This is a genomic window from Arsenicibacter sp. R0_47, assembly GCF_057652235.1.
In genome coordinates this window covers 42247-98388 of record NZ_JBYFCJ010000006.1, presented here as the reverse complement: position 1 = coordinate 98388, position 56142 = coordinate 42247, and the positions used below count along the sequence as shown (strand labels likewise).

General features: G+C 53.9%; 41 protein-coding genes. 11 read left to right on the top strand and 30 right to left on the bottom strand.

Annotation, left to right across the window (positions count from 1 at the left end; genetic code table 11):
• The 4 genes from AC23NW_RS13440 to AC23NW_RS13425 form a co-directional block, all read right to left on the bottom strand.
• Positions 1-193: hypothetical protein (locus tag AC23NW_RS13440; RefSeq protein ID WP_487450127.1), on the bottom strand; the 193-nt coding region annotated here is incomplete at its 3' end.
• 88 nt (positions 194-281) lie between these two features.
• On the bottom strand, positions 282-1451 hold the full coding sequence (locus AC23NW_RS13435) for a XylR family transcriptional regulator (RefSeq protein WP_487450125.1): 1170 nt from the start codon (positions 1449-1451) through the stop codon (positions 282-284).
• A 112-nt stretch (positions 1452-1563) separates the two neighbouring features.
• Positions 1564-2835 carry an MFS transporter gene (locus AC23NW_RS13430; protein ID WP_487450123.1) on the bottom strand — a complete coding sequence of 424 codons (1272 nt, stop codon included), beginning with the start codon at positions 2833-2835 and terminating at the stop codon, positions 1564-1566.
• A gap of 95 nt (positions 2836-2930) precedes the next feature.
• Complete coding sequence (locus AC23NW_RS13425) at positions 2931-5510, bottom strand: family 20 glycosylhydrolase (RefSeq protein ID WP_487450122.1); 2580 nt, start codon at positions 5508-5510, stop codon at positions 2931-2933.
• Positions 5511-5592: 82 nt separating this feature from the next.
• Between AC23NW_RS13425 and AC23NW_RS13420 the strand changes: the two genes are divergently transcribed.
• Complete coding sequence (locus AC23NW_RS13420; RefSeq protein ID WP_487450121.1) at positions 5593-6732, top strand: acyltransferase family protein; 1140 nt, start codon at positions 5593-5595, stop codon at positions 6730-6732.
• A gap of 271 nt (positions 6733-7003) precedes the next feature.
• Here the strand turns inward: AC23NW_RS13420 and AC23NW_RS13415 are convergent, their stop codons facing one another.
• From AC23NW_RS13415 to AC23NW_RS13385, 7 genes are all read right to left on the bottom strand, one after another.
• Positions 7004-8494 carry a RagB/SusD family nutrient uptake outer membrane protein gene (locus tag AC23NW_RS13415; RefSeq protein ID WP_487450120.1) on the bottom strand — a complete coding sequence of 497 codons (1491 nt, stop codon included), beginning with the start codon at positions 8492-8494 and terminating at the stop codon, positions 7004-7006.
• Positions 8495-8522: 28 nt separating this feature from the next.
• Entirely contained in the window at positions 8523-11699 is a 3177-nt protein-coding gene (locus AC23NW_RS13410) for a SusC/RagA family TonB-linked outer membrane protein (RefSeq protein ID WP_487450118.1), read from the bottom strand.
• 500 nt (positions 11700-12199) lie between these two features.
• Positions 12200-13087 carry a sugar phosphate isomerase/epimerase family protein gene (locus AC23NW_RS13405; RefSeq protein WP_487450117.1) on the bottom strand — a complete coding sequence of 296 codons (888 nt, stop codon included), beginning with the start codon at positions 13085-13087 and terminating at the stop codon, positions 12200-12202.
• Positions 13088-13328: 241 nt separating this feature from the next.
• The gene (locus tag AC23NW_RS13400) at positions 13329-14132 is read right to left on the bottom strand and encodes an SDR family oxidoreductase (protein WP_487450115.1); all 804 of its coding nucleotides are present in this window, start codon (positions 14130-14132) and stop codon (positions 13329-13331) included.
• A gap of 126 nt (positions 14133-14258) precedes the next feature.
• Entirely contained in the window at positions 14259-15284 is a 1026-nt protein-coding gene (locus AC23NW_RS13395) for a zinc-binding dehydrogenase (protein ID WP_487450114.1), read from the bottom strand.
• A gap of 129 nt (positions 15285-15413) precedes the next feature.
• Positions 15414-16103 carry an orotidine 5'-phosphate decarboxylase / HUMPS family protein gene (locus AC23NW_RS13390; RefSeq protein ID WP_293834994.1) on the bottom strand — a complete coding sequence of 230 codons (690 nt, stop codon included), beginning with the start codon at positions 16101-16103 and terminating at the stop codon, positions 15414-15416.
• A gap of 142 nt (positions 16104-16245) precedes the next feature.
• Entirely contained in the window at positions 16246-17823 is a 1578-nt protein-coding gene (locus AC23NW_RS13385; protein WP_487450113.1) for a sodium:solute symporter family protein, read from the bottom strand.
• A gap of 453 nt (positions 17824-18276) precedes the next feature.
• Here AC23NW_RS13385 and AC23NW_RS13380 point away from each other — a divergent pair, with 453 nt between their 5' ends.
• From AC23NW_RS13380 to AC23NW_RS13360, 5 genes are all read left to right on the top strand, one after another.
• On the top strand, positions 18277-19101 hold the full coding sequence (locus tag AC23NW_RS13380) for an HpcH/HpaI aldolase family protein (RefSeq protein ID WP_487450111.1): 825 nt from the start codon (positions 18277-18279) through the stop codon (positions 19099-19101).
• Between the two features lie 50 nt (positions 19102-19151).
• Positions 19152-21299, top strand: a complete 2148-nt coding sequence (locus AC23NW_RS13375; protein ID WP_487450110.1) for a hypothetical protein — start codon at positions 19152-19154, stop codon at positions 21297-21299.
• Positions 21300-21389: 90 nt separating this feature from the next.
• Entirely contained in the window at positions 21390-22709 is a 1320-nt protein-coding gene (locus AC23NW_RS13370; protein WP_293835013.1) for a purple acid phosphatase family protein, read from the top strand.
• Positions 22710-22829: 120 nt separating this feature from the next.
• The gene (pafA, locus tag AC23NW_RS13365; protein WP_487450108.1) at positions 22830-24491 is read left to right on the top strand and encodes an alkaline phosphatase PafA; all 1662 of its coding nucleotides are present in this window, start codon (positions 22830-22832) and stop codon (positions 24489-24491) included.
• 13 nt (positions 24492-24504) lie between these two features.
• A complete protein-coding gene (locus AC23NW_RS13360; RefSeq protein WP_487450106.1) occupies positions 24505-25662 on the top strand; it encodes an acyltransferase family protein in 1158 nt (385 codons plus the stop codon).
• 65 nt (positions 25663-25727) lie between these two features.
• Here AC23NW_RS13360 and AC23NW_RS13355 read toward each other — a convergent pair whose 3' ends face one another.
• From AC23NW_RS13355 to AC23NW_RS13325, 7 genes are all read right to left on the bottom strand, one after another.
• Positions 25728-26678 carry a metallophosphoesterase family protein gene (locus AC23NW_RS13355; protein ID WP_487450104.1) on the bottom strand — a complete coding sequence of 317 codons (951 nt, stop codon included), beginning with the start codon at positions 26676-26678 and terminating at the stop codon, positions 25728-25730.
• A 107-nt stretch (positions 26679-26785) separates the two neighbouring features.
• Positions 26786-29221: an alpha-glucuronidase family glycosyl hydrolase gene (locus AC23NW_RS13350; protein WP_487450102.1), complete on the bottom strand. Its 2436-nt coding sequence runs from the start codon at positions 29219-29221 to the stop codon at positions 26786-26788.
• A gap of 6 nt (positions 29222-29227) precedes the next feature.
• A complete protein-coding gene (locus AC23NW_RS13345) occupies positions 29228-31444 on the bottom strand; it encodes a hypothetical protein (protein WP_487450101.1) in 2217 nt (738 codons plus the stop codon).
• A gap of 622 nt (positions 31445-32066) precedes the next feature.
• Positions 32067-34316 (bottom strand): hypothetical protein, encoded by a 2250-nt coding sequence (locus AC23NW_RS13340; RefSeq protein WP_487450100.1) that lies wholly within the window; start codon positions 34314-34316, stop codon positions 32067-32069.
• A 16-nt stretch (positions 34317-34332) separates the two neighbouring features.
• Positions 34333-35499, bottom strand: a complete 1167-nt coding sequence (locus tag AC23NW_RS13335; RefSeq protein ID WP_487450098.1) for a sialidase family protein — start codon at positions 35497-35499, stop codon at positions 34333-34335.
• Positions 35500-35595: 96 nt separating this feature from the next.
• Complete coding sequence (locus AC23NW_RS13330; protein WP_293834972.1) at positions 35596-36654, bottom strand: polysaccharide deacetylase family protein; 1059 nt, start codon at positions 36652-36654, stop codon at positions 35596-35598.
• A gap of 36 nt (positions 36655-36690) precedes the next feature.
• The gene (locus AC23NW_RS13325) at positions 36691-38955 is read right to left on the bottom strand and encodes a ligand-binding sensor domain-containing protein (RefSeq protein WP_487450096.1); all 2265 of its coding nucleotides are present in this window, start codon (positions 38953-38955) and stop codon (positions 36691-36693) included.
• 485 nt (positions 38956-39440) lie between these two features.
• On the opposite strand from AC23NW_RS13325, the gene AC23NW_RS13320 reads away from it, so the two are divergent.
• The 4 genes from AC23NW_RS13320 to AC23NW_RS13305 all read left to right on the top strand — a co-directional run bounded on the left by AC23NW_RS13320 (position 39441) and on the right by AC23NW_RS13305 (position 45482).
• Positions 39441-40010 (top strand): RNA polymerase sigma factor, encoded by a 570-nt coding sequence (locus tag AC23NW_RS13320; RefSeq protein WP_487450094.1) that lies wholly within the window; start codon positions 39441-39443, stop codon positions 40008-40010.
• A gap of 94 nt (positions 40011-40104) precedes the next feature.
• A complete protein-coding gene (locus tag AC23NW_RS13315; RefSeq protein ID WP_487450092.1) occupies positions 40105-42216 on the top strand; it encodes a putative porin in 2112 nt (703 codons plus the stop codon).
• Positions 42217-42263: 47 nt separating this feature from the next.
• Positions 42264-42416 carry a hypothetical protein gene (locus AC23NW_RS13310; RefSeq protein WP_487450091.1) on the top strand — a complete coding sequence of 51 codons (153 nt, stop codon included), beginning with the start codon at positions 42264-42266 and terminating at the stop codon, positions 42414-42416.
• A gap of 9 nt (positions 42417-42425) precedes the next feature.
• Positions 42426-45482 (top strand): PD-(D/E)XK nuclease family protein, encoded by a 3057-nt coding sequence (locus AC23NW_RS13305; protein ID WP_487450090.1) that lies wholly within the window; start codon positions 42426-42428, stop codon positions 45480-45482.
• Positions 45483-45545: 63 nt separating this feature from the next.
• Here AC23NW_RS13305 and AC23NW_RS13300 read toward each other — a convergent pair whose 3' ends face one another.
• The 4 genes from AC23NW_RS13300 to AC23NW_RS13285 all read right to left on the bottom strand — a co-directional run bounded on the left by AC23NW_RS13300 (position 45546) and on the right by AC23NW_RS13285 (position 48079).
• Entirely contained in the window at positions 45546-46508 is a 963-nt protein-coding gene (locus AC23NW_RS13300) for an alpha/beta hydrolase family protein (RefSeq protein ID WP_487450089.1), read from the bottom strand.
• A gap of 1 nt (position 46509) precedes the next feature.
• Entirely contained in the window at positions 46510-47169 is a 660-nt protein-coding gene (locus AC23NW_RS13295; RefSeq protein ID WP_293834956.1) for an SdpI family protein, read from the bottom strand.
• Between the two features lie 11 nt (positions 47170-47180).
• Positions 47181-47447, bottom strand: a complete 267-nt coding sequence (locus AC23NW_RS13290; RefSeq protein ID WP_071501136.1) for an autorepressor SdpR family transcription factor — start codon at positions 47445-47447, stop codon at positions 47181-47183.
• 161 nt (positions 47448-47608) lie between these two features.
• A complete protein-coding gene (locus tag AC23NW_RS13285; protein ID WP_487450087.1) occupies positions 47609-48079 on the bottom strand; it encodes a DUF1003 domain-containing protein in 471 nt (156 codons plus the stop codon).
• A 306-nt stretch (positions 48080-48385) separates the two neighbouring features.
• On the opposite strand from AC23NW_RS13285, the gene AC23NW_RS13280 reads away from it, so the two are divergent.
• Positions 48386-49189 (top strand): nicotinate-nucleotide--dimethylbenzimidazole phosphoribosyltransferase, encoded by an 804-nt coding sequence (locus tag AC23NW_RS13280; RefSeq protein ID WP_487450085.1) that lies wholly within the window; start codon positions 48386-48388, stop codon positions 49187-49189.
• A gap of 1 nt (position 49190) precedes the next feature.
• Here AC23NW_RS13280 and AC23NW_RS13275 read toward each other — a convergent pair whose 3' ends face one another.
• The 8 genes from AC23NW_RS13275 to AC23NW_RS13240 form a co-directional block, all read right to left on the bottom strand.
• Positions 49191-50138, bottom strand: coding sequence for a threonine ammonia-lyase (locus AC23NW_RS13275; RefSeq protein ID WP_487450083.1), 948 nt, complete (start codon positions 50136-50138; stop codon positions 49191-49193).
• Between the two features lie 3 nt (positions 50139-50141).
• The gene (locus AC23NW_RS13270; RefSeq protein WP_487450082.1) at positions 50142-50675 is read right to left on the bottom strand and encodes a hypothetical protein; all 534 of its coding nucleotides are present in this window, start codon (positions 50673-50675) and stop codon (positions 50142-50144) included.
• 28 nt (positions 50676-50703) lie between these two features.
• Positions 50704-51801 carry a histidinol-phosphate transaminase gene (gene hisC / locus AC23NW_RS13265; RefSeq protein WP_487450081.1) on the bottom strand — a complete coding sequence of 366 codons (1098 nt, stop codon included), beginning with the start codon at positions 51799-51801 and terminating at the stop codon, positions 50704-50706.
• A 20-nt stretch (positions 51802-51821) separates the two neighbouring features.
• The gene (locus AC23NW_RS13260) at positions 51822-52379 is read right to left on the bottom strand and encodes an N-acetyltransferase family protein (RefSeq protein WP_487450080.1); all 558 of its coding nucleotides are present in this window, start codon (positions 52377-52379) and stop codon (positions 51822-51824) included.
• A complete protein-coding gene (locus AC23NW_RS13255; protein ID WP_487450078.1) occupies positions 52354-53097 on the bottom strand; it encodes a hypothetical protein in 744 nt (247 codons plus the stop codon). Before AC23NW_RS13255 ends, AC23NW_RS13260 begins: the two co-directional genes overlap by 26 nt.
• A 63-nt stretch (positions 53098-53160) precedes the next feature.
• Positions 53161-54441, bottom strand: coding sequence for a histidinol dehydrogenase (gene hisD / locus AC23NW_RS13250; RefSeq protein WP_487450076.1), 1281 nt, complete (start codon positions 54439-54441; stop codon positions 53161-53163).
• Positions 54442-54452: 11 nt separating this feature from the next.
• On the bottom strand, positions 54453-55313 hold the full coding sequence (gene hisG, locus AC23NW_RS13245) for an ATP phosphoribosyltransferase (protein WP_487450075.1): 861 nt from the start codon (positions 55311-55313) through the stop codon (positions 54453-54455).
• A gap of 628 nt (positions 55314-55941) precedes the next feature.
• On the bottom strand, positions 55942-56142 hold a 201-nt coding region (locus AC23NW_RS13240), incomplete at its 5' end, for a hypothetical protein (RefSeq protein ID WP_487450073.1).

Sequence of the window (56142 nt, the reverse complement as noted above, 5' to 3'; positions counted from 1 at the left end):
GATGGTTCTGAATGGTTCTGAATGGTTGCTGATGGTTCTGAATGGTTGCTGATAGTTCTGAATGGTTGCTGATGGTTCTGGATTGTTGCTGATGGTTCTGAATGGTTGCTGATGGTTCTGAATGGTTGCTGATGGTTCTGAATGGTTGCTGATGGTTCTGCTTAGTCTCGCTGACACTCAGAACTATCAGCAACCATCAGCAACCCAGAACCATTAGCAACAACCAGCAACTCAGAACAACCAGCAACTATCAGCAACCAATAACCACCAGAACCCGGAAGTCATTTCCCCGCCAGATGTTTCTGCCGGTATTCGAGCGGTGTGCAGCCCTTGACCTGGCGGAACTGGCGGGCAATGTTTTTGGTGTCGTTCAGGCCCATGTCGAGGGCAATTTCGAAGACAGTCATATCGGTTTCCAGCAGCTTTTTCGAAAACTTTTCGATGCGCAGGTTGGCGATATACTTATAAATCGGATAGCCGGTGATCTCCAGAAACCGTTTTTCAAGGGCGCGGCGGGACAACGGCACCTGCTTCACTACATCATCGACCTGCAGGTTTTTGTCGATATTCTGGTGAATAAACTTCAGCGATGAGGCAATGTAGTCGTCGGGGGTTGCGTAAATGTCCGTCGATTGGCGGGTTACAACCTGCATCGGCTTAATGACAATGTCGTAAAACTCCTTTGTGCCGTGCTGAATCATCTGGTCGAGGAGACGGGCGGCATCGTAACCACCTTTTTCGGCGTCGAGGGCAATACTCGACAGCGGCGGATCCGACAGGTCGCAGATCATTTCATCGTTGTCAACCCCGATCACGGCAACTTCCTCCGGAATCCGGATACCGGCATGGCGGCAGGCTTCCGTGATGTGCTGGCCCTGCCGGTCGTCGCAGGCCATGATTGCAATGGGCTTGGGCAGCGACACCAGCCATTCACTGAGCGAGTTCGGCAGGTAATACCACAGGTCGCTTGCCCGCTTCTGATTTTGCCGGAAGGTATGAACACTGAATCCGGATTCCTGAATCCGTTCTTCAAAACCTTCCAGCCGCTCCCGTGACCACACAATTTCCCTGAAGCCGTAAAAGGCAAAGTGCTTAAAGCCCTTGGCCAGAAAATAGTCGGCGGCCAGTCTTCCCGTCTCCTGGTAAGCTCCTGTTATGTTCGGAATGTCGGTAAACCGTTCGTCAAAATCCTGCGCAATAACGGGTAATCCTGATTCGACCAGCTTGCTGATGTCCTTGTCTTTTTCCTTGTACAGCTGACCGATAATGCCGTCAGCACCCCATTCACGGGCCCAGTTCAGAATCCCCTCTATACCGATGGTTTCACGGTAGTACAGCGGCATACGACAGAACACCCACGGTCCGTGCTCGCGGGAGTATTTCACAATCCCCTGCAACAACCGCTTGCTGAAGTCCTCCGAAAAGTCGATAAGCAGAATGATCTTATACATGGGTTAAAGAGCGAAAGAGCGCTGCTTCGCAGTAAAGAGTGAAAGAGATAAAGAGCGAAAGAGTGACCGCTTCGCGTCAAAGAGTGAAACAGCGAAAGCATGGTTCGCTCTTTCACCGCGCGGCGGACCGCTCTCTCGCTCTTTCACTCTTTAACTTTATCCTCGCGTTGGTGACCAGCGGGCGGGCCCAGATGCCGATGCTGAAAATATAGCCCAACGTAATAAATAAAAACAGCATGGCGGTGCGTAGGCCGGTCAGCTCGGCGAGGCCGCCGATGATGAGCGGGACAATGGCACCACCGGCAATGCCGGTACAAAGAATACCCGAAAACGTGCCGTGGTGGTGGGGAACGGAATTAAGTCCGAGCGAAACCACAATTGACCACATCACTGAGGCAAAGAACCCGACTGCCGGAAAAGCATACAAGGCTACCTCGCGCGAACCGAACAGACCGGCCGCCAGGGAGATAATGGCGCCTACGGTGAAGAGGCTCAGTACCAGCCGGCTGTCGAGGAATTTGAGCAGCAGCAGCCCTAGTAAACAACCTACGGTCAGGAGGCCCCAGAAATACGAAATCACCGTGGCGCCGGTCGTTGCCGGATCGACGTTGTGGTAGGTCTGCAAAAATTTAGAAATCCAGTTGGCAACACCCTGTTCCGTACCGACGTAGGCAAAAATGCCGAAGAAAAACAGCCAGACGGTACGGTTGCCCAGCAGGTCGCTGAATGCTTTGCCGGTATCGATGCGTTCGTCGTCTTTGAGTGCCACGTCAGGGAAACGGACCAGCCCGATAATTACTACCATCAGCAGGGCGGTGACGGCAAAGACCCAGTAGAGCGACACCCATTTCAGGTCGGCGGGCACGAGTTGGTTAAACAGCCGGATCAGGGCGGAGTCGGTGGGGCCGCTGTGTACATGCTGCACGAGGTAACTGTACAGCAACGGGCTCAGAAATGACGCCCCGCCGAAAAATAGCTGGGCCAGAACCGAGTTAAAGGCAAAATTGGCTTCACCGCCCGCCACCCGCAGGAGGGGGTTAATCACCACCTGCAACATGGCCATACCAATCCCGATCAGGAAAAGCGATAACAGCGAGACACTGAAGCCCGGTACCAGGGCAAACAGGAGCGCGCCGGCAAAAGCCAGGACAAATGCCCACACCAGTACCCGTTTTTCGCGGTATTTTTCGACCAGAATCCCCGACGGAATCGACATAACCCCGTATGCCACGAAAAACGCAAACGGCAGAAATCCCGCCAGCCCGATGCTGAGGTGAAAGCTCTGGATAATATCCGGAATAATCGGCCCCAGAATATTCGTCAGAAACGAAATGACGAAGAAAATAAGCAGGATCAGGACAACAATCAGGGTATTGGACTTCATGTACGTCAATGAGCGAATGAGTGAATGAGTGATTGAGCGGGCTGTCGCCGAATAGCGACCGAAAGGAGTAATTTAAGTAACTGCTTTCCGGTGGTTTACTTGATTTCGACGGTGCGGCTGGAACGGTTGGCGAGGTCGAAGCTTTTGAGCTTTACCGTCCCCGACACCTTTACCGGACCGGTATAGGCCGTTGATTGCGGGGTTGGCTCCGAGCCATCGGTGGTGTACCGGATCGTAAGGCCCGGATACTCGACGTTGGCTTTAAGAACCCCGTTGTCGATCACTGCGCCCGGCAGCGGCAGGCGGTAGGTGTATCCGCCGTTGATACGGGCCAGCCGTGGCAGATCCTTGCGGGCAATGGTGTTGGCAAACACGTTCCAGCCTTCCGCCATCGACCGCTCACGGGCGGTTTTGTCCTCAATTGTCTCCCACGGACGGGCAGGAGCCCAGGCGCTTTCGGAAAAACCGAGCAGTTTCGGCAGCGAATAATATTCGATCATGTCACGGCCTTTGATGGTTTCACTCCAGATCTGGGCTTCCACGCCGATGATGTTCTTGCGGGCTTCCGGCTTGAGCCGTACCTTGCCGGTAAACTCCTTATCCAGTTTTTTGCCCATGCTGTTTTTAAATGTTGTCTTAAACATGTCGTAAGGCGCAAAGGTCCAGTTGCTGCGGGTATCAACGAAACCGGCCCAATACAGCCCCGGCTCTTTGGGGTCGTTGTTGTAGGCAAGGTCGAAATAGAAATTCGAGACATTGCACAACACCACCGGATAACCGCCGTTGGCCAGCCGGTAGCCGAGGTCGTAGTCGAACAGGTTGTTCCAGATATAAGGCACCACACTGCCGCCCGCAAATTCCGGATTGGCCATGTATTCGCCGTTCGGGGCTTTCAGTAAGGCCACCTCTTCCCAGCCATGCACGGTAAGGTTACGTTTTTTCAGCCGTTTTACCAATTCGCGGAAAAAGTAAGCCTGTAAGTTTTTCGGGTCACCGATTTCCGGATGGTCACGCAGGACTTTTGCGGCTTCAGGCGATTTAGTCCAGGCGCCGCCGGCTACCTCATCACCGCCGGCATGCATAACGTCCATCGGTAAACCGGCCTCTTTGTACATCTTCGTGATTTCATCCACGACCTTTTCGTAAAAGCGGTAGGTCGATTCGCGGCCCACACTGACCACATTGTCTTTATAGCCCTGCGCCGACTGGTAAACGGATTTGTCATCAGGATCAATCAGGCGGTATTCGTTGGCAGCAGCTGCATTTCCCTCCTTCATCAGCCGCTGGTAACGGGCCTCCATCGCTTTAATCGCGGCGCGGGCATGGCCGGGGAAGTTAAGTTCCGGAATAACCTTGATGTGCCGCGCTTTGGCGTATTTCAGAATCTCGATAAAGTCGGCTTTCGTGTAGAACCCACTGCCGTATTTGCCTTTGTCATACGCTTTCGGGCCGGAGCCGTAGGCCGGATGCAGGGCGGGAGCGTTCATGCCCGACGTGTGTTCCCGCTGCGCGCCCACCTGCGTCAACTCGGGAAGTCCGTCGATTTCCAGCCGCCAGCCTTCGTCTTCAGTGGTATAAAACAGGAAGTGATTGACCTTGTAAAACGCCAGCAAGTCCAGAAAGCGGAGGATGGTTTCTTTGGTCTGAAAGTTCCGGCTGACGTCCATGTGCAGCCCCCGGAACGGAAACCGTGGTGCATCATCAATCTGCACAAAGCCGAGCGGAATTTGTGCTGTGTTTTTGAGGTAGGCCTCTGCCGGAATCATCGACAACAGACTCTGAACGCCATAGAATGTCCCGGCCGCATCGCCGCCGGTGATGGTGATGCCCCGCTGATCGACGGTTAGTGTATAGGCTTCGTGCGTTTTCCCGTCAACTGATACGTTGCCGGTTTTCAGGAAAATACCCGTTGCTGCGTTGCCGGTTGGTTGTATGGCAACGTCAGCACCCGTAATCGCCTTTAATTTGTCGCGGAGGAAGGCGGCTTCGTTGTCAAGGCCCTTGTCGGCATAGATAGTTGTCTGCGGGGTAAGCGTAAATTGCCCTGGCCGGGTGGTAAGCCGGAACGGCGAGGGAATGACGTTAAGCTGTTTATCGGCCGGAATCAGGCTGGCCGACAGGTTATCGGCGTAGCGTGTCTGCGGCGTGATGACCGTCTCCAGTTCGTCGGTGCCCCGCCGCAGCTGTTCGTTGCGGACAAAGGGTTTGACGGTATAATCGCCTACCTGCGCAATCTGTTTTTCCTTGCCGGATTCATCGTAAAAGACGACGTATAACCCCATCGGTGCGTCTGTCTCCTTGATCACCGCTTCAGTACCTGAATAGTTGATGTCAATGCGTTTACCTGCCGCCAGCGAAAAGCCTTTTTCAGGGACGAGCATATACCAGTCGCCGTTGATGTGCTGCACCGTGGCCGGCTGCGGCGTTTTATTGGTCAGGATCGGCCGGGGAGCCATGTTGAAGAACAGCTTCCAGTTGGCATCGGTGAGGGTTTCGCCGGTATTATTCGTGATGGTAAAACGGGCATTGAAGCCGGTCGGTACATCGGTGAAATTGGTAAGCAGCTCCCACGAAACGGCGATTTTTGCATCACCATCTGAAGTTTTTCTGTCTGTCTGACAGCTCGTTACGAACAGGGCAGTCAGGAGCAGCAACGAAGCGAAAAAAGTCCTCATCAATACGACGGTTAAGTAGTCCTAATAATACGGGAATGCGTACTAAAAATACCATTGTTGGCCCGGACTTTTCTCTTTTGCCATGATAACACAACCCACTGCCGGAACCGGCACATTACTCGGTCACCTGCCTGCGCCTAACCGGCTGATTTCGCTGGATGCGATGCGCGGTTTTACCATTGCGGCCATGCTGCTGGTGAACTTTCCCGGCGATGGTGAGCAGGTGTATCATACGCTGCACCACACGATCTGGAACGGTCTGTCGTTTACCGATCTGGTCGCGCCGTTTTTCCTGTTTATCATTGGGGTATCTATCGTGTTTGCCTATGCCAAACGGCTGGACGCCGGAGCGCCGAAAGGAGAGATGTATCGGAAAATAGTCGTCCGGTCGCTGAAGATTTTTGCGGTGGGCATGTTCCTGAACCTGCAACCCGACTTTGATGTCAGCAATATCCGGTGGACCGGCACCCTGCACCGCATCGCCATTGTGTTTATGCTGTGCGCGTTTATTTTTCTGACGACGAACTGGAAACAGCAAGCCTGGCTGGCGGTCATCCTGCTCCTTAGTTACTGGCTGGCGCTGACGCAGATTCCGACGCCGGGTGTGGGGCGGGTTATGCTGGAGCCCGGCGTTAACCTCGTGGCGTGGTTCGACCGCCTGTACCTGCCCGGCAAGATGTGGCAGGGGACCTGGGATCCTGAGAGTATCCTGAGTACGATTCCGTCGGTTGTTTCGGGCCTTACCGGCATGCTGGCCGGCCGGTTGCTGCTGACACCATTAAATCCGCACGTTAAAGTGAATTACCTCATGTCAGCCGGGCTGCTTTCGGCCGCTACCGGCTATTTCTGGGGGCTGATTTTTCCGGTCAACGAAAATCTCTGGACAAGCTCCTTTGTGCTGGTGACTTCAGGATTCGCGGCCCTGACACTGGGAGCCATGTATTTCAGCGTCGATCTGCTGGGGCATAAACGGGGAACGGCGCCGGGCATTATCTTCGGGGCCAATGCTATTGCTGTGTATGTGATCGGTGATCTGCTGGGCGTAATTTTTTACCGGTTACCGGTGGGTGGTCTTGCCCTGAACCAGCAGTTCCAGCTGGCGCTGACCAGTGCAGGGCTTGACCCTAAATTTGTCAGTATGCTCTACGGACTGCTGTTTGTCGGCATCAACTTTGTTCCGGCCTGGTGGCTATATAAGAAGAAGTTATTTATAAAGCTATGACGTGTAGCGGCCTGTTACCGCTTCGGATACCGGTTATTTCGCCAGAAACTCTTTCTGCACGCCCAGTTGTTCGGTGTTCAGCAAATCGACGCCGGCTGCGTGCGGTTTATCCCGGATAACTAGAGAAGGAGGCAGCGTACTAGATTATCTTACTTTTATATATGTAGGTTCATTTATAAAAGATTGAGTTTAAGCGTTTGGTTATCTAAATAGGGTAATAAAAAAGGGACCCCGGAAGAGGTCCCTTTTAACTATTTGATAATCCGGCAGCTTACTGCGGGTTCTGGGTTACCAGACCGTTTGTATTCCGGATCTCGTCGTTCGGAAGCAGGAACTGCCAACGCTTATCACCGGCAGGCACGTCCAGTACACCGTTGGTAAAGGTTGCGCTGTGGTTACCGCCGTTCCGGTTCAGGGCGCTGTTGGTCCGCTTCAGGTCATAAAAACGGAAGCCTTCACCCCAAAGCTCAAAACGGCGCTGGATCATGATCTCGTCGATCAGTGCCTGGCCTGTATTAGCTGACTTTTTGTACTGCGGATCGCGGTTAACGGCCAGCGTATACAGGGCGTCCTGCGCACCGGCATTGTTGCCCGAACGTGCCAGTGCTTCGGCTTCGATCAGATACATTTCCGCCGCACGCATGTATGGTACGTCACCGATAGACAAGTTCACATCGGCCACCCGGAATTTCTTCGGATGGTACGGATACCGCTGGAACGTAGACGCCGGCAGTGGAAAGTCAACCGTGTTTTTACCGGTCGGATCCCACAGTTTTTTCCGTACGTCCGTTGCTGTGATCTGGTTGTACAACACAGAATACATCACTTTTGGCGTCGAACGGATCGCAGTTGAGCTATAGTTGTTCGACATGTATGCAAAAAACGAATAGAAATAGTTGGTCTGGTCGGCAACAATGCGTGAGGCCCACATCCATTCTTTATTCGTATAATTGTTAAAACCGCCGAGATAATCGTCGTTGGTCATCAACATATAGTTTGTACGTGCTTCTTTCGCCAGTGTAGCCGCAGTTACATAATCCTGCTGCGTAAGGGCCACACGAGCCTTGATGCCTTTCGCCACACTGATATCAAAGTGTGATTTGTCCAGACGTGAATACCCGGTAAAGAGCGAAATCGCGTCTGTTAAATCTTTATTAATCTGTGTATACACTTCAGCAACAGTATTACGTGCTTTCGGATTCGTTGTCGGTTCCAGAATAAGCGGAACTGACAAGCCGCTATTAGCCGCACCAGCTGCAAAGCGCTCTCCGTACAACTGAACCATCTGGAAATAAGCCCAGCCACGGTACGTCAACGCTTCAGCTTTGATCGCTTTTTTATCTGCCTCTAATCCGGTTGCTTTATCGATATTGGCAATGATCATGTTTGCATTACCAATAATGACATAGTAAAACGTATAGTTGTAATAAACACTTGCGCTGTTTGGGTCGCGGTGTGCAATCCACTGGTAGTCGTTACGTAAACCTGCGTTTGACACGTTAGGGAACACAAGATCTTCACCCATAATGTCCATATACAGCATATTCCCGGATTGGCCACCTTGTACTTGTGTTCCAAAGATCTGCGAATACATAATCCGGTGAATACCGTTCAATGCTGCCCACGCACCTTTAGTTGAGCTGAACGCATCAGCGGTTGCTACCTGATCGGTCGGCTTGGTTTCCAGATAGTCTTTTTCGCAAGCGGTCAGGGACATTACGGCCAGTAAGCCAACCATCCCTTTCTTTATGATACTTTTCATTTGAATAGTCTGTATGAAATGAATCGAATTAGAAACGTAATCTGGCACCGATTGACAGTACACGGTTGAAGTTGTAGGTATTATCTACTGTACCGTTGAATGAACCGGTTACGTTCATACCGCGACGGGCAGAGAACAGCGCCAGGTTGTCACCTGTAACATATACACTTGCTTCTTTAGCGCCGATAGCACCTAAAACAGAAGCCGGCATGCGGTATGATAAGTTAACGTTTGTGAACTGGAAGTATGAAGCATCCGTCAGCCAGCGTGTGCTGCCACCTGCCAGGTTCGCCACATTACCGGCGTCAAGACGCGGAACAGAGGCGACATCACCTGGTTTCTGCCAGCGGTTCAGCGCATCTACGTGCATGGCTGTACCATAAGTACCACCGTGCATCAGCGAACCATAGGCGCTGTCATAGATCTTGCCGCCAACCTGGTAGGTAAACTGAATACCAAGCGTGAAGTTTTTGTACGACAGATTGTGGTTCATTGAGCCGTAGAATTTAGGAATCGACGACTGCCCTGTATAGCGGTAGTTTGCTTCAGCCAGAACGGTTGTCACTGTATCCGTGCCAATCACGCGGGCATTAGTTGTCATCGCGTTGGTACGGTAGAGGGATGTTCCTGTTTCGGCATCAACACCGTAGAACTCGCGCAGGTAGAAATCATAAATCGAGTGTCCAACACTATACGCTTTGGTTCCCGACTGAATCAACTGCTGGGTATCGGGCATTTTAGTGATCTGGTTCTTAAATGTTGTCCAGTTCAGGGTTGCCGAGTAGGTGAAGTCGCCACGCTTAACAATGTCACCGGTGATTTGTAGTTCGATACCACGGTTGTAGAGGTTACCAATGTTTTTGTTCACTGAGAAACCACCGCTTGTGGTACCCCCGTTAGCCAATGCCAGCGGTACACTGAAGATCAACCCTGAGGTAGCACGGTTGAAGTACTCGAGGCTACCGTTGATCCGTCCTTTGTAGAGGCTGAAATCAACCCCGATGTCAAAGTTCTTCGCCGTTTCCCATGTAAGTGCTTCGTTAGCAATCGTTGCCTGCGTAAAGCCTGGCTCTGCATTATTGTTACGTCCCAGGGTATAAAGTGCCTGATAGGGATAGTATCCTAAACCTGCATCATTACCAACGACACCGTAGGACGCACGTACTTTCAGGAGGTCAATAGCCGGTACATTGAAGAACTCTTCGCGCTCAATGTTATACGCACCACCAAGTGACCAGAAGTTTGCCCAACGCACACTTGGTGCGAAACGGGAGTTACCGTCGCGGCGGATGGATGCATTGATAATATACTTCTTGTCAAAGTCGTAGCTTGCACGGCTGAAGAAGCTTTCAATGCGGTGATTATCTTCGTAAGACGATACGTTCAGTACTGTTGCAAAATTTGGTAGTTCAGTGATTCCATCAACGATAAGTCCTGAACGGGCACCTACTTCATAGTTATACGAATAGTAGTAGTTTTCGTGGCCACCCAGTACATTAAAGTGGTGTTTATTGATGGTTTTGTCGTACTCCAGCAACTGGTTGAAGGTCGAACTGGTTGTGCGGTACAGGTAGTGATAAGCACGTCCGGCCGGTGCACCGTCACCAATTGTCGGGTTATCGTAAGTGCGGTAGTGAGTGTCCTGTAAGTCAAAGCTCAGGTTTGTAGTCGCCTTCAGGCTTGGCAGAATGTTTACCGTAGCATACGTACGGGCACCAATTGTACCACGGATTTGCTTCCGCTCGTTCAGCTCATTTTCCCACACAGCATGACGGCCGCTTGAATACGGACGTGAATCACCCTGGTCATAGATTTTATTGCCATTCGCATCCAGTACAAACGCACCGGTAGCCGGATCGTGCTTATAAACCGGATAAATCGGACCTATGTACCGCGAGTAATAAAACGGGTTAATGAATGAGGTACCCCCGTCAGAACCGGCATCAAGGTTAGAGCGGCTATAGCTACCGTTCAGGTTAAATCCTGTTTTCAGCCATTTTGTGGCTTGCTGATCAACGCTGACACGGCCGGTGAAACGCTCCAGATCTGATTTTAACAGGTAACCTTGCTCTTTCGTATAACCGAAAGACGCAAAGTGGGCCGTTTTCGCTGTACCACCATCATAGTTGATTGAATAGTTCTGACGGTTCTGGCCACCACGCTGAATGGCTTTTGCCCAGTTCAGGTCATCTGCGTACAGCAGCTGAGCATTCGGGTTCAGTACACCGTTTGCGTCAACAATCTGATTTTTAGCAACATTGAACGGATTGTAAAGTAGCAGGTCAGCAATACCGTTATAGGTTCTGCCACCGTAAGTAGTTGTCAGCCCTGAAGCGATACCACCTGCATCAGCAAGCGGAATTTTTGATGCGCCATATACCAGGTTATTCCGGTAAGCTTCCCACATCAGCGGATAATATTGCTGTGCGCTAACCGTTTCGTATTCCGGCAAACCACGTGAGATAGCACCGGCAGAAGCGTTAACGGTGAAGTTGCTGCGGCCTTCTTTCCCTTTTTTCGTCGTAATCAGGATAACACCGTTGGCACCACGTGAACCGTAGATCGCTGTTGTTGATGCATCCTTCAGTACTGAAATGTTTTCGATATCATCAGGGTTAAGGCTTACTGTAGACGCGTCGAAAGGTACGCCGTCAACTACGTACAGTGCTGAGTTAGAGGCAGACAGGGAGCCAAAGCCACGGATACGGATAGCCGGAGCTGAGCCCGGAGCACCACCGGCATTGGTTGTCTGGATACCAGGAGCAGCACCTACCAGCGCGTTAAGCGGGTTCGCCTGTGCTCTTTTTGAAATATCTAATGAAGAGATTTGTGCCGATGAACCAACGTGAGTGGCTTTATTCGTCGTACCATACCCGACAATAACGACTTCGTTCAGTAGCTGGGAATCAGATTCCAGCGTAATGTTAAGCTGCGATTTGCCGTTAACCGGAACTTCGGTTTTCACAAAACCAATTGAGCTGATCACAAGCACAGCTGAATTGCTGTTTACTGAGATGGAAAATTTACCATCCTTGTCTGTAACAGTACCTACGGTAGTCCCTTTTACCAGGAGGCTGACGCCTGGCAACGTAGTCCCATCCTCTTTTGAGGTGATAGTCCCTTTGACAACTGACTGAGCAAGCACCAGATTGCTTGTCCAGAGAAGTGCAAACAGTACGATAAAACTTCGTAAAAACTTAGACATAAGTTTGCTTTTAGTTAATCGATAAAGTTTGATTAAACAATTTTTAACATACGAAGTTCTTAAAAATTTACCATTCTACCCAATAAATACATTAGAAAAAAATTAGAGTATACTTTTTTCGGCTTATTTGGCGATTCTGGGCTATATGCCAGATTTAGGTATTGATATTGTGAGGAGGTCAAAATAATATATGGTAAGTATTAGATAGGCAAAAGCGAACAATATATTAGTATCCCGTTTAAGTATATTTAGATACCATTCAATAAATATCAAATTTACGGTGTATGCCCCTTCAATATTGTTTTAATACAAAAAGGCTGTTCGGAGAATCACCCAAAATGGGGGAGATAACCAGTAGCAGATTAATTACGCATTAAGAAGGATGGCCTGAATGGTGCAACGAAAGATGAGGAGCATACGTGTCATGCCCTGATTTATAACGAATCTGTAAAACGGGTAAGTCTTCATAAAAAGAGGCGGCTGTTAACAGCCGCCTCTTTTTATGAAGACCAGTACTGATCCATTTTTTTTCGGAGAAAAGCGACACTTCTTGCCAGCTGATCCATGCCGTCAACGCCGTCTTCGATGCTGATCCAGCTGTCGAAGCCTACGCGTTTAAGCTCGGTAAAGATTGCGTCATAGTCATTCAGGCCCTTGCCGATTTCGCCGTGGCTGAGGCGTTTGGCATACCCCGCTACCCCGCCTTCTTCCCGCCGCAGGTCTTCGATGGTGCCTTCGAGCAGATAGCGGTCACTGGCATGCATGGTCACCACACGGTCTGACACCCGTTTGAGCAGTTCGAGGGGCTCTTCGCCCGCCAGAAAGGTATTGCTCGGGTCATAGTTTACGCCGAAGTTCGGGTGGTGAATCCGGTCGACGAGCTGGCAGAACACATCCATTTTCTGCGCAAATTCCGGATACTCCCAGAAGTCGTCTTTGTAATGGTTTTCGATGATCAGCGTAATGCCGCGCTCCTGTGCGTAAGGCAGACAGGCTTCGATGCATTCGGCTGCCAGCCGGATTCCTTCTTCGATGGATAGTTCCGGCCGCCGCTGCCCCGACAAAACGCGGCAGTACGACCCGCCAAGCACCTGTGTCATGTCGATCCAGCGCTTTTGTTTAGCAATCTCATTAGCCCGGAAATCCGGGTCGGGGTGCGTGAAGTCGGGTGAGCAGCAGAGCATCGGAATCACCTTGCCGTGTGCTTCGACCTGTTGCCGGAATTTAGGCCAGTTGGCTTCGTCGGCCATTTCGAGGAAGCCGGCATACCACTCAAGTCCGTCGATATCCAGTTGTACGGCAAGTTCAATCCATTCGGAAACGGTCATGGTCCCGTCTTTGCACAAGGCGTGCATAAAGGCTTTCGGGAAGGCGGCTAGTTTAGGCATTATTTTTTTGTGTTACTGGATGCTGGGTTGTTCTGATAGTTTTGAGTTGTTCTGATGGTTGCTGGGTGGTTCTGATGGTTGCTGGGCGGTTCTGGTGGTTACTGGGTTGTTCTGGTGGTTACTGGGTTGTTCTGGTTGTTGCTGAGTTGTTCTGGTTGTTGCTGTTAGAGTCGTGCCACCACTATGTCCATTGAGATAGAACACTGAACGATCAGCAACCACCAGCAACAGTAAAAACAAGTTAGCTGAGTTCCGGCAGTGCGTCGGCGTCTTTAGGAGGGTTCCGGCCGATGAGCGGATATTGCTCCAGGTCAACTACCTGCCCACTGATGGGCCCGCTTTCGTCGGCGAGCCAGTAAATGGCGGCAGCGGCAATTTCTTCGGGCTTCAGAATCCGGCCGGCGGGTGCCAGCGTGCGGGGCAGTTCCCGGTGCCAGCCGTCGGCCAGTCCCTGATCACGTTTCTGAGCCAGTTCTTTCTCAGTTAATACCCAGCCCGGATTCACCTGATTCACGCGCACGCGATTTTCGCGGTGAAGTGTGTCGCCCAGATTGCGGGTCAGGGTCATCAGCGCACCCTTCGAGGCACTGTAGGGCACCAGGTCGGGTTCGCCGCACCAGGCATTGGCCGAGCCGATATTGAGTATGGCTCCCTGCGTGCGGGTCAGATGGGGTAGCGCGGCCTGGATTAAGGCAAACGGCGCCAGCGTATTAACCTCCAGCACAGTCCGGAAGAAGGCCAGTGAGGTTGTATGAATGTTGCTGGTGGCGATCATGGCTGCATTGTTCACGATGCCGTCGAGCTGACCGAACGCATCAAGAGCGCGTTGTACCAGCCGCAGCGGGGCACCGTCAGCCGTAATGTCTTCCAGATGCAGCACCGCATTGCCGGCCCCCAGTTCCGCAACGAGTGCTTCGCCGGCCTCCTGCTGGTCGAGTCCGTGAATGACCACGCGCGCCCCTTCGGCTACGCACCGGCGCGCAATGGCCTTGCCGATCCCCGTGCAGCTGCCGGTTATGATAATGACTTTATTGGCTAAACGCATAACGCTTAATTTATTAGCGGAGAGACTTTTATCACCGGTGATTCTATTTTGTTGCTGATGGTTGAAAGGCTTTCAGTAACCTAAAACCATCAGCAACTCAGAACCATCAGTAACACAGAACAAACGTTAAACTCCCGGCCGGAGAACGCTTTTAACGACGTCGCCGTGGTGCATTTTGTCAAAGGCTTCGTGCCAGTCGGCCGTTGACCAGACACCGCCAATAATGGGTTTGACATTGAGCTGACCGCTCGCCAGCAAAGCGATGACCCGCTCCCAGATCGGCCAGTTGTGGCTGAAACTGCCTTGCAGGGTTACGTTTTTCTGTACCAGCGGGTCGAGCGAAAAATTCAGTGGTTGCGGGCCCCAGCCGACTTTGGTAATGTTGCCGTTTGGACGGACCAGCTGCATCGCGATGCGCAGGGTAGCACTGGCACCGGCAGCGTCGATGATGCAGTCAGCCCCAAGGCCGTCGCGTTCCAGCGCCCAGGCGGTTGCGTCGCCGATGATGCCGGTACACCCATAGTGTTTTTCGGCGATGGCCAGCCGCTGCCGGTCGTTTTCGAGTCCGACGATGGCTACTTCAGCCCCGCAAAGCCGCGCCACAGCCGCACAAAGGATACCGATTGTGCCTGGACCGAGTACGATTACGCGGTCGCCCGGCCGGATGCGGCTGTTACCAACCACAGCATTATAGGCCACGCAGCACGGCTCCGTCAGGCAGGCTTCTTCAAACGGAAGCTGAGCCGGAACCGCATGCAGGCAGCGGGCCGGTACGCGGACAAATTCAGTCATCGCTCCGTTCACGCCGTAACCGAAGCCTTTGCGGGTAGGGTCAAGGTTGTACATGCCCTGGCGGGTCATGGGGTTGTTGAGGTCGACAATCGCGGCAGTCTCGCTGACGACACGGTCGCCTTCCCGCCAGCCCGTGACCCGGCTGCCGACTTCGACAATGTGGCCGCCGAACTCATGGCCCAGCACGACCGGATAGTTAACCGGCCAGCTGTGGTCGGCCGTCCATTGGTGCAGGTCACTGCCACAGACGCCTACGTTAGCAACCTGTAATAACACGTCATCGTCGCCGATGGTTGGTTTCGGAATATCCCGGAGCTCGACGCTGCCGCGCTCCGGCGCATAATTAACTACTGCAAGCATATATGTTAAAGAGTGAAAGATTGACCGCTATGCGGTAAAGAGCGAAAGAATGAAAGATTGACCGCTGTGCGGCAAAGAGCGAAAGAGTGGTAGCATGATCGCTCTTTCGCTCTTTATCACTTTCGCTCTTTAATCCCCGTATGCATGAACGGCGTCGCAGATCATCCGGAGGGAGTGTTCGAGGTCGCCGTCGGCCGTTTTGAATGCGTCGGCATCGATGGTCAGCGGGGCACCCAGTACCACGAGCGGGGCACCGTATTCAGGACAACGGATCGCCTGTTCGAGCGACAGACCACCGACGGCCTGTACCGGAATACTGACCGCTTCGACCACCTCCCGGAGCTGGTCCATCGGACTTGGCATCCGGAGGCCCTGCGCGGCAATGCCGCGGCGTTCGTCGTAGCCGATGTGGTGCACGATGTAGTCACACCCGAGGTCTTCGAGCCACTTAGCGCCGGCTACCATGTCGGGGCATACCATGTTATCGCCCATGACCTTGACGCCGAAATCGCGGCCGGCCTGAACGACACACTTAATCGTTTCGGCGTGGGCGCGGGCCATAACGACCACGTGGGTAGCGCCGGCTTTGGCCATCATTTCGGCCTCAAGGTAGCCGCCGTCCATGGTTTTCAGGTCGGCAACAATCGGAATACCCGGAAAGGCTTCCCGCAGTTTCCGGACACCATGCAGGCCTTCTGCCAGAATGAGCGGGGTACCGGCCTCAAGCCAGTCGACACCGGCCCGCAGGGCCATCGCCGCTGTTTCCAGGGCTTCATCAATGTTGGTTAAATCAAGCGATATCTGTACAATCGGACGCATGTAATTTAATGAGTGATTGAGTGATTGTGTGATTGAGTGTCCCTGATGCATTTTGAGGCATCGGGGAACCTTCAGGGTTTAGGCGAACGTCCCCGTTAGAGAAAGTTCCCTCCCCTGAATTCAGGGGAGGGTTAGGGTGGGGTCAGTGCACTTCCCCGACGGGACGGGCGGTTGATTTAGCCTTTAGTCTGGTCAGCAGAAGCCCCGTCAGGAAGATCGTCAGCGTACCCACCACCATGATCATGTTCTGGTGAAGGGGGTTCCGCAGGGCCGCATACTCGTCGGGCAACTGCGTCGAAAACGTCATCCAGACAATGACCAGAATCCCGATGAGAGTGGCGGTCAGCGCTTCGGTGTTACGGGTGTTTTTTGAGATCATCCCCAACAGGAACAGACCAAGCATGCCGCCCGCAAAAATGCCCGACAGCATCCACCAGACATCCAGCACGCTTTTTACCCCAATCATGGCGATGCCGGTAACCATACCCAGCAGCCCGAAACCGGTGGTGGCAATGTAGAGCAGCCGGAGCGATTTTTTCTCCGACATATCCGGATCAATGTACCGCTGGTAAATGTCGAGTGAGAAGACCGTCGCTGACGCATTCATGCCCGAGCTGATGGTACTCATCGCGGCCGACATGATAGCGGCAACAATCAGACCGACCATGCCCGCCGGTACTTTTGTGACCATAAAATGCGGCATAACCTTGTCGCCGAAATCAGCTGGTTTGAGGGTGGCGGCCAGTTGCCGGATGGCGTCCGGGGTGCCGTTCGGCAGTTTTTCACCGGCCACCTGCATCCGGACCGCATCCATCAACTCCGGATTGCTTTGGTAGTAGGCATATAGCGCCGAACCGATCACGAAAAACATCAGCGAGGCCGGAATATAGAGGTACACACACAGCCAGACCGAACTTGCCGCCTCCTTTATTGACGAGGTGGTATGGTAACGCTGGATGTAATTCTGGTCCATCCCGAAGTTGTTGAGGTTCATGAAGAACCCGTAGAGCAGCACGACCCAGAATGTAGCCTGCGTAAAATCCGGCGAGAAGCTGCCGAGGCTGAATTTGTCTTCTGCCTTACCGATTTCGATGATTTTACCGGCCCCGCCGTCCAGCCCGTCCACGACCAGCCACAGAATAAGCAAGGCCCCGCCGGTTTTAATAACCCCCTGAACCACTTCCGTCCAGATGACCGCTTCCATGCCGCCCATCACCGTGTAGAGGATAATGCAAAGCCCGACAACGACCATGATCGTAGCCATCGGGTAGCCTGTCAGGGCCTGTAAACTCAGCGCAATGCCGAAAAAAATCGATCCCATCCGGGCCAGCTGCGTGAGCAGGAAACAAACCACGGCATACGTCCGGGCCCACGCTCCGAAGCGGTGTTCGAGGTGGGTATAGGCTGAGACCTCGCCGGTGTTGCGGTAGAACGGAATGAAATAGCGCGTGGCTACCCAGGCCGCCAGCGGCATCGACAAACTAAACACAAATGAATTCCAGTTACCGCCGAATGCCTTGCCCGGTACGCCCAGAAAAGTGTTGCTGCTCAGAAAGGTAGCGTAAATCGATAAGCCGATGGCCCAGCCCGGAATCTTGCCCGACGCCGTCGTAAACTGATCGGCATTTTTGTTTTTACGGGAAAAATACGCACCGACGGCAACCATGGCGACCAGGTAGGCAAGAATGACCAGCAGGTCTATGATCGGAAGGGTTTTCAAGGGTATAGGGGGTTATTGTGTATGTTATGTTCCTAAAAGGCCGGCAACCGGTCTGAGTTAACTAATGGTTTACCACAAAGGCAATAAGAACCAGAGCAGCACAAAGATTTTTAGTACAGGGTCAACTAACAGTCTTCGTGCTCCTTCGGCCCTTCCCGTCTTTGTGGTTAGAAACAAAAAAACTTAGTGCTCCTTCGTCTCTTCCCGCCTTCGTGGTTTAAAACAGAAAACTTCGTGCTCCTTCGCATCTTCCCGCCTTCGTGGTTCGAACCGGAAATGTCTTCGTGGTATTACGATATACGCCGCAAATCTTTTTTCAGACTATTAAAATCCACCGATAATTCACTTTTAGAAGTAGCCTTTCGCTGACAGCATACCGTACTATTAGCGAAACCAAAACGGCAGTCCGATCGCGGCAGGCTGATACTCAACCACGTTAAATGAGGTGTACGCATGAAAAATGACCAGAACATGTCGTTACTGGAAAAGATAAAATCGGGGAAACCGGTGTATGGAACCTGCATTACGTCACCGGCACCGATGTGGCCGGCTGTAGCACGGCGTGCAGGGCTTGATTTTGTCTTCCTTGACACCGAACATATCCCGCTGGGCCGTGTGGAGTTAACCCAATTGTGTCAGGCATTCAAAGCGATGGACATTACACCCATCGTCCGGATTCCGAAGCCGGACCCGTTTCTCGCATGTCAGGCTATTGATGGGGGAGCCGTCGGAGTGGTTGCCCCATACCTCGAAACGGTTGACCAGGTAAAAGAGCTGGTGGGAGCGACCAAGTACCGGCCGCTCAAAGGCGAACTGCTCACAAAATACCTGTACGGACACGAACCAATGCCCGACGAACTGGCAACCTATATTTCGGGCTACAATGCGGATCAGCTGTGCATTGCCAATATCGAAAGTGTCCCGGCCATCGAACGGCTCGATGACCTGCTGAGTGTTGAGGGGCTTGACGGCGTGTTTATCGGGCCGCACGATTTGTCGATTAGCCTCGGGTTGCCGGAACAGTATGATCATCCGGTGTTTGAAGAGGCAGTCCGGTACATTATCCGGACCTCCCGTAAACACGGACTGGCTGTAGGTATACACTTTTCGCTCGCTCCCGAACGGCAGATCAGATGGATGCAGGAGGGAGTAAACCTTGTCGTGCACAGTTCGGATATTGCCTTATTCGGGCAGCGGTTACGCGACGATATGCACATCCTGCGGGCCTCGCAGGGGGAATCGGTCGTTGCTGATACTACGTCGTTCCCCGTGGTCTGACGGGTAAGCCGGCATGCAGTTTTCTTCCTCTTTTCTATAACGTTTAGGTAATGAATGTTTCGGAGCTTACTACCCGTGTATCGCCGGTCAGGTCACGGCATCCTGCCTGGCGATGGACGACCATAGTGCTGACAGCCCTGTCGTTGTCCGTTGGCTGGGGCATTCGCGGGGATTTCGGGCATGAATACGGGGCCATGTTTGCCGGTTGCCTGGCGGCATTGACCGTTTGCCTGGCATCCGGCCGCCCCGACTGGCGCGAACGGATGCTCTATTTCGGCTTTTTCGGGGCCATTGGCTGGGGGTTCGGCGGTTCGGTTTCGTATATGCAGGTCATCTCCTTTACCGAAAGCGGCCACCTGGCATCGCAGTGGTACGGGTACATTGCCTTGTTCTATATCGGTTTTTTGTGGGCGGCCCTGGGCGGTGCCGGAACGGCTATGCCGGCAGCCATGTCCCGCGATGACCTGACCCGTCTCTTTACGCCGGTCTTGTTTGTGTTTGCCGCCTGGTTTTTGCAGGACCGGATTGAAGATCCGGTTGCGGCGGCCATGCAGGAGCATATATCGTTCGACCATACCTGGGGGCGGCACAAAAGTCCGCTGTACTGGTTCGATGCTGATTACCTGGCGGCGTTTTTTGCCTTGCTGGGGGCCGGTATCTATGATTTGTGGGAGCGCAGGGAGCGAAATATCGGGTATCTGCCGGTGATGATGGCCGCAGGAGCCGTGGTTGGTTATGGGTGTCAGTTGCTGTTGCACCAGGCAGGTCTTACCGACGCCCTGACGTCGTCGCTGAGCTATTTGTTAGGTGATCCGGCCTATATTGATCCGGAAACCGGCGGCCTGAAGTTCACGGCCGATAATTTCCTGAATAACTGGCCGCAATGGTTTGGCGACTATCCGCAGCACGTCGGCTGGTTTGTCGGCATGGTCCTGGGCATCACAGCCTATTTCGCCTGCTTCGGCCGCTTCCGGAACGGGGCCTCCCTGATTGTATGCATGGCTTCAGGCTGGCTGCTCAGCTTTCTGCTGTTTCCGGTATTGGGGAGTATCTTTTTTACCGAGATCGGCGGGCTGCGGATGACCCCGCCGCGCGGCGACGACTGGGCCGGTATCACGGGTGTGTTCGGCGGCCTGATGTTCTGGATGTACCGGCATCAGCATACGGCAGTCATCAAGGCGGCGCTGTTGAGCGGCACCATCGGCGGACTTGGTTTTTCGGGCGTGCAGTGGATCAAACAACTGGTGATGGCTCCGGGAAACCCACGGATTCTGACCGCCAGGGGCTTGGTTCCCGGCAGTAAGGCCTATCAGGAGTCGATAGCCGTCTGGGCACATTGGCAGGATCAGAACTGGCACAGTTTTCTGGAGCAGACCTATGGGTTTGTCAACGGCCTTGGCATTGCCATTGCGCTTGGGGTACTGGCGGTTAAGCTGCCGGTCCGCCAAACGGATGAGGAAACAGGGAACATTAGCCGGAAATGGACATTGGCGGTCGCTGCTTTTTTTGTGTTGTTCACCGTGCCCTACCTGAATGTGGTCAAAAACGTAAAGGAGTGGGGCGAACAGCTGAAATCCGGTGCCTGGACCGAAACAATTACCCTGGCAGACGGAGCCACCGAAACTGTGCCGGCGCATTGGGATATGCCCTATATCGGGCGTTTGCCGGGCATTACGGGGTTATCATTCACGCCCGAAACCTGGTATAATGTAAGCTGGATTATCCTGGCAGTTGTGTTTGTACTGGTTGTCCGGCGGCACAGGCAGGAACCGGTCGCCCTGATTCCGCCGACCTGGCTGGGCAGGGGTCAGCTCGTTTTCCTGATCTTGCTCTGGGTTATGGTTATCGGCGATTTTGAACGGGCGCTCGTAGGCTGGCACCCCAGCCGCCTGCTGACCGAATGGGTCATTTTTGTGAATGCTGCCCTCGCGACGGTTCTGGTGTTGCTGGCACCGCGGCAAAACGATAACAATTTAGTAATCAGTACGGGGAGCCGTATTGAGGCTTTATATCGTATAAACTGGAAGATAATTGTGGGTATTGCGGCGGTGGCAGGCACCTTATTTCTGGTCACCAACCGGATTATTTACCGGTATCCGCCTTACGAACAATTAGATACCAAACACTATCACACCCGCTTCGGGCCGGAGGCCAGCTGGCGGGCAAAACCAAATCTGAAGAATGCTCCGCACAAATAGCGGACCGGCGCAGACCCAATGTACATAGTTATGACCGTTAAAACCGTCTTTGCTCAACTAATTGCTGCTTTTCTCATTCCGGCCGGCCTGATGGCGCAGACCCACAAACCGTATGTGCCAACGGCCTATCCCGACCGGCTGATTCTGGGCTGGCAGGACAATCCGGCCACCTCGCAGTCGGTCAACTGGCGTACCGACTCTACCGTGACCAAAGCGGTCGGGGCCATTGCCGAAGCCGATCCGTCGCCGGATTTTGTGAATAGTGCCACGCTCGTGCCCGGCACAACCGAACGGGTGAAAATCGACGGAAAAACGGTGCTTTATCATTCCGTCCATTTCCGGAATCTGAAACCGCTGACACAGTATAGTTATCGCGTCGGCGACGGCACAACCTGGAGCGAATGGTTCCCGTTTACGACGGCGGCCGACGGTCAGGCACCCTTTTCATTTTACTACTTCGGCGATGCCCAGAACGATATCCGGTCGCTGTGGTCACGGGCCATCCGCGGGGCCTACTCGACCTTGCCCAAAGCCAACCTCATGATCCATGCGGGTGACCTGATTACGACCTCCAACGCTGACTGGCAGTGGGGGGAGTGGTTTGAGGCAGGCGGCTGGATTAACGGCATGGTACCGACCCTGGCAACACCCGGCAACCACGAGTATTTCCAGGCACCCGACGGCAAACGACGGGTATCGTACCACTGGCGGCCTTCGTTTGTGTTGCCCGAGAACGGTCCCGAACGCCTGAAAGAAACGGCCTATTTCTTCGATTATCAGGGTACGCGCTTTATTTCGCTCGATTCGCAGGGGGCGTTGCTCGACTCCACCGTGCTGGATGAACAGGCAAAATGGGTAACCAACGTCCTGACCAACAACCCGAACCGCTGGACGATTGTGGTGCATCACCACCCGATTTATTCGACGAAAAGCGGACGGGACAACGATGAGTGGCGGGCACGGATGGAGCCGATCTACAAGAAATACAATGTTGATCTGGTGTTGCAGGGGCACGACCATACTTATGGACGCGGGCTGAACATGCCGCTGGGTACGAGCCGCAAACGCCCTGACGGACCGATTTATGTGGTTTCGGTCAGCGGGCCGAAAATGTACGATATTGGCTTGCAGAACTGGATGGACCGCGCGGCCTCGAACACGCAGCTGTACCAGATTATTTCGGTCGATGCCGGTAAGCTGGCGTATCGTTCGTATACGGTTACCGGTCAGCTGTACGATTCATTTGACCTGACCAAAAACGCCAAAGGGCAGAATACACTGGTCGATCAGGCACCGGCACTGGCCCCCGAACGCCTTGAGCTCCCCGCCGAATACAAAAAGCGGTTTAACGAGCAGCAGATGGAGGAATACAACCGCCGGTTTAAGGAATACAAAGCCCGGAAGAAGTAATTTTTCCGGTTGTATTTACTTTGTTTACCACATAGTCACATAAGTATACATAGTTTTGGTGCCGTGTGTACTATGAGGTTATGTGGTGAATAAATACTCTTTTTTGATCAACACATTAATATGCAGCGGTTTATATACGCAATCTGTTTTCTTGTTCAAAGTAGTACCCTGTTGCTGGCGCAGCCGTTGCCGAAACGGGCAAACGGGGTTAATGCTACGCTACAGCGGCCTAAACTGGTCGTTGGGATTGTCGTCGATCAGATGCGATACGACTATTTTTACCGGTTTTACGACAAATACAGCGTCGGCGGTTTCAAGCGGATGCTGAACGAAGGGTTCAACTGCCGCAACAACCACTATCCCTATGCGCTGACGGTGACTGCCGCCGGGCATGCGGCGGTGTACACCGGCTCCATTCCGGCCATTAACGGCATTGTCGGCAACGAGTGGTACGACCCGATTGCGCGGAAAGGCGTTTACTGCGTGGAAGACAGTACCGTTAAAACAGTGGGCAGTACCAACGGCGGCGTAGGTAAAATGTCGCCCAAAAACCTGCTGACCAGCACCATTACCGACCAGTTGCAGATTGCAAACAGCTTCCGGTCGAAGACAATCGGCGTTGCCATCAAAGATCGCGGGTCAATCCTGCCGGCCGGGCATACCGCCAACGGAGCTTACTGGTTTGATTCAAAAACCGGCAACTGGGTAACGAGTACGTTTTACATGAACGACCTGCCGCAGTGGGCCAAGGACCTGAACGCACAGAAACTGCCGTCGACCTATGCCAAACGCGGCTGGCAGACCATGCTGCCCATCGACCAGTATACCGAGAGTACACCCGACGACGAGCCGTACGAAAGCAAACTGCCCGGCGCGACCAAACCCGTGTTCCCGTACGAACTGGCCGGGATCGCGGGAGATGCATACGGTACGGTGCTGTCGACGCCCTGGGGAAACACCATGACCAAGGATATGGCCATTGCGGCCATCAAGGGTGAGAACATGGGGCGGGGCGCGTTCACCGATTTTCTGGCCGTCAGCTTTTCAACGCCTGACCGCATCGGCCACGCCTTCGGGCCGAATTCAGTGGAGCAGGAAGACATTTACCTGCGCCTCGACCTCGAATTTGCCGATATGCTGACTTTCCTCGACGGCTGGGTGGGCAAGGGGAACTACACCGTTTTCCTGACCGCCGATCACGGGGTAATGGACGTGCCGGGTTTCTGGCAGCAGCATAAACTACCCGCCGGTCTGCTCAACGAACGGCAGATTGCGGCCGCCGTGAAAAAAGCCATGACGGATGCATTCGGACCAAACGATTTTCTGCTGGCAAGTGAAAACTTTCAGATATATTTAGATCAGAAAGCCCTTCGGGCAAAGAATGTATCGGTAGATGCCGTACATGCCGTTGTTCGTGAAGCACTGCTGCCGTTGCCGGGTATTGCCGATGTAATCAACCTGCGGAGCATGGCCACGTCGACTTTGCCGGATTATTTGCAGTCACTGTACAAAAACAACCTGAACCCGAAGCGCAGCGGCGATCTTCAGCTGGTGACTCAGCCGGGCTGGTTCCCGGGCGGTGCTACCGGTACCAACCACGGATCACCGTATAACTACGATACGCAGGTGCCGTTTCTGCTGTACGGTTGGGGGGTAAATAAAGGAGAAACCCTGCGCCGGACCACCATTTCGGATATTGCGCCGACGATTGCGGCCCTGCTGCACCTCTTACCGCCAAGCGGTAATGTGGGCAATGCGGTCGAAGAAGCCTTGAAAAAGTAAACTTAACCTACATATGCACGAAACAACTACCGTACAGGCCCCGGAAGCATCGGTGGCCCAGCCGGCGCCGGTCAAACGGCTTTTATCACTGGACACCCTGCGCGGATTCGACATGTTCTGGATCATGGGCGGGGAGGAAATTTTCCATGTGCTGGCGAAAACAACCGGCGCGGCATGGGCTATTTTTCTGGCCGAACAGTTTCATCATCCCGACTGGAACGGTTTTGCGCCCTACGACCTGATCTTCCCGCTGTTCATCTTCATGGCCGGGGTATCGACGCCTTTTTCAATCGGTAGCCGCCTGGAAAAGGGCGCGTCCAGGGGGGAACTGGCGCGCAAGGTTATTACACGGGGCCTGCTGCTGGTGTTGTTAGGCATTATTTACAACAACGGCATCCTGGCCAAATCACTGGCCGACACCCGTTTCCCGAGCGTACTAGGCCGGATTGGTCTGGCGGGTATGTTTGCCCAGCTGATTTACATTTATTCAGGCCAGAAGGCGCAGTATGGCTGGTTTGGCGGCCTGTTGGTGGGCTACTGGCTGCTGATGACCTTTGTGCCGGTGCCAGGTTGCGGGGCGGGCGTATTAACGATGGAGTGTAGCTTTGCCGGTTACGTGGACCGGCTGCTGGTGCCGGGTCACCTCTACAAGGATGTGCACGACCCCGAGGGCTTAATGTCAACCATGCCGGCCATCTGCAATGCCTTGCTGGGTATTTTTGCCGGTAACCTGCTGCGCACCGACGGCCGGACGCTGAGTCAGCAGCAAAAGACCGTACAACTGATTTTTGCCGGCTTTATCTGTCTCCTCATCGGAATGATCTGGGGCGTGTTCTTCCCGATCAACAAAAACCTCTGGACCAGCTCATTTATGCTCGTTACCGGTGGCCTGAGCCTGCTGCTGCTGGCTATTTTCTACTGGATCATTGATGTAAAAGGGGTTACGGGCTGGACGTTTTTCTTTACCGTCATTGGCATGAACTCAATCATGATCTACATGTCGGAGAGCTTCATTGATTTTGGCTACACTACCCGGGCGCTTTTTGATGGCATCCTCGGCTTTATCAGCAACGAACCGGTGAAGGCGGTGGCCGGTGTACTGGCGTTTCTGGCCGTTAAATGGGCTTTTCTGTATTTTATGTTTAAGAAAAAGGTATTCCTGCGGGTGTAGGGATTTAAGAATCACGATTTTGTTGAAAGGGGCGGCACGATTCCAATTCGTGCCACCCCTTTTTGTTACTTGATCCGCTTAAACCGCAGCGTCCGTTCGGTGATTTCGGGTTTGATATACGCCTTGTCGGTTTCCGGATAACGCAGCTCCCAGGGCGAGGGGCCAACCCATTCGGTCTTTTTCCCGGCAATGTGGATCGTCCCTGCTGTTGAGATCTCGACCACGGTAAACAGCGGCTCCTTATACGGCGCGGTGTACTTAATCCATTTGTATTCCTTGTCGACTTCGGGACTATAGCGGATGTGGCCGTATTCTTCGCCCATCCATTTATACGACATCGAGTTAATGCAGACATACCAGATACCGTTGATGTTGTCGGCGCGGTCGTAGTGGATATGGCCGTAGAAATTGACCAGTATTTTCGCCCGTTTCGCCTGTTTATTGTGCGCCTCCAGCATTGCCCGGATGTCGGCGGCATTGTCGACACCATCTTTGCCCAGTCCCTGATGCGAGAAAATAACGATAGGGTCAACGGTGTTGGCCAGTTCCGCTTTCAGCCAGTCGAGTTGCGGCGTGCCGATATGTTCCTGATAGCCTTTGAGTTCGGGCGATTTTTTATCATTGCCGTCGAGCACGATAAAATGAAAGCCGTTGCGCCGGAACGAGTAGTACGACGACGGCATATTGCGGTAGGCCTGGGCCTGTTGCAGGCTATAACCGCCATCCATCTCGTGGTTGCCGATAACGTGGTACTTCGGGCCGGGATAACTATTCCAGATCGCAAAGTAGGGCGCATATTTCGGAGCCGGTGTAGCGAAATCGCCCAGGTCGAGCAGGAAATCGGGTTTGGCCACCTTCATGCTGTCGATAAATGTTGTGATACGGTACTCGGCATCGTGCATCGTTGGCAGGTGCACATCCGCGCAGATGCCGATCCTGACCGTACTGACGTTTTTCTGCGCCGTGGCTACAAACGGAGCGATGCTGAGAGTCAGAATGTAAATGAATTTTTTCATTGTTAACGAGTTAGCTATGAGTGATTTACCACATGGCGATATAGGGATTAAAGAAATACAGTTCTCTTATGATTCTTATGTGGCTATGTGGTAAAAGAAAAACTGCCTCATTGTTCACGGATAAGCCAGAGTTCAGTCACCTGTGCCCCGCGTTCGCCCTCACCACACGTCCAGGTAAACCGGATTTTGCCGTCAGCATGAATCGGTTTGGGCAACCGGAACTCGTAGATGGGCTGGTCGCCGGTCTGGATAAAATCGTGAATGAGCCGGTTGTCGGCCATGAGCTTCATTCGGGAACGGAAGGCACCGGTATAGGCCACCCGAAGGCGGTAGGTAGCGGCTGGGTCCAGATCAGTGTAGTCGATCTGTAGCGGCTGATCGTACAGCGTATTCACCTGACTCATCCAGGCCATCGGCGTGGCCTGTCCTTCAAAACCCGTAGCCCTGATTTCGTGGACCCATTCGTCGCCGTGCAACCCTACGCCAAACCCAAGGGAAGGTGTGATCAGGCCGCCCGGATCGTCGGCCCACCGTTTCGCCGATACCACCCGCTTCCGGCTTTCAACCGATCCGAAATGATCGTAAAAGCCGCTCGGTCCCGGATCGGTCCGGTGCAAAACGCCCTGAATCGCTGTCAATCGCTCGTTCTCCGTAGGTAGTTTTTCGATGCGTGCCAGCTGATCAAGCAGCCAGGGAGCATCGTTCAGTGGTATATCAATGTTGTCCAGAAAGTTGCCACGCCCGTCAGACGCATAGTGCTTTTTCATGGTCAGCTGGGCCCCGATACTGCTGAACAGCGAGTCGGCCAGCGCAACGCAGCGGGTACGCAGGTCAGGGCTGACGGGCTCCTGTCGCGGGGCCAGCAGTAGCTGCCGGACCACCCGGATCGCTTCCTGCGAATGACCTCCGGCAGCGGCTTCCAGCTGCCGGTACGCACTGGCTTCCGCCTCCGTTTCCCGGATCAGCCGCCGCCGGACATAGGCGTCATAGTAAGCGCGCAGCAGCGGCATCTGAAACCGGAAGTTCTGTGCGGCCGATGCCGGTGCCCCTTTTTCAAGGGTCTGCCACTGCATCAGCGTGCGTTCGACGTGCGGATTGACCGCCAGCGGACCCTGCCAGTTGCGTTCGAGCGCCAGCAGGCCCTGCGCAACGCCTTCGGTATAGTCGGGGCCGATGAACAGCCGGGCATAATCGCGCAGGGTTTCAATCACGGGCGTTTCCGGATTCCAGTCCTGATCACTCCAGACAAACTTGTTGACATCGTCGTTGGTCCCTTCGGAGTAGCTGATGCTGCCCGCCCCAAACTGGTCAAACGCATTGTGAATCAGCTTCTGGTCGGTGGGCCGCGGGTTGACGCATTCGCGGCCCAAAGTCATGGCATAGGCAAGGTCCCAGTCCGGTACGGGATACTGACTGCTGAGGCTGTGGGTAATGTCGGGATAATGCCGGATCGGGATGCCGGGCTTAAGTTGCTTTCGGATCGTTTCAACGGGCGTTTTCACCCAGGGACCGAACACCACGCCACCCAGCCACGGATAACCTTTGTTGATGTGACTGTAAAAGGCATCGAACCACGACTGGCGGGGTTTAAAAACCTGCGGGGAAACCCAGATTTTAGCCTTTGGATGGTGTTTATGCAATACCGCCGCTACCTGACTCAGCCAGCGGAACAAGACATCGGGTTCCAGATCGCCGGGATCGCCGCCGGGGACGAACAGGGCATCGAGCTTTGGAACGGCCGCAAACACGGCTTCACGCTCGGCCAGTTCGCGCCGGACCGAATCGGGATGGGTATAGTTCAGGCCCATATTGGGATACCACATCCAGACGTCGAGACCGTATTCCTGACAAATCCGGGATTGTTCGCCGATCATCCGGATGGCCGGCAGCTGCATGTGTACACTGCTGGCATCATCGTCGGTACGCGGCGGAACGATCTCAACGCTGTTGGCGCCGAAAAGGGCCATGTCGCGGATATATTGATCGAACCGGGCGACCGAAAAGGCGTCATAGGCATTGGTTTTGGGGCGATAGCCCAGCTGATGACCGCGAATCGGGTAACGCGGTGAGCTGGCCAGCGCAAGGGGGGCGGTCAGCTGAATCCGGCCGGGTCGCATGTCCAGTTTGCGGAGTAGCCGGCCGATGCCATACAGTAACCCGCGCGCGTCATGCCCGACAACCAGCACCAGTTTGCGGTCAGGAAGACTGATGAGCCGGAAGCCTTCGGATCGGATCGCAGGCAGTTTCCGGACTGCGGCCTGAACTGCCTGCGGGAGTTGAGCCAGCGTAGCCGTGAGGACTAAGCCGATTACGGGCTGCTGGTCAGGGGTATACCGGTTTGTAACCGGCAACCGGATGCTACTTCGTTTTTCGATTTCTTCCTGCAACACGTCCAGACTACGGCGCAATTCGGTCTTATCCGGCACCAGAGAGACAATCCTCGCCTGACTCAGGTCCAGTGTCTGGCCTCTAGCTGTTATCTGATTCAGTATCAGGAGGCACAGGATAGTGCAAAGCGTTCGTAAACGGGTTCCGGTTTGCATGAGCTGCTATTTTTTCGGTCCGCTTATGACACCCAGAAACCGCCCCATCCAGTAAGGCAGCAGAAACGAGTCGCCCGCGCTCAGCTCACTCACCCCGTTTTCGTTCCGGTCGAGTTTGAATTGGTTGCGGTTGTGTTTCAGTTCAGGCCGTTCGTCGGGGGGGAGGACTTCGGTGGTGGTCTGTCCCCGGAAATTGTCCGGCACAAACGTGAGGTCTTTGCGGTGGCTGTTTTTAACCTGCCATTCGACCATATCCAGCGGGAACTCCTTCAGATACCACACCGTCTCGGGCAGGTCGAAGGCTTTGGCACCGGTTGCGGCGTAGCACAGGTTCCAGAGGCCGTCGCGCTCGGGGCGTTCAATGTCCCAGTGATCCTTGATTGCTTCCAGAAATTTAGCTTTCAGGCGGGTATCGAAGGCATACTGGTAGAGGCTGTTATAGGCCAGAAAATACATTTCGTCGTCGGAATGGTTCCAGTCCTCAGACAGTGATTTGGCCAGCTCACCGGCATTGGCGGGGGCCTGCCCGATGGTTTTCATCGGCCGCATCAGGTTGTCGAGGTAGCCGTATCGGGTCATCATTTCCAGCGCTTTATCCTTATACACCGGCTTTTTCGTGAAATGATAAGCCGCCTGTAAAAATGCAATCAGGTTCGACGACATAATCTTCCGGTCACCGATGTTGAGGGCAAAGCTGTTGACATAAACCGGGTTCCACTTGCCCCAGAGCGTAGGTTTGCCGTCAAAATCGAGCAGGTACCAGTCATTGTTGATGATGTTGGTCATCAGCTTGTCGATCAGGGTAATGGCCCGTTGCCGCACGTCGCCGGTCAGATTTTCGGCCAGCTGCGTGAGGGCAAAAAACTGTCCGACGGTCTGGTCGCTGCTGGTTGTACCGCGCCAGTTCCATTCGGGGTCTTTGGCCATTGTCCAGCCGTTGGTGAGCCCGCCGTCCCACGCCTGCGCCTTGAATTTGTGGTAGCCTTTCCGCTCAAACCCGCGGGCAAAGTAGCCGGGCATGCCGGTGATGGTAAAGAGCCGTTCCATGGCGTCGAAGGATTCCATGCAGTTTTGCAGCGCCTCCGTGTCGCCTGTGACTTTGTAGCGGTACAACTGACTGACCAGATACATGGATGTCCAGAGGTTGTCGCTGTCGCGCTGACCCATTTCGGCCGTCGACAGGTCACCGTGTTTCAGCGTAACCACATCGCAGTTAAACCCGTAGCGGAGATGCCGCTGGCGGACCTGCTGTTCGTAGACCATCGCCTTATCCTGTAGCGTCATGGCCTTGAACTGTATTTCGCCCAGCCCTTTTGTTGTCAGAACCAGCATATTCCGGCCTTCTCCCGCAGCAAGATGTACGACCTGATTGCCCGGTAGCCAGCGTTCCCCGAAATAATAGTTGAATTTACCGTCGGACCGGCGCATAAACGCGCCCATCGGCGACCCGAACCAGAGATTGCCGTGGACAACCGCAATGGCCGTAAGTTCGGGGCAGGGGAGGCTGGCATTGAGCGTACCGGTTTGTTTTCCCTGAACGGCATCAACGGTCAGGTAACCGCTGCGGGTGCCGAGGTATAGGGTGTTATCCGCGAGATCGAAGCACGTCAGCGCAGGCATCCGGAGTACGGTTTTCAACTGATTATCGCTCAGCCCCAAGTAGCTCAGTGTCTGTGTACCGAGCAGCCAGAACCGGTTACGCACCGCATCATACCGGATGGCTTTCAGGTCATCATCCGGCAAGCTGCCTGACCAGGCTGTCTGCCCTTCGCTCAGCAGATTGATGGTTTTGCCGTCGGAGACCAGCCATGTCCCTGCCTGTCCGCCGGCGAACAGGTGTGCTTTGGGCAGGCCATGGGTCAGGTACAGTTTACCAGCCCAGGCATTGCTCAGTACCGCCTGATCATCCAGATACACAAACTGATGCTGGTGCAGGGTCATTGCCGATACATGCCGGTCGCGCATCGGGATGTAGCCCAGGTCCGGCCGGAGTGTGCCGGGGTACTGGAACTGACCGCCCTGTGGTCGCATCAGCCCCTTTTCCGACAATATCTGGATGACACCGTTCCGGTCACGCAAAACGGCCATAAGGCGGTTCGTCGTATCGGGCAGGTAGTGCTTCACGCTGATGTCCTGCCAGTACGGCACATCCTGATAGACCGGTTGCTGCGCGGCCAGGGGCAGAGCGGCAATCAGCAGGAGGAGGTAAAGAAATTGTTTCATAAAACCTGAGAAAAGGTAATCGCCATCCATTGTCCCGCAGGGACAAAACAGCGCAGCGTCGGTCGCACCCCAAATGCCCCGTATCAATTGCTCCGTAGGAGCGCAACAGCGGAGCGTCGGTAGCTGTCGGCGTCGGTCGCATCCGATCACGGCATCATCCATTGTCCCGTAGGGACACAACAGCGCAGCGTCGGTAGCTGTCGGCGTCGGTCGCATCCGATCACAGCAATCATCCATTGTCCCGTAGGGACACAACAGCGCAGCGTTGGTAGATGTCGGTAGATGTCGATAGCGATGTCACAAAACAACGGATCCATAATATTCATCGTGCCGTAGGTACGAAACAGGCGTCGGCTTGTGCTGCCCCTACAGGGCAGAATGGATGGGTGTCAATCGCTTTTTACCAACATCTACCGACATCTACCGACGCTGCGCTGTTATGTCCCTATGGGACAATGGATGCTTATGGTGATCGGATGCGACCGACGCCAACATCTACCGACGCTACGCTGTTATGTCCCTATGGGACAATGGATTGTAATTGTAAACGTATTTTCTGCCGACGCCGACATCTACCGACGCTACGCTGTTATGTCCCTGACGGGACAATGGATGATTGCCATTATTTCCGGCTGATCGGGCTGGGGGGGGCGGAAACGGGTGCGCTGATGACGCCCAGATAACGACCCATCCAGTAAGGAAGCAGCCAGATGTCGCCCGCGCTGTGCTCCGAATTGCCGTTGCGGGTGCGGTCAAGACTGAACATATTGGCGTTGTGGCGCTGAACCGGCCGCTCGTCAGGGGGCAGCACCTCTTTCGTTGTCTGGTCGCGGAAGTTCTCCGGCAACCGGTCAATGTCTTTCCGGTGGCTGTTCATAATGGCCCAGTCAATCAGGTCGAGCGGGTGCTCCTTCAGGTACCAGACCGCTTCCGGCAAGTCAAAGTCCTTTGTGCCGGTCAGGGCGGTGAACATGTTCCAGGCACCTTCCTTTTCAGGGCGTTCGGCCTGCCAGTGGTCCAGGATCGCCTGTTTGTATTTCGCTTTCAGTTCTTCCGTAAACGCATAGCGGTACAGGCCCCAGTAGCCGACAAAATACATCTCATCGTCCGAGTGATTCCAGCTTTCCGACATGTTTTTGGCATGGGCATCGGCATTGTCCGGGGCCTGACCGATCTGGCGCATAGGCCGCATCAGGTTTTCGAGGTAGCCGTATTTTGTCATCAGCTCAAGGGCCTTTTGCTTATATTTTTCCTTTTTCGTGAAATGGTAAGCCGTTTGCAGCATGGCTACAATGTTGGAGGAGTTCAGCTTCCGGTCGCCGACATTGGTCGGGAAATTGTTCACGTAAGCCGGATTCCATTTTCCCCACATCGTTGGCTTACCGTCGAAGTCGATAAGGTACATGTCGTTTTTGATGATATGACTCATCAGCGTGTCAATCAGCGCAACCGACTGTTTTTTCAGAGCTTTATCGTCGACAATCTCGGCAATGACGCCAAACGCAAAAATATGGCCGATCACTTCATCGCTGCTGGTCGTCGATTTCCAGTCCCACTCCGGATCGGGGGCGTGCTGCCAGCGCTCCGGGTCTGACAGGTGTTTGCCGAAACCGCTCCGTTCAAACGACCGCGACGGGAAGCCCGGCACCGGATTGACGGTATACAGCCGGTCCATGGCGTCCAGCGATTCGCGGACATTCTGCAATGCTTCCTTGTCTTTGGTGGCGGCATAGCGGAAGGCTTCGCCGGCCAGGTACATGGATGTCCACAGGCCGTCGTTATCCGAATCGCTCATGTAGCCGGTGCTGATGTTTCCTTTTTCCATGCCGTCGAGGGAGGCGTTGAACCCGTTCCGGATGTGGCGGCTGCGCACCTGTTCTTCGTAAAAGCCGGCTTTGTCCTGCAAGGTCATCGGCTTAAAGCAAATCTGTCCTAAGCCCGATCTGGTCAGAATCAGTACCGAGTTTTTAGGCCCCTGCGCAACCGAAACCACCTCATCGCCCGGCAGCCAGCGTTCGCCGTTATAGTAGTCGTATTTACCGTCGGGGCGGAGGGCAAATGCGCCTTTCGGGGTGCCGAACCAAAGCCGTCCGTCTACCTCCTCAACCGCCGTAATCTGCGGCACCGGCACCCGGCGCTGGATGGCACCGAGCTGCTTTTTGGAGGCCAGATCGATGGTCAGGTATCCGTCTGTGGTACCGATAACCGCCTGTGTCCCTTTTTGCGTCAGGGCAAAGGCGGTGAAGCCTGTGCCGGTAATGTCTTTTGATAGGGTATTGGCCGCCGGACTGAAGGTATACAGCCCGTTTTTGCCCAGTACCCGGAACGTATTGGCGGCGTCCTGAAACCGGATGTCTACCACGTCATCGCCGGGCAATTGCCCTTTCCAGAGCGTTTTGGAGTCCTTAACCAGATGCAGCGCCTTGCCGTCAGTGATCAGAAAGGCAAACTGTCGCCCCCCGACGGCTTTGTTGGCGGTCGGTAATTCGTGTTTGCAGTAGAGGCTGCCCGCCCAGGCATTGCTCAGTACGGCCTGATCATCGAGATAAACTATTTGCTGGTCGTACAAGGCCAGCGCACTGATCTTTTTGTTCTTCAGGGTTCTGTATGATCCGTCGGCCGACAGTTTGCCGGGGTACAGAAACTGACCGTCGTAAGGATGCAGTATGCCGTCTTTCGACATGATTTTGATGTTGCCGTTCCGGTCGGTAAAGACCTGCTCCAGCCGCTGTTTATCACTGTAATACTTAACGCTGAAGTCCTGTAAATAAGGTTTGTCCTGGTAAACCGGTTGTTGCGCAAAAGCGGTAAGGTGCGTGCTCAGGTAAAGCAGTGCGCCCGCCATAAGCGCCGGATAATGGGTTGTATGCATAGTATGAGGGGTGTTATTACTTAATCAGTTTGGCCGGATCAACGACCATGTAATTGATGGATTTCTGCTGATCGCCTTCGTGGTGCGAGTAGGTCATGTGCAGCAGCCCGTCGGCAGTCTGGATGAGGCAGGGGTAGGAATACCCGCCTTTGCCCGGCGGTGTATCTTCCAGTTTGGTTTTCCACTTCCAGGTCTTGCCTTCATCGTCCGACAGAAACAGGCTGAGCCGATACCGCCCATCGTCAAGGTCATTGCCCAGAAACGCCCATTTGCCGTCTTTCAGCGCGAGCAGCTCCACACTGGCTGTGTTGGGAATGTCTGTTTTCCGGGTCGCCGTCCAGCTTTCCCCGTTATCCGTTGATTCGCTGATGTGTACGCGCGGCGGATCGTCGCCGCTATCCCGCATCAGGGCCACCAGCGTTCCGTCTTTGCGGCGGGCCAGGGCGGGTTGAATCGGGCCGCGCCCCACAACCGGCAGGCTGGGGTGCCATGACATACCATCGTCGTCCGAAACGGCCATCAGCGAAAAGTTGTAGCCGTCTGAATACAGAGGCAACACAATGCGGTTATTGGGTAGCAGCAGGGGTTTAATACGGGTCATCCAGCCAATGCTGCGTTTAGTCTGGTCTTTACTGGCCGCCATGATCAGGTCATCGTATTTCGGGGCATAACCCGCCCAGCCGTGATGCTGATCCGGCAATTCGTGCAGCCGCTTTTCGACCTCTTCCGCAAACCGCTTGTCGGGCTTCAGCAGAATATTGTCCTGCCAGCTCCAGACCGGCGCGCCTGCGTTGGCATAGTCAGTGGACGTCCGTACCCGCAGGATGGATTGTTCCCACTGGTTGGCCTGCACCGCAATCCAGACCAGAAACAGTTTACCCTGATGATTCAGGAACAGGACCGGGTTGCAGTCGGGCAGATAGGGCGTGTCGGCCATCAGGAACGGCGTACTCCAGCCGGCCGAACCCTTGCGCAGGCGAGCCCCCATGATCCTGACATCGTCGGCGGTTCGTTCGCCGCTGCCCTGAAACCAGCAGGCCAGCATATCGCCGTTCGGCAGAGCCACCAGACTGCTGCCATGCACGTGCTGCGATTGACCGGGAAAAATCAGCTGCCCGCGAACAACCGGCTGTGCCTGCAACCGGGTAAGTACAATGAAGAAAAGGAATATAATTTTTTTCATGCCAATAAATTGGGGTAATGTTGGGTGGGGGGATCACCTGGAATCGCTCATCTCAGGGCGACCACGTGGGGTCGCCCCTACGGGAAATGGCTTCAATCATTTCACCTTTGACCGGCGTTCCATTAATTCGCGCCAGGTGGTCAGGATAATGCCTTCTTTTTTGATGTATGCCTTGAGTTCGGGGTCCATCATCGACAGCATATCTGCGTAGCGGGTGCCGCCCGACGAGCTGATGTATTTGAAGGTTTCGTTCTGGTCGTTGCAGTGAACAATAAACATCGTAACCCCCGGTTCCATGCGTTTAAAGGCGTCTTTAAACTGCTGTACTTTGTACTTGCCCCAGGCTTCGGGTGTTACCTCGCCGCCGGTTTCGGGTTTCCAGTCGCCACTGATGGTGTGCAGGTCGTCGAGAACGGGCAGGCCGGCTTTCCAGATGGTTTCGCCGACCGATTTAGCCTGTTGTACAATGGCTGGTGTGGGCAGGGTCATGCCTTCCTTCCACTTTCCTTCGGCCTTCAGTTTTTTAATGATCGGGTAGTTCTGACACTCAATCAGCAGCTTGTTGTTGCCGCCGGGAAACATGACCGGAATCCGGTATTCGGCTCCCACTTTAATGTAGCGTTCCAGAAAACCGGGGCTGGCAAAGAGTGTGCCCATGTGCGAATCCATGTGGGTTGGTTTGAGTCCCATCCGGATCGCGCGGTCGAGCTGCGCCCTGATTTCCCGCTCTACTTCATCGGGGCTGGCATGTTGTACCACATCCGCCACTTCGGGCCACATGGCTCCCTCGGGGTCAGTCAGGCCCGGCACCTGCTTACTGCCCGACAAAGGCTCCCACCGGTAGTCTTTCCACTCCGACGTAAGGGTCAGGTGAATACCAACGTCCAGGGTCGGGTGGTTAATCGCATATTTGGTAAAGCTGGCTGCCCATGCACAAGGCATCATGATGCTGCACGACGAAGCTGTTCCCTGCTCCATGGCTTTCAGCGTACCCTGATTGGCCGAGTAAAACATGCCCGCATCGTCCACATGCAGGATAATGACTTTCGAGCCTTTGGGCCAGCCGAGCTTTTCGGCATAGGTCGGCGCCGGCTGAGCTACCACCGAGGTCATCAGCCCGATCCAAAGGGCGAAAAGGAGAAGCGAGGGTTTCATATGCTTAGTGTTTTAGACGTTTTTGATACTGGATGCTCATCCATTAATGCTGCCCAGATACCGCCCCATCCAGTAGGGCAGGAGCCAGAAAACCGGTTCCCGTTCGCGGTGCGGGTCGCCGCCGGTAGCTGTCCAGGGATTCTTATCCCAGCGAATGGCGAGGCGCAGGGCAGGCGGCTGTAGCTCACTGACTTGTACATCATCGAGCACGGGCTTGCGGACAATCCGGATGTCTTCCCGTTTTGTATGGTCAATCGGCCAGTCAATCAGGTCGAGGGGCGTATTTTCAAAGAAAGCGATGGAGGTTGCCAGTTCTTCCTGTTTGTTGCGGGCGTAGTTGTACAGAAAATTAATCAGCGGATTATGATCGTTCCGGCGACGGTCGAACCAGCTGTCCATGTGGTTCTGGTAAAAGGCCAGCAGTGTCGGATCTTTCTCACAGGCCAGCAGAATGGGGTAACAGTAGGCCTGCAAGACCACATCGAAGTAGATAAACCACGCCGGATTCTGATTCGGAAGGTTAGCCATGTTGTCGAGATAGCCTTCTTTTTGGATCAGGCGGAGGTACTGCTGCTGGTATTTGGCATCTTTCGTAACATGATAGGCCAGTTTCAGGAACGTCAGCATTTCCATGGAGTTCTGGCTGCGGTCGGGCGCCCACTCCGGATCGTGGTTCAGCTGCTCCGGCGACCAGACACCCCAGCGGGTAGGCTTCCCGTCAACATCAACCAGATTGAAGTTGTGCTTGATCAGGTGGTCAACAATGTGGCGGATGTGGGTCCGGACCAGCTGTTTTTCGGCTTCGTCGGCGACCAGCTCGTAATAAAAAAAGTAGCCGAACATGTGGCCGCACATTTCATCACTGCTCGTATCGCCTTTCCAGAGCCATTTCCCGTCTTTAGAGGGCTGCCAGCGAACCTGCACCGGTTTGAAACGGGGTTCTTTGGCGAGTTCAGCAGCCAGCTCACGGCCGGTATAGGCACGGTTGACGTCGTGAAGCAGGGACTTATCCCAGTTGGCGGGTACGATGGTACGGGCAAAAAAGCCGTCGGTTCCCGTTACTTCCTGCAACAACCGCAGAAACTGGAACGCCTTAGCCGCTTTGGCTTTGGCATCGGGGCTTTTGGTGGCCGCATACCGGAACGCTTCCATCGCGAGGTAGTTGCCGGTATATTCGCCGTCGTTGTCATCGTCTTCCGGCTCCCAGGCAGAGGCGTCGCCTGCCACCGGTAACCGGCACTGACCGGCAATCCACGGTTCCCGGATATGCCGTTTCATCAACACATCGTAGAAATAATCACTTTTCTGCGCCAGCGTCATCGACCGTTTGCGGATCGCGCTAACGCCCTTCGGGGTGGCGATCCACGCCGTACCGGCTTTATCAAAGGCAATGTCAGCTATCCGGTCATCGAGCAGCCAGCGCTGGCTGAACAGGAGTGAGTGCGTACCATCGGGCCGGAAACGGACGACACCCTGTTCGGTGCCGACCCACATAGTACTGTCGGGGGCGCGTTCAACACAGGTGGCGTAGATGGTAGGCAGGCCGTCGTCGGGCGTCAACGTGCCGGTTTTGCGGTGGTTCGCCAGCTGCGAAACGCCGCCCAGACCGGCTGCCCAAAGTTGTTGCTTACCATCGTAGGCCAGCCCCTTTACGTAAGCGCTCAGTAAATGCTTCGTGGATTGATAGATATCGACGCTTTTAGGCGTGCAGTGGTAAAGGCCCACATCGCTGGCGATCCAGATGCCGCCCTGCCCATCCGGCAGGGCATTCCGTACCGAGCGCGGAATGGCATAGCCTTTCTTGATAACCTGCCCGTTCGTGACCAGCCAGATGCCCTGCGGGCCAAGGGCGTAGGTGCCTTCTGGGGCCGGACTGACGGCCGTGACAGGCCCGCGTGTTCCCTCAACGGTTTCCGGGTGGTTGTCGGCATACCGGAACAACCCCTGCCACGTACCCAGCCATACCGTACCCGCCTTGTCGATGCCCACCGAGAAGGCCGGACCTTTGTGGTCAGCAGTCAGAACAGGTTCCCAGACGGACGCATCCTGTCGTTTCCGGAAAATGCCGGTGGCCGTAGCGATCCAGACCGTCTGATCGGGCCCGACGGCAATACTGCGCACGTCGTTGTCGGCGGCGTCCGTACTGACCGGATAGGGTTTATGGTCTTCCTGCCAGAAGGCCCTGTCAACATACGGCTGCTCCTGCCGCTTCTGCGGGTGGCATCCCTGTAAAATAAGGATTGTGCAAAAGGATATAAGCCAGTTGCCGGCGTTGCGCCATATAGTATAAGGTATAACCATGCCGTTGCCAATCGTCAGAAATCACCTAGTATACGGCGTTCACTAACCGGAAGGCTATTGTGACAGGAGAGCGGGCGGTATTTTTCCGCCGGCCGGAATGCGTTTTTATGACACATTCCTGAATTTTAACCGTTGAAAATTAATGTTTTGATAAAATCAGACAGGGAAACATGACCAGATTATGAACTTTTGTGTGTTTGCGCAAAATGAGGGTATAATTACGCAATTTGCGACCTTCAGATTGCTCATTTTAGCGTAGTTTAGCTACACAAGTTCACATCAGGCGGGAAAGTTTTTGAGGAAAGGGTTGATTTGTGAGCCCCGCTGCTATTCTTCTTACATTACGTAGTCAGTAATAATTTAAAGTACCAGATAACGAACCGGATTGATCCCATACAGGAAGCAGATCTAAAGCGGGATTTATCAAATAGTACTTTGGCAATAAAATTTTATAAATAGTTGAGCGTTAAACAGCATCCTTTACCATGGCCTTATTACATGAACAAATTTTACGCGACGTTATTCAGGGAGATCAGGTAGCATTTGCGAAACTGTACAATCACTACCGTACCCCTGCATTAAAGTTCTGCACATCCATTCTGAAAGATGAAGAAGAAGCCGAAAATATGGTGCATGAAGTCTTCATTAAACTCTGGGAACGCCGGTCGCAGATCAATCCGGAGCTGAACTTTAATTCGTATCTGTTTACCTGCATGCGCAACATGGCCTTCGACTATCTGAAGAAGATGGAGAAAAACGATTGGCTGAAGCAGCAGTACATGGAGCGGATGACCAATGCCCGCGAAGAGGACGCTGAGATCCTGGAAACCCGGCTTCAGCACCTGCAGACGGCTGTCGGGTCATTGTCGGTCAAACGCCGGCAGATTCTGAAGATGACGGTCGAAGAAGGTATGTCTTACCAGGAAATCGCCGAAATGCTCAACATTTCTAAAAACACAGTAAAGAACCAGCTCGTTAAAGCCAAGCAGTTTTTGCGGGAGAAGATGGATGTGGCAACCGTTACATCAATGCTGGTGGCGTGGCTGATCAGCTGAAACCAGCGCCAGGGCACGGCAAACTTTGCCATAAAAAAAGTTAAGCCGCCAACATAAAAGCAGCATCCGGCGTTTTTGGGTTAACTTTGCGCCGATGAACATTCCGATTAGTACTAATACACTACGCTCACTCATACCCACGATCCGTACGTCAGTAAGGCCGCGTACGCTGTCGTGGGTATTCCTATATCTTCTCATTGCGTTGACGGGTCAGGTCCACGCCCAGATTACGGGTGGCCGGATCGGCAACGGAAACGGTACCGGTTTTCCGGGCTTCACCGGCACACAATCCCAGACGGGTATCTCCGGATCCAAATCCGGCGGCCGCGGCGGCATCGACGATTCGACGAAAGTGATTTACGGGCCTAAAACAACCCGCTACTTTCTGGAAACCGACATCTTTAACAACCGGAAGACCCTTTACCTGATTGATACTGCGCTGGCCGGCCATCACCAGTACAATTTTGTTAACCGTAACCAGAACCTGTATCAGGATTTAGGCAACCTCGGCACCGCCCTGCGCCCGGTCTTTTACGAAGAACAGCAGCAAATAGGGGCTCAGAATGGCTTTTACGCCTATGCGCCCTATGCGTTCCAGACAATGCAGGTAAAGTATTACGATACCAAATCGCCGTTCACGCGGATGTACTTTGTGCTGGGAGGCCGCAACCAGAACGTACTGAACTTCGATTTCAGCCAGAACATCAACGCCCGCTGGAATGCGGGTTTTCAGGTGCAGCGGGTCACGTCGCGGAAGCAGTTCGGCGTAAACCAGACCGTGGATCCGTCGAGCTTCCTGGCGCAGGGCTGGGCCTTCGTCGGACAGACAAGCTACCGGTCCAAAAACGACAAATACACCCTGCTGGCCCACTTCAACCACCTGAATCATGAAATCGAAGAGCAGGGCGGCGTGCTGCCGCTCCGCAGCAGCGGAGGCGAATTGCTGGGCTACACCTTTGACGGATCGGCAAAACTTACCAATGCAAAAGGCTTTGACCGCCGGAATATGTGGCATCTGTACCAGCAGTACATCATGGCGCCGGGCCTGCAGGTCTATCACCGGCTGGATTATCAGCGTACGATCAATACCTTTTATGACACGGCCCTGGCAAAAGACTCGGCGCTGACCAGCTACTATCCGGCCGTAGTCCCTGCCTTGTTTCCGGCGGCCCGCCGTGCTCAGCTCGACAGTGCTACCACCCATCAGGATATTTTCTACCGGCTGCTGGAAAATAATGTTGGTCTGAAAGGCATTTACCAGATCGGAAAATCGGCGTTCAATTACCGCGCTTACATGCGCCACCGGATTTATTCGCAGACGGGCGAATACAATCGTCTGGCCGTTAAGGGCGATTCGGTGTTTACCGGTACCTACCGCAATCCAACCCGCCTGATCGACCGCAATGAGCTGTTTCTGGGCCTGTGGCTGGGCTATTACTTTCCGGACAGCCTCTCGCGCCTGACCGTCGAAGGCGAGTACCTGATCGGTCGGGACATCCGGCTGGAGGGACAGCTGGAAACCAAACTCTTTACGGCCGGCTACCGCAGCATTTTCGTGTCGCCGACCTTGCTGCAGCAGCGCTTTGAAAGCAACAACCTGACCTGGTCGACTAATTTCGGGTTGCGGGGCACACAACATGCTTACGGCAAGCTCAACCTGGCTTACCGGAAAATCCGCTTTCAGCCCGGGCTTGACTACTATTTACTGAATAACTACATCTATTTCGACGAAAAGGCATTGCCGAAACAGCTGAGCAGTGCGTTCAGTATTCTGCGCGCGGGTGTGGGGGCGCAGGTCAGCATCGGCAAGTTTCAGGCATCGACGCAGGGGTATTACACCGTTGTGTCGCGAAACGATATTCTCCGTGCGCCGAAGCTGTTCGTAAATTTGCGGGCGAGCTATGACCTGCTGTTTGCCAAGGTATTATATATTCAGACGGGCGTAGAGCTGCACTACAAATCAGCCTATTATGCGGATAACTACATGCCGCTGACCCAGCAGTTTTACCTGCAGAATAACCGGCGGGTGGAAGGCTATGTACTGGCCGACGTATTTGCCAACTTCCGGATTAACCGGACCCGGTTGTTTGTGAAAATGTCGCACGTCAATCAGGATCTGCTGCAGCCGACGTACTTTGTCGGTGCCGACTATCTGGGCATGCGCCGCACCTTCGCCTTCGGCGTCGACTGGTATTTGTTTGATTAGGGACAATGGGGGATCTTTATTGTTCCTGATTTATTTTACCATGCCTGATGGTGCCGGAAGCCGGTCATTATCGTAACTTTATTGATCCGGCGGAAACCTGCATGCCCGCCGGTGTAGTACGAAAGCGCCGGAACGAAATCCCCGGACCGCAAGCCGGTATCATGGCGACGCCGGATGTTCGGGGCGACCGGATGCACTAACCTTACTGAATGAATTTTCTTGAACAAACTGCCCGCACTGTCTACGCGAACCACGGGCCGCGGCTGGATGACGTGTGGGTGATATTACCGACCCGACGGGCGGTGACTGTTTTTTTAGAGTACCTGGCCGCGCAAAGTGAACGCCCGTTTCTGGCACCCCATACGCTGGCCATCGACGATTTTATTATGCAGGCGGCCGGCGTCCAGCTCATCGACCCGGTCAGCCTGTTGTTTGATTTGTACGAGGTGTTCCGCGAAATCGACGAACACCTTGATTTTGAGCCCTTCATTGGCTGGGCGTCGGTGCTGCTCGCCGACTTCGACCGGATCGACCAGTATCTGGTAAAACCGTCTTACCTCTTCGATTACCTGACCGCTGCTAAGGCCCTGGAACGCTGGCAGGCCAGTATTCCGGAGGGGGCTTCCATTGCCGAGACGACGGGGACGGCCCGCTATTTTCAGCTGTTTGAGAACCTGCATGCGGCTTACCAGGCCCTGCATGCGCGGCTGGATGCGCAGGGACTGGTGTATCGGGGTATGGGTTACCGGCGGCTGGCCGAGCAGGTTGAAACCCTCATCCGCGATAATATGGCCTACGAAAAGCTGTATTTCGTCGGGTTCAACGCCCTGAGCCGTGCGGAGGAACATATCATAAAAGTATTGCTTGAAGCCAAAAAGGCGGAGTTGTTCTGGGACGCTGATGCGTACTACATGAACGATTGGGGGCAGGAAGCCGGTGAGTTCCTGCGGCGTTACCGCGAAAACGGCTGGCTCTTTACCCGTGACAACCGCGAACAGATCGGTAATCACCTGCTCGGTACGCCCAAAAACGTTCAGATTATCGGTGTGCCAACGGCCAGTATGCAGGCTAAGGTCGCCGGTGAATTGTGTAAGGGCGGAGGGCAGGGGGCGGAGAGCGAAGGGCTTGGGGCGGAGAGCAGAGAACATAGGGCTCCAGGCCCAACGCCCAACGCCCCCGGCTCTAAGCCCTCCGCTCCGGACTCTCCGCTCCATGCCCTTAGCCCTATGCCCTATACCCCCGGCTCTATGCCCGCCGCTCACTCCCCGAAAACGGCGGTTGTGCTGGCCGATGAGACGTTGTTGGTGCCGGTGCTGTATGCCCTCGATGAATCGGTGAAGGACCTGAACGTGACCATGGGCCTATCGCTCCGGAATTCACTGCTGTTTACGCTGGTTGACGGGCTGTTTGAAATGCAGCGGACGGTGCACGAGTTCCGGACGCGCGACGGGCGTGACCTGCGGATTCCGAAGTTTCACCACAAGCACGTCATCAAAATCCTGAATCATCCGTTTGTGCGGCAGTATGAGCGGATTCGGGGGTTAATGTCGCCCGACGAGGTGAATGAACTGCCGAAACCCCTGTTTTCGTGGATCGTTGAGAAAATTGTGTCGGAGCAGCGGGCCTACCTGACCGAAGCCGAAATGCTGGAGCTGGGGCAGCATGATCCGCTGGTGACCGTATTGTTTACCCGCTGGCCTAACGATCAGCCGAGGCGGGTAATCGAACTGCTCTATGACCTGATCGACCAGCTCCGGGCGGTGTACCGCGAAACGCAGGATGCCATTGAGATTGAATACCTGTACCTGTTTTATACGCTGCTGAAACAGCTGGAAACCACGCTCGAACGCGAACAGGGGAAGGAAGGGGCCATGCAGGTGACCTTGCGCAGCTTCCGGCAATTCCTCTATGAACTGATCCGGCAAACCACCATTCCGTTTACGAGCGAAGGCAACAGCCATATTCAGGTGATGGGTATGCTCGAAACGCGGGGCCTTGATTTCGACCGGGTGATTATTTTGTCGGCCAACGAGGGGATTCTGCCGCAGACCCGTAAACTGAACTCGCTGATTCCGTTTGATATCAGTACGGCACCGGACATTAAACTGCCGACGTATCGGGAGCAGGAAGCCGTGATGGCCTACCACTTTTACCGGTTGCTCCAACGGGCCAAAGACATTACCCTGCTTTACACAACCTCGCCCGACGCCTATGGCATGGGTAAGGGCGAAAGAAGCCGCTACATCCGGCAACTGGAGTATGAACTGATTCCGAGGTCAGGGCAGATAAAGCTGACCTATCCGGCTGTCCGGATCGGGAAATCATACGACCGGCCACCGATCAATACCGACTGGCAAATTGCCAAAACGGGTAAGGTCATGGAGTCGCTGTTGCATAACCTGACCGAAAAAGGGCTTTACCCGACGGCACTGAACCAGTTTGTCGACTGTACGCTGAAATACTATTTTGCCCGTGTGGTAGGGGTAGGCGAGGAAGACGATCTGGAGGAAAAAATGGGGGTTGCCGAATTCGGTAGCTGGCTGCACCTTGCCCTGGAGACGCTGGACAAGGATTTCCGGATGCTGAATAAGCCGGTGACCGAAGACATTGTACAGGAAGTGCTTGAAACTACGTTTAAGGACGTGATGCGGGGGCGGGTAATGGAATCGGGCCTGAACCTGCTGATGTACCAGACGGCGCAGGAGCTGATGCTGAACTTTCAGCGGCGGCAGGCCGAACTGACTGGTCTTGAGGTACTGGGCACCGAGCAAAAACTGGAAACGACGATTGAGGTACTGCTTCCGTCCGGCCCGATCCGGGTGAAGGTAGCCGGTAAGATCGACCGCATTGAAAAGTATAACGGACAGATCCGGATTGTCGATTACAAGACAGGAACTGTTAAGCTGCCGGGCGACCGGGCAATGGATCAGGCGGCTGACAAACTCCCCGTTGAAACCGGCTCGGACTGGGGCAAGGCCCGGCAATTGTGGCTGTATAAGTACCTGTATCTGAAAAGCGACCTGAACCGCGATAATCTGCCGGTAACCGCCGGTTTTTACTCGTTCCGCGACAAAGACGGCGCGTTAAAAACGAATACGGTCCGCTTTTCGGAAGGCGAAACACCGGAGACATACGTCCATGCCTCCGAAGCCGTACTGGCGGGTCTAATTCAGAAAATTCTTGATCCTGAACAACCGTTTGTCCGGACCAGCGACCTGAAAACCTGTGCCTTCTGTTCCTACAAGCGTATCTGCGGCCGTGAATAAAAGCTGTTCCGGATGTTACTATCCGGAACAACCTGATTGCGGATTTGTAATCCGCAACACTCATCACAAGCTTTTAATAAACCCTGCAATCGCCGGCACCAATCCCGTTGTCAGCGGCAGCGACGGGTCTTTATAGGTCTTCATATTCGCCGCCTGATCGTCGCTTTCCGTGTCTTTGAGCATATGGGTCATGCGGTCAAAATAAGCGGTTTTGGCGTTCGGGCGGGCGGTGGTAAGGGTTTCTGCCTCAAGCATCTGCACCTGCAAATCCCGTTTTCCCTGGATAACCAGTACCGGAGCCTTGATTTTATTGATTTCAACGGCGGGATCATATTTCATCCACGAAATCATGTAAGGCTGCACACTCGGACGGAACAGGCTCATCAGCATGACCGGTGGTTTTTTGACAAACTGCCCGCTCCGGAGCGAGTCGAGATCTTTGTACGCCGTTTGCCGCATCTCATCGGGCAGTGTTTTCAGTTGTTCTTTCAAGGTCTCGGCAATATTACGGCCCGGACCCGCAATCGAAATAAACCCGTCGGCATTGGTCTGTTGGGCGGCTATCATACCGACCAGTGAACCCTCGCTGTGTCCGGCAATGATGATCTTCGAAAAGCGTTTGTCGGCCTTCAGTTGCTTAACCCAGCCGGCCGCATCCTGAATGGCACTGTCAAAGGTCAGATTGGCTTCCTTAAATGTACTCATATCGGTCGGCCGGCTTTTTCCGGCCCCGAATTTATCGTAGCGGAGCACAGCAATGCCGCGGGCATTCAGGCTGTCGGCGAGGAGTTTGTAGGAATCACCGCTGATAGCGGGCTTACTGTTTCCGTCGCGGTCGGTTGGTCCAGAACCTGCAATGATCAGCACGACCGGAACCGGCTTTGAGGCATTGGCGGGTAGGCTCAGTGTCCCTTCCAGGGTTACGTTAGTGAGGGGTTGCTGTACGGTTTGGCTGATAGCCGTCTGTGCGGAAACGCGGCCGACAGACAATACGATAGCGAGGGCGGTAATGGCGAGTGAGTTCATGTTATTGCTGGTTAGTTGATTGCTGACGATAAAGAACGAACGAGTACAGGGCCGAACCGAATGCAAGGCCCAGGGTGATTGTGAGCAGAACGGCTGTTTTCCAGGCGCCTGGTACAAGAAATACCAGCATCACGCAAAGCAACCCGCCCGCTACCCAGTAAGGGGCTGATTTCTGATGGGTTTTGCGCCATACGAACTCACTGTTGAGTGTCCAGGGGGTGCGGATGCCGACAAAGTAATTCGGGCGGACGCTGTACATAAAGTTGCCGATGCTGGCAATCATCAACCCGACCGAAGCCAGCAGAAAGCTCAGGAAGGTATCCGACTGTGCGCCGTTGGCTGTGTTGTACCAAAGCAGGAACAGGAGCAGACTCCAGCAAGCGGCAATGGCGATTCTCAGTTTCCGGTAATTTGACGAGTTGAGCTGTTGTTTCGGATCAATATCCGGGATGTAGCGGAACAGGAAATAGAGGAAGGCTGTAATGCCCCCAAACAGCAACACAAGGCCGTATTTCGGGCCGTAATCGTCGGGGATGCCCTCGGCATTGTAATGGAAGGGAACACGCTCAGGCAGGTTATTGTAGAGCGTACCAAGATAAATAAACGGGGCGACCATGAGGATCAGGATCAGCCATTCGTGTGAGCGGGTAGTTGTTTTCATGGTATTGTTGGTTACTTGTTTGGCGTTGACTTAAAACCGATGAGCCAGCCGAGCAGCTCATCGAGCACTGTGGTATTAAGGGTATAGCGGATGAATTGCCCTTCTTTCGTCGCTTCTACTAAACCTGCCTGTTTGAGCAGATCGAGGTGGTGGGAGATGCTCGGCTTCGTCATGTCGAAGCGGTCGGCAATATCTCCTGCCGTCAGATCGCCTTCCCGTAGCAGGTCAAGAATCTGCCGTCGGGTGGGGTCGTTCAGGGCTTTAAAGAGTGCATTCATACGTGATTCATTAGATATTTAGACAAATGTCTAAATGATTGAACGCTTTTCCAAATTGACTGATCCAAATCGTGATGAATGGAAAATCTAAAGGATGGAGGGTATTTATAACCACCAGAACCATCAGCAACCACCAGAATCACCAGTAACAATCCGGAACATCAAAGCCGGTCAAGCAACGCCTGTTGTTGTTGCCTCATGTCGTCGAGTACCTGACTCATGGCTTCCAGCTTTTCGTTGAGGGTACGTACTTCAATTTCCGCTTTGAGATTCACAAGATAGTCGTTCTGAGCGCGTTGCCGGTCCTTGGTTTCCTGCCTGTTCTGGCTCATCATGATCACCGGTGCCTGGAGGGCGGCCAGACAGGAAAGCATCAGGTTCAGCAGAATATATGGATAGGGGTCGAAGGGTTGTTTGTATAGAATAAAGGAGTTCAGGACAATCCAGCCAAAAATGATGAGGGCGAATATAATGATGAACGTCCAGCTCCCGCCAAAATCAGCAACCTTATCGGCCAGCCGTTCGCCGAAGGTTAAAGGCGTTTCATCGTCTTCAATCGAAACCGATATCAGGGTTGATTCCTCAAGGGAGGCCTGCACTTTGGGGTGAATAGGCTGTTTATGTTTTTTCATGTCGATGCGTTAAATCAGGTACAAATGAGAATTTTGCCGGCTATTTCTGAACAGAAGGCCGGATGAACGCGGCAATTTGCGAATTTTGCGCCCAAATCCGGGAATAAAAAATAGACTATTGATGATTGATAGATATATTTTCCCTGCCTCAAATCTCTGTTGTTCATTTACCACATAGCCACATGAGGACACAAAGAGCAAAAAAAGCTATGTTTTCTAATGTGGCTATGTGGTATCCCTATTAGATTTATAATTATAGGTTGATATGGAGAGGTAGAATGACGTCAATAGTGTAACAGTATTAGTATGATTAACAAACTAGAAAACCCGCAGATACTGGCGTGGGTACGCAAGCAACTGAGTAACCGTAATGAACAGGTGACCGCCCCTGGCGATCTGTTGTCGGCGTTACCTGAACTGTCGTCCGGGCAGGAACGGATTGCCGGCCAGGTCTCTAATGCCCATGTACTGGTGTTTGCCGGGGATCATGGGTGGAAGCAGGAAACAGACCCGACTGAAAGTTACCGGATGATCCAGCAACTGATCGGTGACGAAAATCATATTTTTGACCGGTATGCCGGCAAGGGCCTCACCCTGCTGCTCTGCGACGTGGGTGTACAGGGCGTATTTGCCGAAAATACGCCCGTGTTTGTCAAGTTTAAGGTCCGGCCGGGCACAGACGACATCCGGCAGTCGGCAGCGATGGAGCTGTTTGAGTGTGAGGCTGCGATGGATGCAGGCCGGACGCTGGTAAACGGAGTCGCCTACCGCGACTGCAATGCCGTCGGGTTCGGAACCATCGGAGCGGGTAGCGGGTTGTCCGCCAGTTTAGTAATCCATCAGCTGACCGGAATTCCGTTGGCAGACTGTTTACCGGACGGTATAACGCCGGAGGAAGCGGAAGCCATTCTGTCACGTGTTCATGCTTCGGCTGTGGATGAATTGCTGGCACAAACCGGCGGGCTCGAAATCGCTGCTGTAGCGGGAGGGTTGTTACAGGCCGCCCAAAATGAAATGCACGTACTCCTGACCGGAAATACGTGCATCGTGGCTGCATTGCTGCTGGCCTGTGCCACCAACCCGGCTGTTGCCGATTGGTGTATTGTATAGATCAAAAGGGCAATTTGCCCAGATCGACGTTTCCGCCGGTCAGGATAATGCCCACTTTCTGGCCCGTAAACTGGTCGGCGTGTTTTATTACAGCCGCAAACGGAACGGCGCATGAGGGTTCGATCACAATCTTCATGCGCTCCCAGATCAGCCGCATGGCGCCGATAATTTCAGCGTCCGAAACCGTCAGAATGTCGGATACATGCTGCCGGATGATGGTCAGTGTACGCGGGCTGAGTGTCGTCATTAACCCGTCGGCAATGGTATTGATGTAGGGTGCTTTTTCGACCACGCCCGACCGGAACGACAGTACGGCATCGGCTGCGCCTTCGGGCTCACCGGCAATGACGCGGGTTTGGGGCGAAAAATAATGCACTGACAGGGCCGTACCGCTCAGCAGGCCGCCACCCCCGACCGGCGCCAGGATAACATCAAACGGCTGATCCTGACCGTAGTCTTCCATCAGTTCCTTGGCCGATGTAGCCTGACCCGCTATCACGCGGTCATCGTCGAAGGGGTGAATCATGGCCGCACCGGTGCGTTCGATCACCGCCTGTACACCGGCCTCGCGCGCGTCAAGCGTTGGCTCGCACTCAATGATCTCGGCCCCGTAGCCGCGGACGGCATCTTTTTTCACCTGCGGTGCGGTTCGCGGCATCACAATGTACGCTTTCGTACCGACCTGTCGCGCCGCATAGGCAATCGCCTGGGCGTGGTTGCCCGACGAGTGTGTTGTAACACCATTGGCCAGTTCGTCCGGCGAGAGCTGTAACACCGCATTCAGACCGCCGCGTGCTTTGAACGCCCCGATTTTCTGGAAGTTTTCGCACTTGAAAAACAACTCCGCGCCAATCCGCTGATTGATTGTCTGGTTGGTCATCACCGGTGTCCGGTGAATATGTGGCCGGATCCGGTCGTGAGCCTCCTCAATGGTCGATTGGGTAATCATAGCCTAGAAGTTATACCGGAGCCCAACCCCCGACTGCACGTTCAGAAATAGCGGTGCCGGCAGTACCTCGACATACAGGCCGGTTTCTATGAACACCGAATACGGTTTGTTCGGTACAAAATATTCAGCACCGGCAATGGCAGAGCCACCGAGGGAAAAACCGCTTTCGTATTCGTTATACGTCTGAAGGCGTTGCGGATAATAGCGGCGTGAGTTAATCTGCCCCCCGATTCCGTAATAGCCGCGGAGTTCATCTTTGCCAAACAACCGGTTATGCCACACGTAATTACCCTGTACAGTCAAACCAACGCTCCGGTAAACCCCGCGACGGTAATCGCGCTTGTTGCCGTACAACCCGCCATACGTACCGATATTGAGGTCAAACGCCTTATTGTCACCGAAGTACTTCCGGATATTTATCCCTGCCGGTTCGCCGATCCGGAAACCTGCTGCCCAGTTGTTGTATTGGGCCTGCGCCCGTTGCGTGAAGGCGGTGCCAAGGATCACGAGGGCACCCAGAACCAGTTTTCTAAACATATGTGACGTTGCTGACGGTAAATAACGTTTAAAACGTAGTGGCCATTGTGACACGGTACTGTTTCAACGTATCAATTAATCGTTTGTTTTCCTCTGCCGTACCAACCGTAATCCGCAGACAGTCGTCGCACAGAATGACGCGGGAGCGGTCGCGGACAATTACCTGACGATCAATCAGAAAATCAAACACGGCCTTTGCCTCATCAAACCGGACCAGCAGGAAGTTGGCATCGGACGGATAAATCCGGCGGACGATGGGCAAAGTAAGCAGTTTTTCGTGTAAGTCCGACCGTTCGTGCAGAATCTTCGCCACCATCCGGTCCTTGGCTGCTTCCAGTTGCAGGGCGTCGAGCGCCAGCTGCTGGGTCGGGGCGGCAATGTTATACGGCGGTTTGATTTTGTTCAGTACGCGGATAATTTCTTCGGAGGCAAAGCACATCCCCAGCCGGAGCGCAGCCAGTCCCCAGGCTTTCGAGAACGTTTGCAGCACTACCAGATTCGGGTACTGATCCAGCCGCGATACCCACGACGTACCGGTTTCGGCAAAGTCGATGTAGGCTTCATCAACCACCACCAGACAGTTTTCAGCGGCATCCAGCACGGTCTGAATCGCCTCCTGGCTCAGCAAATTACCCGACGGGTTATTGGGCGAGCAGAACCAGACGATTTTCGGCTTTTTCTCCGCGATAGCAGCCAGTACGGCCGGTGTGTTTACCTGAAAGTCAGCCGTAAGCGGGACTTTTGTTAACGCAATGTCGTTAATGGCGGCGGACACTTCGTACATGCCATAGGTTGGCGGCATCGTCAGCATCGTATCAACGCCAGGGCGGCAGGTAGCGCGAACCAGCAGGTCAATGGGTTCGTCGGAGCCGTTGCCCAGAAAGATCTGTGTTGGCCGGACCTGCTTGATCGGCGCCAGCCGCTCTTTGATCGCCGATTGATAGGGATCGGGGTAGCGGTTAAAGGTCGTCAGCGCATTGTCGCCACTCAGCACCGGTCCGAACGGGTTTTCATTGGCATCCAGAAATACGCCTTCCTTTCCCGTATATTCGTCACGGGCTGAGGAGTAGGGTGTAATGTTCAGGATGTGTGGACGAAGAATATCAGCAAGATTAAAAGGACGCATATTGGTTACTGGTTAATCATTCAGTTATTAGAAAGGATCGGCCGGCTCAGCACCAGCATACCCCGTAATTCTGGTTTCATGACGGCAAAGGTCAGCTGTTCGGCACCGACGACGGTGAAACCATTCTGCCGGTAAAAGTGCAGGGCGGCTTCGCTGCTATCCATGGCTTTGAGCCAGACACAGCCTTTATTCAGCTCCTGCGCCAGCCCGACCACAAAATCAACGGCGAAGCGGCCGAGGCCTTTACCGGTGGCCGAGGCCAGAAAATAAATCCGTTCGAGTTCCAGCGCCGACAAATCCGGGTCAGTTGGCAGGGGTTTGTCGAGGTTGATTTTCAGAAAACCTACCGATTGGCCGGCATCGCGGATGAGGTAAAAGCGGCTGTTTGGGTCGGCCAGTTCGGCTGTCAGCTGAGCGGTGTTAAAGCAGCGGTTCATATACCACTCGCCGCCGTCCAGCCAGAGATGCAGGTAATGGTCCCGATAGGCCTGCAACGCCAGCCCGGCAAGTGCTTCGGCATCTGCCGGACCTATCTCATGAATAGCCTGTTGTTTAGAAAAGAGGCTGATAGAGTTCATAATCAAAGGCTAAGTCTTTTTCTGCAATTGGCTTGTTAAGCGTCGGGTGGAAATACAGGGTAACTTTTACGGAAGTTCCTGGTATGTGCCGGATCTCTTCAATTTTCCGGATTAAAAAAGATTTCTTATCAATCCAGATTGTGGTCGGAATTTTCGGCGAACTATCATTAAGGCCTTTTAACATAAAGCAGTCGGCTCCGTCTATTTTTTGATAGCCTGTTAATGTAAGTCCCATGACCCGTTGCAGAATCAGGCCGGTTTCATTAAGATCGTTGAACAGATAGCTGGTAATCTTCCGGGAGGAAGTCTGAGAGACGCCGGCCGCTGCCGCGAGTGCATCATGTAATGTACTCTCGTTTTCAAGCCTTTTATTTAATGCCCAATAGGTTCTGGTTTTTCCGTTGGCCGACCCGATCAGATAGGTATCTGAATAAAATAACGACCGGTTCTGACTCTCATACATATAACGGAATTGATTGGTACTCCTGTTAAAAGCAGAGGTGAAGTGGAGTTTGTTCGTAAAACCGGTTTTTTGGTACCATTTAGGGTTTTCATACGTAAACTCAGAAATAACTTCACCAGCATCCTGATAAGTCCGGGCAGTTTGGTACACCTGCTGCATCCGCTCAATAATCTGTTGAGCTTTTCCGGTTGCCTGCTGGGCATTGGAGGTCAGGCACAGATGCCCGAGGAGCACTATCAATAATCGTGTTTTCATGTCTGTATCGGAGTGGGAAAAAGAAAAAAGCCCCGCCTGAACGTTTAGACGGGGCGTTGGCAATTATAGCTCGTCTAAGGCTTTCAACCGGATGCTGACGGCCCGTTTGTGGGCATCCAGCGACTCGGCTTCGGCCATCGCTTCGACCACCGGCCCCAGCCCGCGCAGGCCTTCCGGGGTAATCGACTGAACGGTAATTTTCTTCACGAAACTATCCAGCGATACGCCGCTGTAGGCACGGGCAAAGCCGTTGGTTGGCAGGGTATGGTTGGTACCCGATGCATAATCACCGGCTGATTCAGGGGTATAGTTTCCAAGGAAAATAGAACCCGCATTGATGATTTTTTCGGCAACGGCTTCTGCGTCGGCCACGCTCAGAATCAGGTGCTCAGCGGCATACTGATTCAGCAGGTCAATCGCATCGGCCTGCGTGTCCACCAGAATGGCTTTGCTGTTCTCAATAGCTTTTGCGGCTAAATCACGGCGCGGGAGTCGTTCCAGCTGAGTTGTCAGCGCCAGATTTACGCTGTTCAGCAACTTCCTCGAGGTTGTCACCAGCAGTACCTGGCTGTCGGCTCCGTGTTCGGCCTGCGACAATAAGTCTGCCACGACAAAAGCCGGAACGGCCGTGTCGTCGGCGTAGACCGCCACTTCGGAGGGGCCGGCCGGCATGTCGATAGCCATGCCTTCTTTTGCCACCAGCATTTTGGCGGCCGTCACGTATTGGTTACCGGGGCCGAAAATCTTGTAAACCTGCGGAACCGTTTTGGTGCCGTATGCCATAGCCGCAATCGCCTGTGCTCCGCCGATGCGGTAAACGTTGGTGATGCCAACCAACTGAGCGGCGAAATAGATGGCAGGGTGATTGCCGGGCGTACACAGCACCACCTCGCGGCAGCCGGCAAGCTGCGCCGGAACGCCCAGCATCAGCACGGTGCTGAACAGGGGCGCCGTTCCGCCGGGGATGTACAAGCCGACTTTTTCGATACCAACGGACCGGCGCCAGCAGGTCACGCCCGGCATCGTGTCAATTTTTTCGACGGCCTGTTTCTGGGCGGCGTGAAAGGTCCGGATGTTGGCATAGGCCTGCCGGATGGCTGCTTTCAGGTCGTCGCTCAGCTGCGCTTCGGCGGCAGCCAGTTCTTCGGCCGGTACCTGAATGCCGGTTTCGGCCAGATCAACGTTATCGAATCGTTTGGCGAGTTCAATCAGCGCCGCATCGCCCCCGGCTTTTACCTGTGCCAGAATCGGAGCGACGGCTGCTTCGATCTGCGCCGACGACTGTACCGGACGGGCCAGTAAAGCTGGCCACTCGCTCCGGTCCGGAAAAGGAATCAGTTGCATAACGGCTGCGTTTAGTAAATCATTTTTTCAATCGGAATCACCAGAATGCCCTGCGCACCGGCGGCGCGGATGGCTTCGATGTTTTCCCAGAAATCATTTTCATTCAGTACCGAATGCACCGAACTCCAGCCTTCGGTAGCCAGCGGCGTAACGGTCGGGCTTTTCATACCCGGCAGGAGCGAGGTGATCTTTTCGAGTGATTCGTTCGGCGCGTTCAGTACGATGTACTTATTGTTCTTAGCCGCCTGAACAGCCTTAATCCGGAACAACAGTTTATCAATCAGAGCCTGTTTTTCGTCGCTGATGGATTGCGCACCAACCAGAATAGCCTCCGAGCGGAAAATAACTTCTACCTCTTTCAGGCCGTTGCTGAGCAGCGTACTCCCCGAACTGACAATGTCGCACACTGCTTCGGCCAGACCGATACTTGGCGCAATTTCAACCGAACCGCTGATTTCATGAATGTTAGCCTGTACACCTTCTCCGGCCAGGTAGTTGCCCAGCAGGCGCGGGTATGAGGTAGCGATATTTTTATGCTGTAGCTGCTGAATACCGTTCCAGTTTTCACCGCGGGGAATCGCAATCGACAGACGGCATTTAGAGAAACCCATTTTATGGATGGTACGCACGTTGCGGGCCGTTTCGACCGCTACATTTTCGCCGACGATACCAAGGTCAGCCACGCCGTCTTCCACATAACCGGGAATATCGTCGTCGCGGAGAAACAGAAATTCAGCCGGGAAGTTCGAGGAAACAGATTTGAGTTTGCCCGTACCGTAATCGAAGCGGATGCCGCATTCTTTAAACAGCTGGTACGAGTCTTCGCTTAGCCTGCCAGACTTTTGCAGAGCAATTCGAATCACGGAGTTCATTAAAAATGGGATTTTAAGACAATTGAATGGTCCGGTTACGAGCAGCCGGACAGTTGAAAACAGGCAGAGGTGCGGCCATTATTGACCGTTAAAATGTCGATGGAGATGAAGAATAAGTGCCTGTCCCGTTTTCATGGTGCAAAGGTAGGGGGAGGCTGTAAGAAAACAAAGCGTTTTCCGGAGCGATACACGATTTAACCGCGCCTCCCGCTCCGGAACAAAAATTTACAGTGTTGCGTAGAATTATAACTGCCTTTTTTGACGGTAATGTGATGATGCCGCAGTAACTGAACAGGACCGGTGGCGATTACCTCAAAAAAACCGGGCAGGTTATCGGCTTCGCCCCGGAACTCGCGGACATTGTCACTGACACCACCGAAAGGGTTGTCAGGCTGAACAGCGTGACGGCAAGGTATTTTTTATGATAAGACGATAATTAGCTAATGCAGCCATACAGACTGCATAGATACGGAGGAGTATGTTGAATGTCAATGCATTGACAAAAAACAGCGCGAGCTTGTACCGCCCCTACAGGGCGGACGTGGATTGGGGCGTTTTGGTTTCTACCGACGCTGTGCTGTTATGCTCCTACGGAGCAGGTGGGCAGCGCATGAAATCAAAAACAGCATTAACCAACCATTGTCCCGTAGGGACATAACAGCGCAGCGTCGGTAGATGTTAGGCAGGGCAGGATTATAGAATTATCCATTGTCCCGTAGGGACACAACAGCGCAGCGTCGGTAGACGTCGCACAGGGCAGGATTATAGAATTATCCATTGTCCCGTAGGGACACAACAGCGCAGCGTCGGTAGACGTCGCACAGGGCAG

What these genes read in the sequence shown, in the direction of transcription:
- AC23NW_RS13260 (WP_487450080.1), bottom strand. Translation starts at nt 52,379, where the DNA reads ATGAACTCTATCAGCCTCTTTTCTAAACAACAGGCTATTCATGAGATA.
- AC23NW_RS13415 (WP_487450120.1), bottom strand. Translation starts at nt 8,494, where the DNA reads ATGAAAAGTATCATAAAGAAAGGGATGGTTGGCTTACTGGCCGTAATG.
- pafA (WP_487450108.1), top strand. Translation starts at nt 22,830, where the DNA reads ATGCAGCGGTTTATATACGCAATCTGTTTTCTTGTTCAAAGTAGTACC.
- AC23NW_RS13380 (WP_487450111.1), top strand. Translation starts at nt 18,277, where the DNA reads ATGAAAAATGACCAGAACATGTCGTTACTGGAAAAGATAAAATCGGGG.
- AC23NW_RS13255 (WP_487450078.1), bottom strand. Translation starts at nt 53,097, where the DNA reads ATGAAAACACGATTATTGATAGTGCTCCTCGGGCATCTGTGCCTGACC.
- AC23NW_RS13405 (WP_487450117.1), bottom strand. Translation starts at nt 13,087, where the DNA reads ATGCCTAAACTAGCCGCCTTCCCGAAAGCCTTTATGCACGCCTTGTGC.
- AC23NW_RS13430 (WP_487450123.1), bottom strand. Translation starts at nt 2,835, where the DNA reads ATGAAGTCCAATACCCTGATTGTTGTCCTGATCCTGCTTATTTTCTTC.
- hisG (WP_487450075.1), bottom strand. Translation starts at nt 55,313, where the DNA reads ATGAACTCCGTGATTCGAATTGCTCTGCAAAAGTCTGGCAGGCTAAGC.
- AC23NW_RS13315 (WP_487450092.1), top strand. Translation starts at nt 40,105, where the DNA reads ATGAACATTCCGATTAGTACTAATACACTACGCTCACTCATACCCACG.
- AC23NW_RS13345 (WP_487450101.1), bottom strand. Translation starts at nt 31,444, where the DNA reads ATGAAACAATTTCTTTACCTCCTCCTGCTGATTGCCGCTCTGCCCCTG.
- AC23NW_RS13390 (WP_293834994.1), bottom strand. Translation starts at nt 16,103, where the DNA reads ATGCGTCCGATTGTACAGATATCGCTTGATTTAACCAACATTGATGAA.
- AC23NW_RS13395 (WP_487450114.1), bottom strand. Translation starts at nt 15,284, where the DNA reads ATGCTTGCAGTAGTTAATTATGCGCCGGAGCGCGGCAGCGTCGAGCTC.
- AC23NW_RS13350 (WP_487450102.1), bottom strand. Translation starts at nt 29,221, where the DNA reads ATGCAAACCGGAACCCGTTTACGAACGCTTTGCACTATCCTGTGCCTC.
- AC23NW_RS13320 (WP_487450094.1), top strand. Translation starts at nt 39,441, where the DNA reads ATGGCCTTATTACATGAACAAATTTTACGCGACGTTATTCAGGGAGAT.
- AC23NW_RS13400 (WP_487450115.1), bottom strand. Translation starts at nt 14,132, where the DNA reads ATGCGTTTAGCCAATAAAGTCATTATCATAACCGGCAGCTGCACGGGG.
- AC23NW_RS13270 (WP_487450082.1), bottom strand. Translation starts at nt 50,675, where the DNA reads ATGTTTAGAAAACTGGTTCTGGGTGCCCTCGTGATCCTTGGCACCGCC.
- AC23NW_RS13310 (WP_487450091.1), top strand. Translation starts at nt 42,264, where the DNA reads ATGGTGCCGGAAGCCGGTCATTATCGTAACTTTATTGATCCGGCGGAA.
- AC23NW_RS13295 (WP_293834956.1), bottom strand. Translation starts at nt 47,169, where the DNA reads ATGAAAACAACTACCCGCTCACACGAATGGCTGATCCTGATCCTCATG.
- AC23NW_RS13280 (WP_487450085.1), top strand. Translation starts at nt 48,386, where the DNA reads ATGATTAACAAACTAGAAAACCCGCAGATACTGGCGTGGGTACGCAAG.
- AC23NW_RS13420 (WP_487450121.1), top strand. Translation starts at nt 5,593, where the DNA reads ATGATAACACAACCCACTGCCGGAACCGGCACATTACTCGGTCACCTG.
- hisD (WP_487450076.1), bottom strand. Translation starts at nt 54,441, where the DNA reads ATGCAACTGATTCCTTTTCCGGACCGGAGCGAGTGGCCAGCTTTACTG.
- AC23NW_RS13335 (WP_487450098.1), bottom strand. Translation starts at nt 35,499, where the DNA reads ATGAAAAAAATTATATTCCTTTTCTTCATTGTACTTACCCGGTTGCAG.
- AC23NW_RS13375 (WP_487450110.1), top strand. Translation starts at nt 19,152, where the DNA reads ATGAATGTTTCGGAGCTTACTACCCGTGTATCGCCGGTCAGGTCACGG.
- hisC (WP_487450081.1), bottom strand. Translation starts at nt 51,801, where the DNA reads ATGCGTCCTTTTAATCTTGCTGATATTCTTCGTCCACACATCCTGAAC.
- AC23NW_RS13285 (WP_487450087.1), bottom strand. Translation starts at nt 48,079, where the DNA reads ATGAAAAAACATAAACAGCCTATTCACCCCAAAGTGCAGGCCTCCCTT.
- AC23NW_RS13410 (WP_487450118.1), bottom strand. Translation starts at nt 11,699, where the DNA reads ATGTCTAAGTTTTTACGAAGTTTTATCGTACTGTTTGCACTTCTCTGG.
- AC23NW_RS13355 (WP_487450104.1), bottom strand. Translation starts at nt 26,678, where the DNA reads ATGAAAAAATTCATTTACATTCTGACTCTCAGCATCGCTCCGTTTGTA.
- AC23NW_RS13305 (WP_487450090.1), top strand. Translation starts at nt 42,426, where the DNA reads ATGAATTTTCTTGAACAAACTGCCCGCACTGTCTACGCGAACCACGGG.
- AC23NW_RS13340 (WP_487450100.1), bottom strand. Translation starts at nt 34,316, where the DNA reads ATGCATACAACCCATTATCCGGCGCTTATGGCGGGCGCACTGCTTTAC.
- AC23NW_RS13370 (WP_293835013.1), top strand. Translation starts at nt 21,390, where the DNA reads ATGGCGCAGACCCACAAACCGTATGTGCCAACGGCCTATCCCGACCGG.
- AC23NW_RS13360 (WP_487450106.1), top strand. Translation starts at nt 24,505, where the DNA reads ATGCACGAAACAACTACCGTACAGGCCCCGGAAGCATCGGTGGCCCAG.
- AC23NW_RS13290 (WP_071501136.1), bottom strand. Translation starts at nt 47,447, where the DNA reads ATGAATGCACTCTTTAAAGCCCTGAACGACCCCACCCGACGGCAGATT.
- AC23NW_RS13330 (WP_293834972.1), bottom strand. Translation starts at nt 36,654, where the DNA reads ATGAAACCCTCGCTTCTCCTTTTCGCCCTTTGGATCGGGCTGATGACC.
- AC23NW_RS13325 (WP_487450096.1), bottom strand. Translation starts at nt 38,955, where the DNA reads ATGGTTATACCTTATACTATATGGCGCAACGCCGGCAACTGGCTTATA.
- AC23NW_RS13425 (WP_487450122.1), bottom strand. Translation starts at nt 5,510, where the DNA reads ATGAGGACTTTTTTCGCTTCGTTGCTGCTCCTGACTGCCCTGTTCGTA.
- AC23NW_RS13300 (WP_487450089.1), bottom strand. Translation starts at nt 46,508, where the DNA reads ATGAACTCACTCGCCATTACCGCCCTCGCTATCGTATTGTCTGTCGGC.
- AC23NW_RS13275 (WP_487450083.1), bottom strand. Translation starts at nt 50,138, where the DNA reads ATGATTACCCAATCGACCATTGAGGAGGCTCACGACCGGATCCGGCCA.
- AC23NW_RS13435 (WP_487450125.1), bottom strand. Translation starts at nt 1,451, where the DNA reads ATGTATAAGATCATTCTGCTTATCGACTTTTCGGAGGACTTCAGCAAG.